At 73.0% G+C, this 43,202-nt stretch carries 37 protein-coding genes and 2 pseudogenes; 19 read left to right on the top strand and 20 right to left on the bottom strand.

The window, feature by feature from the left end; all coding sequences use genetic code 11:
• The 5 genes and pseudogenes from FNX44_RS27855 to FNX44_RS01995 all read left to right on the top strand — a co-directional run.
• Positions 1-616 (top strand): annotated as a pseudogene (locus FNX44_RS27855) (hypothetical protein); the annotation flags it as partial.
• Between the two features lie 197 nt (positions 617-813).
• Entirely contained in the window at positions 814-1,674 is an 861-nt protein-coding gene (locus tag FNX44_RS02010) for a nitrilase-related carbon-nitrogen hydrolase (RefSeq protein ID WP_143646158.1), read from the top strand.
• On the top strand, positions 1,671-3,002 hold the full coding sequence (locus tag FNX44_RS02005; RefSeq protein WP_143646157.1) for an aspartate aminotransferase family protein: 1,332 nt from the start codon (positions 1,671-1,673) through the stop codon (positions 3,000-3,002). Before FNX44_RS02010 ends, FNX44_RS02005 begins: the two co-directional genes overlap by 4 nt.
• A 206-nt stretch (positions 3,003-3,208) precedes the next feature.
• Positions 3,209-4,615: a dihydropyrimidinase gene (gene hydA, locus FNX44_RS02000; RefSeq protein WP_143646156.1), complete on the top strand. Its 1,407-nt coding sequence runs from the start codon at positions 3,209-3,211 to the stop codon at positions 4,613-4,615.
• A gap of 14 nt (positions 4,616-4,629) precedes the next feature.
• A complete protein-coding gene (locus FNX44_RS01995) occupies positions 4,630-5,652 on the top strand; it encodes a TIGR03842 family LLM class F420-dependent oxidoreductase (protein ID WP_143646155.1) in 1,023 nt (340 codons plus the stop codon).
• 16 nt (positions 5,653-5,668) lie between these two features.
• On the opposite strand, the pseudogene FNX44_RS01990 reads toward FNX44_RS01995, so the two are convergent.
• A pseudogene (locus FNX44_RS01990) lies at positions 5,669-5,896 on the bottom strand (NAD-dependent deacetylase); the annotation flags it as partial.
• Positions 5,897-6,184: 288 nt separating this feature from the next.
• Between FNX44_RS01990 and FNX44_RS01985 the strand changes: the two are divergent.
• Complete coding sequence (locus tag FNX44_RS01985; RefSeq protein ID WP_143646154.1) at positions 6,185-7,006, top strand: inositol monophosphatase family protein; 822 nt, start codon at positions 6,185-6,187, stop codon at positions 7,004-7,006.
• Between the two features lie 61 nt (positions 7,007-7,067).
• Entirely contained in the window at positions 7,068-8,489 is a 1,422-nt protein-coding gene (locus FNX44_RS01980; protein ID WP_143646153.1) for a phytoene desaturase family protein, read from the top strand.
• A 308-nt stretch (positions 8,490-8,797) separates the two neighbouring features.
• On the opposite strand, the gene FNX44_RS29435 is transcribed toward FNX44_RS01980, so the two are convergent.
• Entirely contained in the window at positions 8,798-8,920 is a 123-nt protein-coding gene (locus FNX44_RS29435) for a hypothetical protein (RefSeq protein ID WP_267129448.1), read from the bottom strand.
• Positions 8,921-8,933: 13 nt separating this feature from the next.
• Here FNX44_RS29435 and FNX44_RS01975 point away from each other — a divergent pair, with 13 nt between their 5' ends.
• Positions 8,934-10,076 (top strand): glycerate kinase, encoded by a 1,143-nt coding sequence (locus FNX44_RS01975; protein ID WP_143646152.1) that lies wholly within the window; start codon positions 8,934-8,936, stop codon positions 10,074-10,076.
• A gap of 599 nt (positions 10,077-10,675) precedes the next feature.
• On the opposite strand, the gene pssA is transcribed toward FNX44_RS01975, so the two are convergent.
• From pssA to FNX44_RS01930, 9 genes are all read right to left on the bottom strand, one after another.
• The gene (gene pssA / locus FNX44_RS01970; protein ID WP_143646160.1) at positions 10,676-11,458 is read right to left on the bottom strand and encodes a CDP-diacylglycerol--serine O-phosphatidyltransferase; all 783 of its coding nucleotides are present in this window, start codon (positions 11,456-11,458) and stop codon (positions 10,676-10,678) included.
• A 55-nt stretch (positions 11,459-11,513) separates the two neighbouring features.
• Positions 11,514-12,158, bottom strand: a complete 645-nt coding sequence (locus tag FNX44_RS01965; RefSeq protein WP_143646151.1) for a phosphatidylserine decarboxylase — start codon at positions 12,156-12,158, stop codon at positions 11,514-11,516.
• Between the two features lie 171 nt (positions 12,159-12,329).
• Positions 12,330-13,535 carry an acyl-CoA dehydrogenase family protein gene (locus FNX44_RS01960; protein WP_143646150.1) on the bottom strand — a complete coding sequence of 402 codons (1,206 nt, stop codon included), beginning with the start codon at positions 13,533-13,535 and terminating at the stop codon, positions 12,330-12,332.
• A gap of 1 nt (position 13,536) precedes the next feature.
• A complete protein-coding gene (locus FNX44_RS01955; RefSeq protein ID WP_143646149.1) occupies positions 13,537-14,061 on the bottom strand; it encodes a MaoC family dehydratase in 525 nt (174 codons plus the stop codon).
• A 100-nt stretch (positions 14,062-14,161) separates the two neighbouring features.
• Positions 14,162-15,133: an HpcH/HpaI aldolase/citrate lyase family protein gene (locus FNX44_RS01950; protein ID WP_143646148.1), complete on the bottom strand. Its 972-nt coding sequence runs from the start codon at positions 15,131-15,133 to the stop codon at positions 14,162-14,164.
• Positions 15,130-17,142, bottom strand: a complete 2,013-nt coding sequence (locus FNX44_RS01945; RefSeq protein WP_143646147.1) for a protein meaA — start codon at positions 17,140-17,142, stop codon at positions 15,130-15,132. Before FNX44_RS01945 ends, FNX44_RS01950 begins: the two co-directional genes overlap by 4 nt.
• Before the next feature lie 9 nt (positions 17,143-17,151).
• The gene (ccrA, locus tag FNX44_RS01940) at positions 17,152-18,498 is read right to left on the bottom strand and encodes a crotonyl-CoA carboxylase/reductase (protein WP_143646146.1); all 1,347 of its coding nucleotides are present in this window, start codon (positions 18,496-18,498) and stop codon (positions 17,152-17,154) included.
• Positions 18,499-18,786: 288 nt separating this feature from the next.
• Positions 18,787-19,554 (bottom strand): TetR family transcriptional regulator, encoded by a 768-nt coding sequence (locus FNX44_RS01935; RefSeq protein ID WP_143646145.1) that lies wholly within the window; start codon positions 19,552-19,554, stop codon positions 18,787-18,789.
• A gap of 110 nt (positions 19,555-19,664) precedes the next feature.
• Positions 19,665-21,449, bottom strand: coding sequence for a 3-hydroxyacyl-CoA dehydrogenase family protein (locus tag FNX44_RS01930; RefSeq protein WP_143646144.1), 1,785 nt, complete (start codon positions 21,447-21,449; stop codon positions 19,665-19,667).
• Between the two features lie 357 nt (positions 21,450-21,806).
• On the opposite strand from FNX44_RS01930, the gene FNX44_RS01925 reads away from it, so the two are divergent.
• Entirely contained in the window at positions 21,807-22,439 is a 633-nt protein-coding gene (locus tag FNX44_RS01925; protein ID WP_143646143.1) for a HEAT repeat domain-containing protein, read from the top strand.
• 18 nt (positions 22,440-22,457) lie between these two features.
• On the opposite strand, the gene FNX44_RS01920 is transcribed toward FNX44_RS01925, so the two are convergent.
• On the bottom strand, positions 22,458-22,952 hold the full coding sequence (locus tag FNX44_RS01920) for a GNAT family N-acetyltransferase (RefSeq protein WP_143646142.1): 495 nt from the start codon (positions 22,950-22,952) through the stop codon (positions 22,458-22,460).
• A 20-nt stretch (positions 22,953-22,972) separates the two neighbouring features.
• Positions 22,973-24,010: an Rv2578c family radical SAM protein gene (locus FNX44_RS01915; RefSeq protein ID WP_143646141.1), complete on the bottom strand. Its 1,038-nt coding sequence runs from the start codon at positions 24,008-24,010 to the stop codon at positions 22,973-22,975.
• A 185-nt stretch (positions 24,011-24,195) separates the two neighbouring features.
• Here FNX44_RS01915 and FNX44_RS01910 point away from each other — a divergent pair, with 185 nt between their 5' ends.
• The 4 genes from FNX44_RS01910 to FNX44_RS01895 all read left to right on the top strand — a co-directional run bounded on the left by FNX44_RS01910 (position 24,196) and on the right by FNX44_RS01895 (position 29,052).
• Entirely contained in the window at positions 24,196-24,648 is a 453-nt protein-coding gene (locus FNX44_RS01910; RefSeq protein ID WP_143646140.1) for an SRPBCC family protein, read from the top strand.
• Between the two features lie 147 nt (positions 24,649-24,795).
• Positions 24,796-25,626 (top strand): M55 family metallopeptidase, encoded by an 831-nt coding sequence (locus tag FNX44_RS01905; protein WP_143646139.1) that lies wholly within the window; start codon positions 24,796-24,798, stop codon positions 25,624-25,626.
• Entirely contained in the window at positions 25,619-27,013 is a 1,395-nt protein-coding gene (locus FNX44_RS01900) for a M20/M25/M40 family metallo-hydrolase (protein WP_143646138.1), read from the top strand. Before FNX44_RS01905 ends, FNX44_RS01900 begins: the two co-directional genes overlap by 8 nt.
• 56 nt (positions 27,014-27,069) lie before the next feature.
• Complete coding sequence (locus FNX44_RS01895; RefSeq protein WP_153506724.1) at positions 27,070-29,052, top strand: S9 family peptidase; 1,983 nt, start codon at positions 27,070-27,072, stop codon at positions 29,050-29,052.
• Positions 29,053-29,160: 108 nt separating this feature from the next.
• Here FNX44_RS01895 and FNX44_RS01890 read toward each other — a convergent pair whose 3' ends face one another.
• The 4 genes from FNX44_RS01890 to FNX44_RS01875 form a co-directional block, all read right to left on the bottom strand.
• Positions 29,161-29,583 (bottom strand): CBS domain-containing protein, encoded by a 423-nt coding sequence (locus FNX44_RS01890; RefSeq protein WP_143646137.1) that lies wholly within the window; start codon positions 29,581-29,583, stop codon positions 29,161-29,163.
• A gap of 130 nt (positions 29,584-29,713) precedes the next feature.
• Positions 29,714-30,655 carry an aminoglycoside phosphotransferase family protein gene (locus tag FNX44_RS01885; protein WP_143646136.1) on the bottom strand — a complete coding sequence of 314 codons (942 nt, stop codon included), beginning with the start codon at positions 30,653-30,655 and terminating at the stop codon, positions 29,714-29,716.
• Positions 30,652-31,512 carry a class I SAM-dependent methyltransferase gene (locus tag FNX44_RS01880; protein ID WP_143646135.1) on the bottom strand — a complete coding sequence of 287 codons (861 nt, stop codon included), beginning with the start codon at positions 31,510-31,512 and terminating at the stop codon, positions 30,652-30,654. The genes FNX44_RS01885 and FNX44_RS01880 overlap by 4 nt, the downstream gene beginning before the upstream one ends.
• A 75-nt stretch (positions 31,513-31,587) precedes the next feature.
• A complete protein-coding gene (locus tag FNX44_RS01875; protein ID WP_143646134.1) occupies positions 31,588-33,075 on the bottom strand; it encodes a bifunctional phosphatase PAP2/diacylglycerol kinase family protein in 1,488 nt (495 codons plus the stop codon).
• Positions 33,076-33,344: 269 nt separating this feature from the next.
• Between FNX44_RS01875 and FNX44_RS01870 the strand changes: the two genes are divergently transcribed.
• Entirely contained in the window at positions 33,345-34,520 is a 1,176-nt protein-coding gene (locus FNX44_RS01870) for an aminotransferase class I/II-fold pyridoxal phosphate-dependent enzyme (RefSeq protein WP_143646133.1), read from the top strand.
• Complete coding sequence (locus tag FNX44_RS01865; protein WP_143646132.1) at positions 34,517-35,581, top strand: MBL fold metallo-hydrolase; 1,065 nt, start codon at positions 34,517-34,519, stop codon at positions 35,579-35,581. The genes FNX44_RS01870 and FNX44_RS01865 overlap by 4 nt, the downstream gene beginning before the upstream one ends.
• A gap of 142 nt (positions 35,582-35,723) precedes the next feature.
• Here FNX44_RS01865 and FNX44_RS01860 read toward each other — a convergent pair whose 3' ends face one another.
• Both FNX44_RS01860 and FNX44_RS01855 read right to left on the bottom strand, forming a co-directional pair.
• The gene (locus FNX44_RS01860; RefSeq protein ID WP_143646131.1) at positions 35,724-36,887 is read right to left on the bottom strand and encodes a S1 family peptidase; all 1,164 of its coding nucleotides are present in this window, start codon (positions 36,885-36,887) and stop codon (positions 35,724-35,726) included.
• A gap of 112 nt (positions 36,888-36,999) precedes the next feature.
• Entirely contained in the window at positions 37,000-37,959 is a 960-nt protein-coding gene (locus FNX44_RS01855) for a LysR family transcriptional regulator (RefSeq protein ID WP_143646130.1), read from the bottom strand.
• A 223-nt stretch (positions 37,960-38,182) separates the two neighbouring features.
• Between FNX44_RS01855 and FNX44_RS01850 the strand changes: the two genes are divergently transcribed.
• The 4 genes from FNX44_RS01850 to FNX44_RS01835 are packed head-to-tail and all read left to right on the top strand — an operon-like array spanning position 38,183 to position 42,365.
• Positions 38,183-39,463: an NAD(P)/FAD-dependent oxidoreductase gene (locus tag FNX44_RS01850; RefSeq protein ID WP_143646129.1), complete on the top strand. Its 1,281-nt coding sequence runs from the start codon at positions 38,183-38,185 to the stop codon at positions 39,461-39,463.
• Positions 39,460-40,269, top strand: coding sequence for a DUF1365 domain-containing protein (locus tag FNX44_RS01845; RefSeq protein ID WP_143646128.1), 810 nt, complete (start codon positions 39,460-39,462; stop codon positions 40,267-40,269). Before FNX44_RS01850 ends, FNX44_RS01845 begins: the two co-directional genes overlap by 4 nt.
• Positions 40,266-41,534 carry a class I SAM-dependent methyltransferase gene (locus tag FNX44_RS01840; protein ID WP_143646127.1) on the top strand — a complete coding sequence of 423 codons (1,269 nt, stop codon included), beginning with the start codon at positions 40,266-40,268 and terminating at the stop codon, positions 41,532-41,534. Before FNX44_RS01845 ends, FNX44_RS01840 begins: the two co-directional genes overlap by 4 nt.
• Before the next feature lie 6 nt (positions 41,535-41,540).
• The gene (locus FNX44_RS01835) at positions 41,541-42,365 is read left to right on the top strand and encodes a DUF1295 domain-containing protein (protein ID WP_143646126.1); all 825 of its coding nucleotides are present in this window, start codon (positions 41,541-41,543) and stop codon (positions 42,363-42,365) included.
• 65 nt (positions 42,366-42,430) lie between these two features.
• On the opposite strand, the gene FNX44_RS01830 is transcribed toward FNX44_RS01835, so the two are convergent.
• The coding region (locus FNX44_RS01830; protein WP_194362468.1) for an FAD-binding domain-containing protein at positions 42,431-43,202 on the bottom strand (772 nt) is incomplete at its 5' end.

Below are 43,202 nucleotides of genomic sequence, written 5' to 3'. Positions count from 1 at the left end.
CGCCCCCACCGCCCGTGACGGCGAACGGCCGCGCGGTGCCCGCTTCGCGGGTGCCTACGAGGCCGACGAACCTCGCCGACCCGCCGCACCTCCGCCCGAGGCGCTACGGGCAGCCGCCCGGGCGGCCGCCCAGCTCACCGCCCTACGGGCCGCCCAGGACGGCGGCGGCGCCTACGTGCTGCTGTGCGAGGCGACCGGCTGGCCGTCGGCCTGGCTGCCGCCACTGGCCGCCGAGTTGGAGAGATCCGGGCTGGCCGCCGACGTCTCGCTGCTGCTGTGGGAGTTGGCGACGCTACCGCCCCCGGCGCTCGCCGAAGCGGCCGTCGCCCTGGACGCGGCGGGCCGTGCGGGCGACTGCTCGGCGCTGCTGCGCCAGGCGTCGGCGCGCCGACGGCCGGAGGTCGCGGAGGTCGCGCTCGCGCTGTGCCACAACGGGCGGCGTGACCTCGCGACGGTGTTACTGACCGCTCTGTTGCGTGCTCGTACCATCCAGGAGGCGGCGGAGGTCGTCGAGCCGGACCGCCACACCCTGACCGGCCTGCTGCTCGACGCCGCCGAGGCGGTCTCCGTGCAGCAGCGCCACGCGGTGGCCCGAATGCTGGAGGCGGCGGACTGAGCGTCACCCTCGGCGGCCCGGCCCCGACAACGGCCGGGCGTGCGCGGGCTCGAGCCGAACGCGCCCCCGCGACGTGACGTTGTGCCGATTCGCTTGCCACAGAGCGTGACGAGGTTTACGGTCGCAAGTCCCCGTGCCGGCCGCTGTCGCCACGACGGGACCGGAGGCCAGGCCGACGTCCGGCAAAGGAGCAGCTCATGGCAGACACCGACCGCAAGGGCGCGGTGGTGCGGGCCGCGCTCGTCCAGGCGACGTGGACCGGCGACACCGAGTCGATGATCAGCAAGCACGAGGCGCACGCCCGGCGCGCCGCCGAACAGGGCGCGCGGGTGATCGGCTTCCAGGAGGTCTTCAACGCGCCCTACTTCTGCCAGGTGCAGGAGGCCGAGCACTACCGCTGGGCCGAGCCGGTGCCGGACGGCCCCACCGTGCGCCGGATGTGCCGACTCGCCCGGGAGACGGCGATGGTGATCGTCGCGCCGATCTTCGAGAGCGCCGGGCCCGGCCTCTACTACAACACCGCCGTCGTGATCGACGCCGACGGCACCGTCCTCGGCGCCTACCGCAAGCACCACATCCCGCAGCTGAAGGGGTTCTGGGAGAAGTACTACTTCCGCCCGGGCAACCTGGGTTGGCCGGTGTTCGACACCGCCGTCGGCCGGATCGGCGTCTACATCTGCTACGACCGGCACTTCCCCGAGGGTTGGCGGGCGCTCGGCCTCGCCGGAGCCCAGCTCGTCTACAACCCCTCCGCCACCGCGCGCGGCCTCTCCGACCACCTGTGGCGGCTGGAGCAGCCCGCGGCGGCCGTCGCCAACCAGTACTTCGTCGCCGCCATCAACCGCGTGGGCGTCGAGGAGTACGGCGACAACGACTTCTACGGCACAAGCTACTTCGCCGACCCGCGCGGCGCCCTCGTCGGCGAGCCGGCCGACGACAAGGAGGAACAACTCCTCGTCCGCGACCTCGACTTCGACCTGATCGACGAGGTGCGCACCCAGTGGGCCTTCTACCGCGACCGCCGCCCCGACGCCTACGGAAACCTGGTGCAGCCATGACCGACACCGCGCACGCGCACACCGCCCCCACGAACGCCGGCGCACCCGCCGGTGCACACGCCGCCCTGCACGACCGGCACCGCGCCGTCATGCCGGACTGGCTGGCCCTCTACTACGACCGCCCGATGGAGCTGACCCACGGCGAGGGCCGGTACGTCTGGGACGGCGAAGGCCGCCGCTACCTCGACTTCTTCGGCGGCATCCTCACCACCATGACCGCCCACGCGCTGCCGGAGGTCACCAAGGCCGTCAGCGAACAGGCCGGCCGCCTCCTCCACAGCTCCACGCTCTACCTCAACCGGCCCATGATCGAGCTGGCCGAGCGGATCACCGCGCTGTCCGGCATCCCCGACGCACGGGTCTTCTTCACCACCTCCGGCACCGAGGCGAACGACGCCGCTCTCCTCCTGGCCACCGCCTACCGGCGCTCCAACCAGGTACTCGCCATGCGCAACAGCTACCACGGGCGGTCCTTCAGCACGGTCGGCGTCACCGGCAACCGAGCCTGGTCGCCGACCAGCCTCTCCGCCCTCCAGACGCTGTACGTGCACGGCGCGGTGCGGGACGCCGGCCCGCTCGCCGAGCTGGACGACCAGGCGTTCGTCGCCGAGTGCGTGGCCGACCTGCGGGACATGCTCAACCAGGGCGCGCGGGGCGTGGCCGCGCTGATCGCCGAACCCGTCCAGGGCGTCGGCGGGTTCACCGCGCCGCCCGACGGCCTGTACGCGGCGTTCCGCGAGGTGCTGAACGAACAGGGCATCCTGTGGATCAGCGACGAGGTGCAGACCGGCTGGGGCCGCACCGGCGACCACTTCTGGGGCTGGCAGGCGCACGCCGCCGCCGGTGCACCGGACATGCTCACCTTCGCCAAGGGCATCGGCAACGGCATGTCGATCGGCGGTGTGGTGGCCCGCGCGGAGATCATGAACTGTCTGGACGGCAACTCCATCTCCACGTTCGGCGGCAGCCCGATCACCATGGCCGCCGGCAACGCCAACCTCGCCTACCTGCTGGAGCACGACCTCCAGGGCAACGCCCGCCGGGTGGGCGGTCTGCTCATCGAACGGCTGCGGGCGATCGCCGCGGGACTCGACGTGGTGACCGACGTCCGCGGCCGGGGCCTGATGATCGGCGTGGAGCTGACCGACGCCAGGGCGGCGAGCCGGGCGCTGGAGGCGGCGCGCGAGGGCGGACTGCTCGTCGGACGCGGCGGCCTGGACGGCTCCGTGCTGCGGATCGCCCCGCCGATGACGCTCACCGTCGCCGAGGCCGAGGAGGGCGCCGCCGTCCTCGAGGACGCGCTGCTCCGCGCGGGCGGCCGCGTCTGATTCCTGCCACGCCGCGCCCGGGCCCGCGCCCGTTCGGGTGAGACGGCGGCACGTCCCGGTCATCCAGGGTCACGCTGTTGCCACGGTCGGTGACAAACCCTTACGGTCGTTCGCACCGCAGGAGGCCCCACGCGGGCCGCCCCGACGCAGCACGGGCACGCCCGCACCCGGGCGTGGCCGGCGTCGGAGACGAAGGGAGCCGGACGTTGAGCCGCACAGTCGTCCAGAACGGGCTCGTCATCACCGCCACCGACGAGGTCGAGGCCGACCTGCTGATCGAGGGCGAGCGGGTCGCCGCCCTGGTGACCCGGCAGAGCACGCTCGCCCGGGACCTCGCCGCCGGCGCCGACCGGCTGATCGACGCCACCGGCCGGTACGTGATCCCCGGCGGCGTCGACGTCCACACCCACCTCGACTTCCCCTTCGGCGGCACGTTCTCCTCCGACACCTTCGAGTCCGGCACCCGGGCCGCCGCCTGGGGCGGTACGACCACCCTCGTCGACTTCGCCGTGCAGAGCCGGGGCCACGCCCTGCGGGAGGGCCTGGACGCCTGGCACGCCAAGGCCGCCGGCCGCTGCGCGGTGGACTACGCGTTCCACATGATCCTCTCCGAGGTCACCGAGGCGTCCCTGAAGGAGATGGACCAGCTCGTGGGGGAGGGGATCACCTCCTTCAAGCTGTTCATGGCCTACCCCGGGGTCTTCTACAGCGACGACGGGCAGATTCTGCGGGCCATGCAACGCGCCGCCGACAACGGCGCGTTGGTCATGATGCATGCGGAGAACGGCATCGCCATCGACGTGCTCGCCGAGCAGGCCCTCGCCCGAGGCGAGACCGACCCCCGGTACCACGGCGAGGTCCGGCGGGTGCTGCTGGAGGCGGAGGCGACACACCGGGCCGTCCAACTCGCGCGCGTCGCCGGCGCACCCCTGTACGTGGTGCACGTCTCGGCGGAGGAGGCCGTCGCCGAACTGGCCGCCGCCCGCGACAAGGGCCTGCCCGTCTTCGGCGAGACCTGCCCGCAGTACCTGTTCCTGTCCACCGACAACCTCGCCGAGCCGGGTTTCGAGGGCGCCAAGTACGTGTGCAGCACCCCGCTGCGGCCCCGCGAACACCAGGCGGCCCTGTGGCGGGGCCTGCGGACCAACGACCTCCAGGTGGTCTCCACCGACCACTGCCCGTTCTGCTTCCGAGGACAGAAGGAACTCGGTCGGGGCGACTTCACCAGGATCCCCAACGGGCTGCCCGGCGTCGAACACCGCATGGACCTGCTCCACCAGGCCGTCGTCGAAGGCCACATCAGCCGCCGCCGCTGGATCGAGATCGCCTGCGCCACCCCCGCCCGGATGTTCGGCCTCCACCCGAGGAAGGGCACGCTGGCGCCTGGCGCAGACGCCGACGTCGTCGTCTACGACCCGGCGGCCAGCCAGACCCTGTCGGCCGCCACCCACCACATGAACGTGGACTACTCGGTGTACGAGGGGAAGACGGTCACCGGCTGCGTCGAGACCGTGCTCTCACGCGGCGAACCGGTCATCGAGAACGGGACGTACGTCGGACACGCCGGGCACGGCTCCTTCGTCCCGCGCTCCACCTGCCAGTACCTGGGCTGAGGAGGCCATCCGCCATGGACTTCGGACTCGTCCTGCAGACCGACCCGCCGCACTCCCAGGTCGTCGGACTGATGCGCCGCGCGGAACGCAACGGCTTCCGCTACGGCTGGACCTTCGACTCCGCCGTCCTGTGGCAGGAGCCGTTTGTCATCCACAGCCAGATCCTGGAGCACACCGCGAAGCTGCACGTCGGCCCCATGGTGACCAACCCGGGGACCCGCGCCTGGGAGGTGACCGCGTCCACCTTCGCCACCCTCAACGACATGTTCGGCAACCGCACGATCTGCGGCATCGGCCGCGGCGACTCCGCGATGCGCGTCGCCGGCCGCAAGCCCAACACCCTCGCCCGCCTCGGCGAGGCAATCGACGTCATCCGCGACCTGGCCGAAGGCCGCGAGGCCGTCGTGGACGGCACCTCCCTCCGTATCCCGTGGATCAGAAACGGCCGCCTTCCGGTATGGATGGCAGCCTACGGCCCCAGGGCCCTCGCTCTCGCCGGTCAGAAGGCCGATGGCTTCATCCTCCAACTGGCCGACCCCTACCTCACCGAATGGATGGTCAAGTCGGTACGGGACGCCGCCCGGACGGCCGGACGCGACCCCTCCGAGGTGACGGTCTGCGTGGCCGCCCCCGCCTACGTCACCACCGACGACTCACCCGACGCCCTCGCCCACGCCCGCGCGCAGTGCCGCTGGTTCGGCGGCATGGTCGGCAACCACGTCGCGGACCTCGTCGCCCGCTACGGCGAGCACTCCGACCTGGTGCCCGACGTCCTCACCAGCTACGTCAAGCAGCGGCAGGGCTACGACTACAGCCACCACGGCCGCGCCGGCAACCCGTCCGCCGACTTCGTCCCCGACGAGATCGTGGACCGCTTCTGCCTGCTGGGCCCCGCCGGGGCCCACATCGACCGCCTCAAGACGCTCCGCGACCTCGGCGTCGACCAGTTCGCCGTGTACGCCATGCACGACGCGAACGAGCCGACCATCGACGCCTACGGCTCTCAGGTCATCCCCGCCCTGACGGACGGACCCTAGGCCGCCCGCCGTGCGGTCAGCGGCGCAGCTCGGCGAGCAGGGCGGGCAGCGCGCGGCCGATGGGCTCGCGGACCACGTCGTCGGCGAGCGAGTCGTACGGGGCCGGCTCGGCGTTGACGATCACCAGGCGGGCGCCCTCGCTCGCGGCGATCTCCGTGACGGAGGCGGCGGGCTGGACCTGGAGGCTGGTGCCGACCGCGAGGAACACCTCACAGGCTCGGGCGACCGCGACCGCCTGGGCGAGGCGCCTTGCGTTCGGGCAGGCCGGCCCCCGGTAGTCGGGGATGCCCGAGTAGGTCGAGACTCCCGCTCCGGTCAGCACCGCCACCGTCGGCCGCCGCCCGTTCCGCCGTCGCCCGTGTCCACCATGCCTCCGAGCCCGGACCGCGCGGACGTGCCCCGGCTCGACGTCCGACTTCTGTCGCTACCCATGAACAAAGCCGACGCCCCGACTCCCGGCTGTGCCGGTTCCGACAACCGGGTGACCAGCCCTCGACGCCTTGATGTGGGTGGCACGTGCTTGGATGGGGTGATGATCGATGACGAGCTGGTGGCGACGGTGTCCGAGGCGGTACGGAAGGCCGCCGCGGAGGAGATCCTGCCGCGCTGGCGTCGGCTCGACGCCGACGAGGTCACCCAGAAGGTGGGCCCGCACGACCTGGTCACCGTCGCGGACCGGCGGGCGGAGGAGCACCTGACCGCCTCCCTGACCGCGCTGCTGCCCGGTTCCGTCGTGGTCGGCGAGGAGGCCGTGCACGCCGACCCGACCCGGTACGAGGCGCTGCGCGGGGACCGGCCGGTGTGGATCGTCGACCCGGTCGACGGCACCCGGCAGTTCGTGCGCGGCGAGGAGGGCTTCTGCACCCTGGTCGCGCTCGCCCGGCACGGCGAACTGCTCGGCTCGTGGACGTACGCGCCGGTGCTCGACAAGCTCGCCACCGCCCGGCTCGGCCACGGCGCGTGGCTCAACGGGCACCGGATCGGCGCCGGCTCGCCCGCCTCGGGCGAGGAACTGGAAGTGGCCTGCTCGCACCCGGACTTCACCGAGGAGGCGTTCCGACTGCGGCTGGAGCGGCTGCGGGTGCCCGGCGTCGCGCCACGCCCCTGCGGCTCGGCGGGACTGGAGTACCTGGCCGTCGCGACCGGGGACGTCGCCGCCACCGCCTTCTGCTGGGAGTCCGCCTGGGACCACGCGGCGGGCCTGCTCCTGGTCGCCGAGGCCGGCGGCGCCCAGAGCACGGTGACGGGGGAGCCGTTCCGGATCGACCGCGACAACGCGCTGCCGTTCAGCGCCGCCCGCGACGAGTCGACCCTGCGGCGTATCCTCTCCCTGCTGACGGGTGAGGACGGCTGAGCCGCCACTGACGGATGAGTGCTCCTGCCCCTGACAGCCTTGAGGACGAGGGAGGTCCACAGTGCCGTGGACGCGTGACGCGGTGGTCGTCGGCGCCGGACCCAACGGCCTGACGGCGGCGGTAGAGTTGGCCCGCCGCGGGTTGAGCGTGGAACTGTTCGAGGCGTTGGGCACGGTAGGCGGGGGAGCCCGTACCGAGGAACTGACGCTTCCCGGCTACCTGCACGACCCCTGCTCGGCCGTGCACCCGCTGGCCATCGGCTCCCCTGCCTTCACGAAGCTGCCGCTGGCTCGGCACGGACTGCACTGGCTGCAGCCGGAGTTGCCCATGGCGCACCCCTTCCCGGACGGCAGCGCGGTCACGCTCGCCAGAACGGTGGGGGAGACGGCCATGTCGCTCGGCAGCCGGGACGCGGGCGCCTACCGGCGGCTGATGGACCGCTTCACCGGCCGCTGGGACACTCTGGCCGCCGACTTCTTCAAGGTGCCGTGGGACGGGCTGCCCAGGGACCCGCTGATGTTCGCCCGCTTCGGGATGGTCGGCGTCCAGCCCGCCGCGTGGATGAACCTGCGGTTCCGCGACGAGAAGGCCCGCGCGCTGTTCGCCGGGCTCGCCGCGCACGCGATCACTCCGCCCACCACCTTCACCACCAGCGGCATCGCCATGGTGTTCGCGCTCGCCGCGCACGAGCGCGGCTGGCCGGTGCCGCGCGGCGGCTCGCAGGCGATCTCCGACGCGCTCGCCGGCTGCCTGCGGGAGGCCGGTGGGATCATTCACACCGGGGTGGAGGTGCGCCGACTGGACGAGCTGCCACCGGCGCGGGCGTACGTGTTCGACACCTCGCCCACCGCGCTGGCCCGCATCGCGGGCCTCGGCAGCGCCTTCTCCTCGTTCCGGTACGGGCCCTCGGCGTTCAAGATCGACTACGCGCTGTCCGGGCCGGTGCCGTGGACCGCGCCCGATGCGCGCCGGGCCGGCACCGTGCACGTCGGACCGACCAGCGGGGAGATCAACGCGGCGCTGCACGCCGTCGCGCGGGCGCGCCGCGCGCCGGACGTCCCGTTCCTGATCACCTCCCAGCCGAGCTTGGTCGACCCGACGAGGGCGCCGACCGGGCGCCACGTCTTCTGGGCCTACGGACACGCCCCCAACGGCTGGCGCGGCGACATGACCGAGGCCGTCGAGCGGCAGCTGGAACGCTTCGCGCCGGGCTTCCGCGACCTGGTGCTGGCCCGTGCCACGGCCGGGCCGCCCGAGCTGGCCTCCCGCAACGCGAACTACGTCGGCGGCGACATCGCCTGCGGCGCGTACGCGGGCCTCCAGACGCTGCTGCGCCCGCGCCTCGCGCGGGTGCCGTACGCCACCGCGCACCCGGCGGTCTACCTCTGCTCCTCCGCGACCTGGCCGGGGCCCGGCGTCCACGGAATGTCCGGCCACAACGCCGCGAAGGCGGTCTGGCGCCGCCTACGCACGACGCGCTGAGCAGGCGCCGCCCGGCGGCGCCGCCTCTCCGCCGCCCGCACGTGGCGCGCGTCCGGTCAGCCCTCTGGCCGCTCGTTCGCCGGTCCCGCCCGTCGTGGGCCTGCCCTGCTGGGTGCCGTCCGGCCGAGCGCCCGGTCTGTCGACCGCTTGTGCCGCCGGCCGCGTGTTCACGTGGCCGTTCGGCCCGGCCGCCGCGCTGACGCGGGCGCCTGATCCGAGGGGGCTCCCCGCCCGCGGCTTGCGGCGTACGTCGTTGCCGAGAGGGTGTGGGCATTCCGCGTTCGCAGCCGCGCCTCGTCCCGCCGGTGTCAGCCGTCGCCCGGCGCCGTCGCGGCAGCGCGGTCGCCGCCGTCCGGAGCGTGGTCGGCGGTGGTCACCTTGTCGGTGGGCGGATAGGGTCGGGCACGGCGCGACCACCCGTTCTCAAGCAAGGGACGAACCTGTATGACGCACACGGGGCGCGTGCTGATCGCCGCGGACAAGTTCAAAGGATCACTCACGGCGGTGCAGGTTGCCGAGCACGTCACCGCCGGGCTTCGGCGTGTCCGCGCGGACCTGGAGGTCGAGGCGCTGCCGGTGGCCGACGGCGGTGACGGCACCGTGGCGGCGGCCGTCGCCGGCGGTTTCGAACGCCGGGAGGCGGAGGTGACCGGGCCGCTGGGCGCGCCTGTGACCGCCTCCTACGCGTTGCGCGGCGACACCGCCGTGGTGGAGATGGCCGAGGCGTCCGGACTGCAGCTGCTGCCCGCCGACGGGCTCGCCCCGCTGACGGCCACCACGCGCGGCAGCGGCGAGCTGCTGCTGGCGGCGGTGGAGGCCGGCGCCACCACGATCGTCTTCGGCGTCGGCGGCTCCGCGACGACCGACGGCGGCGCCGGCATGCTCCAGGCGCTGGGCGCCAGGCTGCTGGACGCCGACGGCCGTGAGGTCGGCCCGGGCGGCGGCGCGCTGGCCACGCTGGCCGAGGCGGACCTGTCCGGGCTCGACGCCCGGCTGCGGGACGTGCGGATCGTGCTGGCCAGCGACGTGGACAACCCGCTCACCGGCCCGAAGGGCGCCGCCGCCGTCTACGGCCCGCAGAAGGGCGCGAGCGAGGCGGACGTGGCCACGCTGGACGCGGCGCTGGAGCACTACGCGCGCGTTCTGGCCGACACGGTCGGCCCGCGTGCCGCCGAGTGTGCGCAGGCGCCCGGCGCGGGCGCCGCGGGCGGCATCGGATACGGCGCGCTGGTCGGTCTCGACGCGTCCTTCCGCCCCGGCATCGACGTCATGCTGGACGTGCTCGGCTTCGCCCCCGCCCTGGAACGGGCGGACCTGGTGATCACCGGCGAGGGCTCGATGGACTTCCAGACCCTGCACGGCAAGGCGCCGGCCGGGGTGGCCGCGGCCGCGCGGGCTGCCGGCAAGCCGGTGGTCGCGGTGTGCGGCCGGCTGGCGATCGGCGAAGAGGAGACCCGAGCCGCCGGCATCAGGGCCGTCTACCCGCTGAGCCTCATCGAGTCCGACCCGGCCCGATCAATGAGCCAGGCGGGCCCGCTGCTGGAGCAGGTCGCGGAACGCCTCGCCGAGGACTGGCTGGCCGGCTAGGGCCTGTCCGGCGGATCGGAGCGGCGTCGCGGTGCCGGGCGCCCGCTCCTCCCGCCTTTCGGCGGGGACGTGCCTCTTCGCCCTTCGACGCCGGCGAGGGCGCGGACGGGGCCGAGCATGCCGGTGCCGGCGGTCCAGTGGTCCCACACACAGCAGGCACGGCAGGGCTGGTCCGGAGGACTCACACGCCGAAGGCGGCGGTGCTCGTCGGTCGCTGACGCTCCCCGGCCTTCAGCCAGGGGCAGCGCCGGCTCCCTCACCCGTAGCCGCGAGGAAGCGGACGTCGGAAGGCGTCTCTGCCGCGGCACCGGTCCGCCGGACAGGTCCTGTGCGGCCCGGTCTCGGGACGTTGGGGACAGGCGCGCTCGCAGCGGGTCACCGTGGCGGGAGCCGGCATGGTCCGGGGGCCGGCCCTTCCACCAGGCGGGTCGGCCACCAGGCCGGCGGCCGGAGCGCGGACGTCGGTGTCGCGGCGCCGGCGCACAGCGCCGGGGCGGCGCAGGTCGATACGACGACAGACGGTGGGGGTGGGAGGACGATCGTCCTCCCACCCCCACCGTCGTGTGTCGGGAAACCTCCGGCCCGCTCGGGGCCGGGCGTCAGCCGCGGGCGGCCAGGCGCGCTTCGCGGCGGTTGTCGCGGAACGCGTTCACCCGCCGCGCCGTCGCGAAGAGCGGGATGACCGCGCCCAGTACCACCTGCAGCGAGCAGCCGGTCTGGAGCAGCAGCTCACCGCCGGGGGCGTTGAACGCCCACGCCGCGAGCATGCCCATCGCCAGCACGATCCAGCTGAGCATCGCCAGTGCCAGCAGTCCGCGCGGCTTCGGGTACTCCACCCGGGAGACCATCAGCCACGCCGTGCCCACGATCGCCAGCAGCGTCGGGATGAACGGCAGCTCGAGCAGCACGATCGACACGATCGTCAGCGCGCCGAAGGGGCTCGGCATGCCCTGGAAGATGCCCTCCCGCAGTGTCACGCAGGAGAATCTCGCAAGCCGCAGCACCACCGCCAGTAGCACCACGATCGCGGCAAGCGCGGAGACGTGCTGGTGGGCGTCGCTGGCGACCATGCCCCACACCAGCACGAAGTAGGCCGGGGCCAGCCCGAAGCTGATGAGGTCGGAGAGGTTGTCCAGCTCGGCACCCATCGCGCTGCTGCGCAGCTTGCGGGCGACGATGCCGTCGAACAGGTCGAAGATCGACGCGAGCAGCATCAGCATCACGGCGGTCGCGGCGCTGTGCCGGGCCATACCGCTGTCCTCGGCACCGGTGAGGTGCGGGATGAGGACGCCGGTGGTGGTGAAGTAGACGGCCATGAAGCCGCACGTGGCGTTACCGAGGGTCAGGGTGTCGGCGATCGAGAGCCGCGTCGACAGCGGCATCTCGACGTCGTCGTCCTGCTCCTCGTCCACGCTCCAGGTGCGCGGATCGTCGGACTCAATCGCGGTCAATGCGAGTCACCCCAGCGGTGGTGGTCTGGCCCACCTCGACGGCCGGCTCGACCCCCTCGGGAAGGTAGATGTCGACACGCGAGCCGAAGCGGATCAGCCCGATCCGCTCGCCCTGCTCGACCTTGGTCCCGGCCGGCACGTAGGGGATGATCCGGCGCGCGACGGTACCGGCGATCTGGATCATCTCGATGTCGCCGAGCTCGGTGTCGAAGTGCCACACCACTCGCTCGTTGTGCTCGCTCTCCTTGTTGAAGGCCGGAACGAAGCCGCCGGGCACGTGCTCCACGGAGGTCACGGTGCCGGCCAGCGGCGCGCGGTTGACGTGCACGTTGAGCGGGCTCATGAAGATCGCGACGCGGGTCCGGCCGTCCTTCCACGGCATGATGCTCTGCACCACGCCGTCGGCGGGGGAGATGACCCGCCCCTGGGCGATCTCCCGCTCGGGGTCGCGGAAGAACCACAGCATGCCTGCCGCGAGCGCGGTCGCCGGTACGGCGAGTGCCGCCGCCTTCCGGGACCGCCGGGCGCGCAGAAGGCTCACGGCGGCGGTGGCGACGGTCGGCAGCAGCCACGGGGAGCTGCCACGCGCCAGGCGGACGCCGGCGCGGGGGGAGGAAGAGCTGTGGGGCATGAAAGACCTTCGTAGCGGAGGGTGCCGCGCAGATGCAGAAGTACCACGGCTTTACCGAGATGGTATCCGAGCCCGGGGCCGACTGGGTAAGTCGGCGCCGGGCTCGGAGGCGCGGAAGGGCGCGACGGATGTGACCCTCATCTCACCCCGAACCAGGGCGAAACGGGGCGATCAGCCCTGGAGTCGGTACTCCTCCAGGAGCCGCCGACCGATGATCATTTTCTGAATCTCGGCGGTTCCTTCACCGATGAGCAGCATCGGCGCCTCGCGGTAGAGCCGCTCGATCTCGTACTCCTTGGAGAAGCCGTAGCCACCGTGGATGCGGAACGCGTCCTCCACGACCTCCTTGCAGTACTCGGAGGCCAGGTACTTGGCCATGCCGGCCTCGAGGTCGTTGCGCTGCCCGGAGTCCTTCTTGCGGGCGGCGCCGACCATCAGGGCGTGCGCGGCCTCCACCTTGGTGGCCATTTCGGCCAACTTGAACTGGATCGCCTGGTGTTGGGCGATCGGCTTGCCGAAGGTCTGGCGCTGCTGCGCGTACGACACGCCGAGTTCGAAGGCGCGTTGGGCGACGCCGCAGCCGCGGGCCGCCACGTTGACCCGGCCGACCTCGACGCCGTCCATCATGTGGTAGAAGCCGCGCCCGGTCTCGCCGCCGAGGACCCGGTCGGCCGGCACTCGCAGCCCGTCCATGATCAACTCGGTGGTGTCGACGCCCTTGTAGCCCATCTTGTCGATCTTGCCGGGGATGGTCAGGCCCGGCCTGACCTCGCCGAACCCCGGCTCTTTCTCCACCAGGAAGGTGGTCATCGACTTGTGCGGCGCGGTGCCCTCGGGGTGGCCCTCGTCGGTGCGGCAGAGCACCGCGACCAGGTTGGAGGAGCCGCCGTTGGTCAGCCACATCTTCTGACCGGTGAGCACGTAGTTGTCGCCGTCCCGCACGCCCTTGGAGGAGATCGCCGAGACGTCCGAGCCGAGCGCCGGCTCGGACATCGAGAACGCGCCGCGCACCTCGCCGGTGGCCATACGTGGCAGGAAGTGGTCCTTCTGCTCCTGCGTGCCGTGCTGCTTGAGCATGTAGGCGACGATGAAGTGCGTGTTGATGATGCCCGACACGCTCATCCAGCCGCGTGCGATCTCCTCCACGCACAGCGCGTAGGTGAGCAGCGACTCACCGAGGCCGCCGTACTCCTCGGGGATCATCAGACCGAAGATGCCGAGTTCCTTCAGGCCCTCGACGATCTCGGTCGGGTACTCGTCCTTGTGCTCCAGCTCCGTGGCGACCGGGATGATCTCCTTGTCGACGAAGCCGCGCACGGTCGCCAGGATCTCCTCCTGGATGTCCGTCAGGCCCTCGGTCCGCGCGAGACGTCCCATGTCACTTCCCCTTCCTGGGCTCGGGCTCACGCAGCTCGGGCCGGCCCGGCTGCTCCCCGCCGCGCGCCTCGATGTACTCGGCGGTCGGCACCATCACCTTGCGGCGGAAGACACACACCAGCGTGCCGTCCTGCTTGTACCCCTTGGTCTCCACGTAGACGATCCCCCGGTCCGACTTGGACTTCGAGGGCGTCTTGTCCAGCACGGTCGTCTCGCCGTAGATGGTGTCGCCGTGGAAGGTCGGCGCCACGTGCCGCAGCGACTCGATCTCCAGGTTGGCGATCGCCTTGCCCGAGACGTCCGGCACGGACATGCCCAGCAGCAGCGAGTAGACGTAGTTGCCCACGACGACGTTGCGGCCGAAGTCGGTGGTCTTCTCCGCGTAGTTGACGTCCATGTGGAGCGGGTGGTGGTTCATCGTGAGCAGGCAGAACAGGTGGTCGTCGTACTCGGTGACCGTCTTGCCCGGCCAGTGCTTGTAGACGGCACCGACCTCGAACTCCTCGTAGGTGCGGCCAAACTGCATGGTGTGAATCTCCGGTGGTCGGTATCGGCCCCGGGGCCGCGCCCGGCGGCCCCGGGGAAAGGCCGGGTGAGGGCCGGGAAGGCCCCGGGAGGGGGGCCCGTCAGTCGGTCGGCGGCTCGAACTTGGAGGTGCGCTGCATACCGGCGGCGCGGCCCTTGCCGGAGATGACCAGCGCCATCTTGCGGCTCGCCTCGTCGATCATCTCGTCGCCGAGCATCGCCGAGCCCTTCTTGCCGCCGGCCTCGGAGGTGAAGTAGTCGTAGGCGTCCAGGATCAGCTCGGCGTGGTCGTAGTCCTCCTGGGAGGGCGAGAAGATCTCGTTCGACGCCTCGACCTGGCCCGGGTGCAGCACCCACTTGCCGTCGAAGCCCAGCGCCGCCGCCCGCTTGGCGACCTCGCGGTAGCCGTCCACGTTGCGGATCTGCAGGTAGGGGCCGTCGATCGCCTGGAGGTCGTTCGCCCGGGCCGCCATCAGGATGCGCATCAGGATGTAGTGGTACGCGTCGGCCGGGTAGCCCGGCGGCTGCTCGCCGACCACCAGCGACTTCATGTTGATGGACGCCATGAAGTCGGCCGGGCCGAAGATGATCGTCTCCACGCGCGGCGAGGCGGCCGCGATGTCGTCGACGTTGATCAGGCCCTTGGCGTTCTCGATCTGCGCCTCGATGCCGATGCGGCCGACCTCGAAGCCCATCGTCTTCTCGATCTGCGTCAGCAGCAGGTCGAGCGCGACGACCTGCTGGGCGTCCTGCACCTTGGGCAGCATGATGCAGTCCAGGTTCGGGCCGGCGCCCTCGACCACGGTGACCACGTCGCGGTAGGTCCAGTGCGTGGTCCAGTCGTTGACCCGCACCACGCGGGTCTTGCCGGTCCAGTCGCCCTCGTTGAGGGCCCGCACGATGTGGTGCCGGGCGTCCGGCTTGGCCAGCGGCGCGCAGGCGTCCTCGAGGTCGAGGAAGACCTGGTCGGCCGGCAGGCCCTGGGCCTTCTCCAGGAAGCGCGGGTTGCTTCCCGGAACCGCCAGGCAGGAGCGGCGGGGGCGCAGCCGGTTGACCGGAGCGGGGGCAGTCATGCGAGGACCTCCAGGGGGTCGAGCTGGTGAGCGGTTCGGATCTCGTCGACGATACGGCCGATGATCTCCGTGATGCCGAAGTCCTTCGGCGTGAAGACGGCCGCCACCCCGGCGGCCCGCAGCGCCTCGGCGTCCGCGTTCGGAATGATGCCGCCGACGATGACGGGCATGTCGCCCGCCCCGGCGCGGCGCAGCCTCTCCAGCACGTCGGGCACCAGCTCGGCGTGCGAACCGGAGAGGATGGACAGGCCCACGCAGTGCACGTCCTCGGCGACGGCCGCCGTGACGATCTGCTCGGGCGTGAGCCGGATGCCCTGGTAGACCACCTCGAAGCCGGCGTCCCTGGCCCGTACGGCGATCTGCTCGGCGCCGTTGCTGTGGCCGTCCAGGCCCGGCTTGCCGACCAGCAGCCGCAGCTTGCCGCAGCCCAGCTCCTCGGCGGTGGCGGACACTTTGCGGCGGACGGCGGCGAGTGTGGAGCCCTCCTCGGCGCTGACCGCCACCGGCGCGCTGCTCACCCCGGTGGGGGCGCGGAACTCGCCGAAGACGTCCCGCAGCGCCCACGCCCACTCGCCGGTGGTCACGCCCGCGCGGGCGCACTCCAGCGTGGCGGGCATCAGATTGGTGTCGCCGGCCGCCGCCTTCTTCAGCGCGGCCAGCGCCTCCTGGGCGCGCGGCTCGTCACGCCGGTCCCGCCAGTCGCCCAGCGCCTCGACGACTCGCTGCTCGACCGCCGGGTCCACCGTCATGATCGCGGTGTCCAGGTCGGCGGTCAGCGGGTTCGGCTCGGTGCCCTGGTGGACGTTGACCCCGACGATCTTCTCCTCGCCGGACTCGATCCGCGCCCGGCGCTCGGCGTGCGAGGCGACGAGCTGCGACTTCAGGTAGCCGGACTCCACGGCCGCCATCGCACCGCCCATCTCCTGGATGCGGTCGATCTCGGCCAGGCACTCGGCGACCAGCGCGTCGACCTTGGCCTCGATGACGTGCGAGCCGGCGAAGATGTCGTCGTACTCCAGCAGGTCGCTCTCCAAGGCGAGGACCTGCTGGATGCGCAGCGACCACTGCTGGTCCCAGGGGCGGGGCAGGCCCAGCGCCTCGTTCCACGCCGGCAGCTGCACCGCGCGGGCCCGGGCGTCCTTGGAGAGCGTGACGGCCAGCATCTCCAGCACGATCCGCTGGACGTTGTTCTCCGGCTGCGCCTCGGTGAGACCCAGCGAGTTGACCTGCACGCCGTACCGGAAGCGCCGCTGCTTGGCGTTGTCGATGCCGTAGCGCTCCAGGGTGACCTTGTCCCAGATCCGGGTGAACGCCCGCATCTTGCACATCTCCTCGACGAAGCGGACGCCCGCGTTCACGAAGAAGGAGATGCGCGCCACCACGTCGCCCATGCGCTCGGGCGGCACCTGGCCGGAGTCCCGGACCGCGTCGAGCACCGCGATGGCCGTGGACATCGCGTAGGAGATCTCCTGAACCGGCGTGGCACCGGCCTCCTGGAGGTGGTAGCTGCAGATGTTGATCGGGTTCCACTTGGGGATGTGGTTCACCGTGTAGGCGATCATGTCCGTCGTCAGCCGCAGGGAAGGGCCCGGCGGGAAGACGTGCGTCCCCCGCGACAGGTACTCCTTCACGATGTCGTTCTGCGTCGTGCCCTGCAGCTTCGTGACGTCCGCGCCCTGCTCCTCGGCGACCACCTGGTACATCGCCAGCAGCCACATGGCGGTGGCGTTGATGGTCATCGAGGTGTTCATCTGCTCCAGGGGGATGTCCTGGAACAGCCGACGCATGTCGCCCAGGTGCGAGACCGGGACACCGACCCGGCCGACCTCGCCGCGCGCGAGCACGTGGTCGGGGTCGTAGCCGGTCTGCGTCGGCAGGTCGAACGCGACCGACAGGCCGGTCTGGCCCTTGGCGAGGTTGCGCCGGTACAGCTCGTTGGACGCCTCGGCCGTGGAGTGGCCGGCGTACGTCCGCATCAGCCACGGACGGTCCCTCTTGCGTTCAGTCATCGGGAGCACTCACGCCTTCGCGTCGTCGCGGAAGAGGTTGATCGCGTTGATGTGCTTGGCCCGCAGCTCCTCGTTCCGCACGCCCATGCCCTCCTCGGGCGCCAGGCACAGCACGCCGACCTTGCCCTGGTGGACGTTGCGGTGCACGTCGTGCGCGGCCTGCCCGGTGTCCTCCAGCGAGTACACCTTGGAGAGCGTCGGGTGGATCTTGCCCTTGGCGATCAGGCGGTTGGCCTCCCAGGCCTCGCGGTAGTTGGCGAAGTGCGAGCCGACGATCCGCTTCAGGCTCATCCAGAGGTAGCGGTTGTCGTACTGGTGCATGTAGCCGCTGGTGGAGGCGCAGGTGACGATCGTGCCGCCCTTGCGGGTGACGTAGACGGAGGCGCCGAAGGTCTCGCGGCCCGGGTGCTCGAAGACGATGTCGATGTCCTCGCCGCCGGTGAGCTCGCGGATCTTCCTGCCGAACCGCTTCCACTCCTTCGGGTCCTGGTTCTGCTCGTCCTTCCAGAACTTGTAGCCCTCGGCGCTGCGGTCGATGATCGCCTCGGCGCCCATCTTCCGGCAGATCTCCGCCTTCTGCTCGGAGGAGACGACGCAGATCGGGTTGGCGCCGCCGGCCAGCGCGAACTGGGTGGCGTAGGAGCCGAGGCCGCCGGAGGCGCCCCAGATCAGGACGTTGTCGCCCTGCTTCATGCCGGCGCCGTTGCGGGAGACGAGCTGCCGGTAGGCGGTGGAGTTCACCAGGCCGGGGGCGGCGGCCTCCTCCCAGGAGAGGTGGTCGGGCTTGGGCATCAGCTGGTTGGACTTCACCAGGGCGATCTCCGCCAGGCCACCGAAGTTCGTCTCGAAGCCCCAGATGCGCTGCTCGGGGTCGAGCATGGTGTCGCTGTGGCCGTCGGCGGACTCCAGCTCGACGGACAGGCAGTGCGCGACGACCTCGTCGCCGGGACGCCAGGCGTTCACGCCGGGGCCGGTGCGCAGCACGACGCCGGCCAGGTCGGAGCCGATGACGTGGTACGGCAGGTCGTGGCGCTTGGCGAGCGGCGAGAGGCGGCCGTAGCGCTCCAGGAAGCCGAAGGTCGACACCGGCTCGAAGATCGAGGTCCACACGGAGTTGTAGTTGACCGAGCTGGCCATGACGGCGACCAGCGCCTCACCGGGACCGAGCTCGGGCAGCGGCACCTCGTCCAGGTGCAGCGACTTGCGGGGGTCCTTCTCGCGGCTGGCGAGCCCCTGGAACATCTCCGCCTCGTCCTTGTGCACGGTGATCGCGCGGTAGGACTCGGGCAGCGGGATGTTGGCGAAGTCCTCGGAGGTGCTGTCCGAGGAGAGGATCGCGTCGAGAATCTGGTTCACGGTATGCCTCCGGCGAAGCGTGTGCGGGAAGACGCTTTGAGGGACGTCGGGGGAAGGCAGTGCCGTCGGTTCGGCGGGGTGGTGCGGCGGCGCTTGTCGGCGCGTGGTGCCTGTGACGCAGGCTTCCGGACGAACGGCGAGGCCGTGGGACAACGCCCGGAGTGCTACGCACGCTATGACACCCAGTGCCAGTGCGCAAGACACTGCGTGCCAGTTGTCAGTGTGACCCATACAACGACGCCCCGCACGTGCTCGTGCGGGGCGTCGTGAGCTGCTGGGAGCGGGTCGCTAGCGGGTGCGCAGGGCCGCTTCGATGGTGCGCATGATGTCCGGCAGCGGGGTGTCGGTGCGGGTGACGGTCACCAGCACCTCGCCGCGGGTGGTGGCCATCGCCGGCTCTTCGGGGGCGTCGCCCCGGCTCGCGCCGAAGCCCGTGCCGAAGGTCTGCCGCACGATCGCGAACGCCCGGTCGAGCTGGGCCATCACGTCGCCCTCGCCCCCGCCGCGCAGCCAGCGCCGCAGCACGTGGTTGTGCGCGGTGACCACAGCCGAGGCGGCGACCTCGGCCAGCAGCGGGTCGTGGTCGCCGTCCCGGTGCGCGGCCTCGTCGAAGTGGCCGAGCAGATAGCGGGTGAACAGCCGCTCGTAGCGGGCCACGGAGGCGATCTCCCGCTCCCGCAGCGCCGGCACCTCGCGGGTCAGCTTGTAGCGCTCGACGCTGCCCGCCGGCGAGGCGGCGTACATCTTCATGACCTCTTTGATGCCCCGGCACACGGTGTCCAGCGGGTTCTCGTGCGGCGGCGCCGCGTCGAGCACGGCCCGGGCCCGCTCCAGGGTGTCGTCGTGGTCGGGGAAGATCGCCTCTTCCTTGGAGCGGAAGTGGCGGAAGAAGGTCCGCCGGGCCACGCCCGCCGCGGCGGCGATCTCGTCGACGGTGGTGCCCTCGTAGCCCTTGGTGGCGAAGAGTTCCATCGCGGCGGCCGCCAGCTCGCGCCGCATCTTCAACCTCTGGGTCGATGCGGGGGTGCGTGCGGGTGTGGTGAGCTGCTGCGACATGTGCTGAACGTTACACGGCCCCCCGGAGGGCCGGGGCGGGCCGCCCGAGTGTGGATCGAGCAGCCCGCCCCAGCCGTGGCCGTCGGTCGCCGACGGGCCCTGGCCGCCGGTCACCGACGGGCGTACTCGCGGAAGCCGCGTCCCGACTTCCGACCGAGGCACCCGGCGGCCACCAGGTGCTCCAGCAGCGGGGCCGGCGCCAGGCCCGGCTCCCGGAACTCCCGGTGCAGCACCCGCTGGATCGCCAGCGAGACGTCCAGACCCACGACGTCCAGCAGCTCGAACGGGCCCATCGGGTAGCCGCCGCCGAGCTTCATCGCGGCGTCGATGTCGTCCAGGCTCGCGTAGTGCTCCTCGACCATCCGCACGGCGTTGTTGAGGTACGGGAACAGCAGGGCGTTGACGATGAAGCCGGCGCGGTCGCCGCAGTCGACGGCGTGCTTGCGGATCCGCCCGCACACCTCGCGGACGGTGGCGTGCACGTCGTCACCGGTCAGCACGGTCCGGACGACCTCGACGAGCTTCATCGCCGGCGCCGGGTTGAAGAAGTGCATGCCGATGACGTCCTGCGGCCGCGAGGTGGCGCGGGCGCAGGCCACCACCGGCAGCGAGGAGGTCGTGGTGGCCAGCACGGCGCCCGGCTTGCAGACCTTGTCCAGCGTCGCGAACAGCTGCTGCTTGACGGCCAGGTCCTCGGCCACCGCCTCCACCGCGAGATCGACCTGGTCGAAGGCGTCCAGCGAACCCGCCGGGGTGACCCGCGCGAGGGTCGCGTCGCGGTCCTCCTGACTGATGCGGCCCTTGCTCACCGACCGGTCGAGCGAGGCGGCGATCCGGCTCTTCGCCTTCTCCGCCTTCTCCTCGCTGCGGGCCGCGAGCACCACGTCGTAGCCGGCCTTGGCGAAGACCTCGGCGATGCCGCTGGCCATCGTGCCGGACCCGGCGACACCCACCGACCGGACCTCGCGGGCGCCGCTGTCGGCCTGCGAGGCGGCCGGAGTGAGGGCGTCGGGCACCACGACGTCGCTGCCCGGCGCCTCGTAGCTGTAGAAACCGCGGGCCGCCTTGCGGCCGGTGAGCCCGGCCTGGCTGAGGTGGCCCAGGATCGGCGCGGGGGCGTGCAGCCGGTCGGCGGAGGCGGCGTACATCGCCTCCAGGACGGTGCGCGCGGTGTCGATGCCGATCAGGTCGAGCAGTTCCAGCGGTCCCATCGGCAGGCCGCAGCCGAGCTTCATCGCGGCGTCGATGTCCTCGCGGGAGGCGTACCGCGCCTCGTACATGGCCGCGGCCTGGTTGAGGTAGCCGAACAGCAGCCCGTCGGCGACGAAGCCGGGTCGGTCGCCGACCGGGATCGGCTGCTTGCCCAGCTCCTCGGCGAGCGAGGTCACGGCGTCCGCCGCCTCCGGCGAGGTGAGCACGCTGGAGACGATCTCGACGAGCTTCATCGCCGGCGCCGGGTTGAAGAAGTGCATGCCCAGCACGCGTTCGGGGTGCGCGGTGTCCGAGGCCAGGCGGGTCACCGACAGCGCGTTGGTGCCGGTGGCCACGATCGCGGTGGGACGCACGATGCCGTCCAGCGCGCGCAGGATCGTGCGCTTGGTCTCGAAGTCCTCGGGCGCCACCTCGATCACCAGGTCGGCGTCGGCGGCCGCCTGGAGGTCGCCGAAGGTGCGGAAGCGGGCGAGCAGGTCCTGCCGCTCCTCCTCGGTGAGCCGCTCACGGGCGACGGCACGCGCGGTGGAGTTCTCCAGGGTGAGCACGGCCTGGGCGGCGGCGGTCTCGTCGGGGTCGATGCCGATCACTTCGCGCCCGGCGCGGGCCAGCACCTCGGCGATACCGGTGCCCATGGTGCCGAGACCGACGACGGCGACGGTGGAGAGGGGGGGACGGTCCATCACGGGACTCCAGGGGTGACGACTGGATACGAGGGTGTGCGCTCACCGCCGGGACCCGGGGCGACCACGCACGGGTGGGTGCGCGGGGCGCGCCGGTACGGCACGACGGGAGGGATATCTCGGGCCGGCCCTGTCCCGGGGCCGGGCACCGCAACGAGCGAGGCCGCTCGCTTCTGAACCGACTGACACTCTCGGCGGCTGCGTCACCAGGCCGCCTGAGCGGGTATGCCGCTCTGATGAGCAGCGTAACTCGGCAGTAACAAGAACACCAGAGGGCGGAAGCGGTCATCATGTGTGGCGCGGGCCACTCCCGCGCCGAACATGACGACCCACTCGACGGAGGGGAGTTGAGGCTGGATGGACGAGTGGCTGCGGGCCTTGCTGCGGCGCACCGCCGCCGAGTCGCGACGCGCGGCGGCCGGAACGGGCGACGCGGCGGACGGCGGCGAGGGCAGCGCCGAGCACCGCAGACTGGCGGCGGCCGTGGCCCGGGGGCCGGAGGGGCACCCGGAGCTGGCCGCCGTGCTCACCGAGTCCGGTCGGCCGGTGTGGGCCCGGGAGGTCGCCGCCTGTGCGCTGGCCGACGGCGGCGACCGGCGCGCCTTCGAGACCCTGGTCTTCCTGCTGAACTACCGGGAGGCCACGCGGGCCGAGTGCGCTGCCGAGGCGCTGCTGCGACTCGGCGACCCGCGCACCGGACGGGCCGCCGCCGCGCTCGCGACCAACGAGCTGCGGGCCGCGTACGCCCTGCACCCCGTGCTGCTGCTGACCCGGCTGGCCGGTCCCGAGTCGGTGCCGGCGCTGGTCACGGCGCTGCGGGCGCGGCTACGGCCGGGGGCGGTGCCGTACTGGGGGCTGGCACGGGCGTGTGCGCGCGGGCTGGGGGAGCTGGGTGATCCCCGGGCCCGTCCGGTGCTCACCGAGGCGGCGGCCTTCCCCCGACTCCGGGAGGCGGCCACCGACGCCCTGCGCCGCTTGCCACCGCCCTGAGCCTGTCTGATCGAGAGGTCACAGCCGCCGGTACATGATGTGCAGGCCGACGTAGCCGTGCTCGGGGTGGCGGAAGCCCTCGGGCAGCGTGGTCATGATCTCGAAGCCCAGCGACCGCCACAGTCGGACGGCCCTGGTGTTGGTCTCCACCACCGCGTTGAACTGGATCGCCCGATAGCCCTCGGCGCGCGCCCACTCGATCACGTACTCGCCCAGCGCGCGGCCCACGCCCCGCCCCGCCCGGGCGGCGTCCACCATGAAGCTCGCGCTGGCGATGTGCGAGGCGCCGCCCATGTGGTTGGGGTTCGTCTTCGCCGTGCCGACCACCGCGCCGGAGGCGTCGACGGCGACCACCGTGTGCGCGGGCGGCGGGAGGAACCACGTCGAGCGGGCCTGCCCCTCGTCCAGGTCGCGGTCGTAGGTGTAGGTCTCGCCGGCCCTGATGATGTCCCGCATGAACGGCCACACCGCAGGCCAGTCGGAGTCGGTGGCGGTCCGGATGGTGATCGACATCCGGGCAGGATGGCACGTGCTCACAGCAGTGTCAGCTGAGTATGTCCGTCGCCCTCCGGGGCCCGCTCGGCCACCGCCAGGTCGCCCGCCGCGGTGGCCGGCGGTCGGGCCACCCCGGGGGCGGCCGGCGCCAGGCCGTACTCGGCGGCGAGTTCGTGTACCTGGCGGGTGACGCGGCGCTGGTACCACTTCGGCGCGTAGGCGCCGTCCGCGTACAGCGCCTCGTAGTGCCGCACCAGTCCGGGGTGGTGGCGGGCGAGCCAGCTCGTGAACCACTCGCGGGCGCCGGGCCGCAGGTGCAGCGTCAGCGGTGTCACCGACGTCGCCCCGGCGGCGGCCACCGCCCGCACGGTGGCCCGCAGCTGGGCGGGCGAGTCGCCGAGGAAGGGGATGACGGGGGCCATCAACACCCCACAGCCGATGCCGTGTTCGGTCAGTGTGCGGACGACGTCCAGTCGCCGCTCGGGGGCCGGAGTGCCCGGCTCGACGGTGCGCCACAGTTCCTCGTCGAGGAAGCCGACGGAGACCGACACCCCGACGTCGGTGACCGCGGCGGCCGACCGCAGCAGCTCCAGGTCGCGCAGGATCAGCGTGCCCTTGGTGAGGATCGAGTAGGGGTTGGCGTGGTCCCGCAGTGCGGTCAGGATGCCGGGCATCAACCGGTAGCGGCCCTCCGCGCGCTGGTACACGTCGACGTTGGTGCCCATGGCGATGTGTTCGCCGCGCCAGCGGGGACCGGACAGTTCCCGCCTCAGCAGATCGGGTGCGTTGACCTTCACCACGATCTGGGTGTCGAAGCCGATCCCGGTGTCCAGATCGAGGTAGCCGTGGGTGCCCCTGGCGAAGCAGTACACACACGCGTGCGAGCAGCCCCGGTAGGGGTTGACCGTCCAGGTGAACGGCACGCGTGAGGCGGCCGGCACCCGGTTGACCAGCGAGCGGGCCCGCACCTCGTGGAAGGTGACGCCCCGGAACTCGGGGGTGTCGAACGTGCGGGTGACCACTTCGCTGCCGAAGAGGGCGGCCGGCCCGTCGTTCCTCAGGTTGTCCCAGCGCATCTGCCTGCCTCCTCGTGTGCCGCCGCACCCGCCTACTGATTAGAACACTCGTTCGAGCGAATGCTGTCAAGCCGGATTTGGGCGGTCGGCGTCCGGGTGATGGGATGAACCCCGACACCAGTGGGGCCCGCCCGGGCCCGCCCGGCCCGCGACGGCGGGCCGAGGACCAGCACAGGAGGAGCCCAATGGCACAGGTCGAGGCCACGACGCAGCGCGAGATCGCAGCCGACCCCGACGATGTCTTCGACGCCCTCGCGGACTACAGCGGTGTCCGCGGCAAGGTCCTGCCCGCCCACTACAGCGAGTACGAGGTGCGGGAAGGCGGCGACGGCGAGGGCACCCTGGTCCACTGGAAGCTCCAGGCGACCAGCAAGCGCGTGCGCGACTGCCTGATCGAGGTCAGCGAGCCCACCGACGGCCAGCTGGTGGAGAAGGACCGCAACTCCTCCATGGTGACCACCTGGGTCGTCACCCCCGCCGGTACCGGCCGGGCCAAGGTGGTCGTCACCACGGTGTGGAACGGCGCCGGCGGCATCGGCGGCTTCTTCGAGCGGACCTTCGCCCCCAAGGGGCTGGCCCGCATCCACGACGAACTTCTGGCCAATCTCGCCGCGGAGATGGAGAAGCAGGGCCGGTAGGTCCGAACAAGCCCCGCACGCCCGGATGGGCGGGACGACGCGACCTGTCACCACTTCGGGTGGTGTTGCGGCGACCTCGCGAAGGGTACGCGCCGCGCGGTGCCGAACACTTCACCCGGCACCGCGCGGCGCGTAACGTTGCCGCGTATGAAGATCCTCATCAGCGCCGACATGGAGGGTGCCACCGGTGTCACCTGCCCTGCCGACGTGCTGCCCGGCACTCCCCAGTGGGAGCGCTGCCGGACGATGTTCACCGGCGACGTGGACGCGGCCGCGACCGGCTTCCTGGCGGGCGGCGCCGACGAGGTGCTGGTGAACGAGGCGCACTGGACGATGCGCAACCTCCTGCTCGAACAACTCGACAACCGCGTACGCATGCTGACCGGCCGCCACAAGGACCTCTCGATGGTCGAGGGCGTCCAGCGCGGCGACGTCGACGGCGTCGCCTTCGTCGGCTACCACACCGGCGCCGGCACCGAGGGCGTGCTCGCCCACACCTACCTCGCCAACTCCGTCACCGGCGTCTGGGTGGACGGCACCCTGGCGAGCGAGGGGCTGCTGAACGCCCTGGTCGCCGCCGAGTACGGCGTGCCCGTCGTCCTGGTCACCGGCGACGACCGGACCTGCGAGGACGCCAAGGGCTACGCCCCGCACGCGCACACCGTCGCGGTCAAGGAGTACGTCTCGCGCTACGCCGCGATCTGCCGCACCCCGGAGCGCACCGCCGCCGACGTGCACGCCGCCGCGGCCGCGGCGACCGCGCTGGCACGACGCGTCGAACCCGTCAGCGAGAGCCACGAGATCGCCCTGGAGTTCGACGCCGAACACCTCGCCGGAGCCGCGACCCTGGTACCGGGCGTGCGCCGCACGGGCGAGTGCCGGGTCGCCTACACCGCCCCCGACATGTACCGGGGCATCCGCTGCTTCAAAGCGGTCACCACCATCGTCTCGGCCGCCGTGGAGGAAACCTATGGCTGAATCAGTGGTCGATCCGACGGACCCCCTCGCGCGACCGAGGGCGCTGCCCCAGGCCGGTATCGACGACCGGGCGCTGCTGGAGGTCGTCGACTTCACCTCCGACCTGATCCGCCTGGACACCACCAACCGGGGAGCCGGCCGGGGCCACGAACGCCCGGCCGCCGAGTACGTGGCCGAGCGCCTGGCGGACGCCGGACTGGAACCGGTCCTGCTGGAGAAGGCGCGCGGCAGGGCCAACGTCGTCGCCCGGGTGCCGGGCACCGACCCCACCGCTGACGCGCTGCTGCTGCACGGCCACCTCGACGTGGTGCCCGCCGACCCCGCCGAGTGGACCGTCCACCCGTTCTCCGGCGAGGTACGCGACGGCGTCGTCTGGGGCCGCGGCGCGATCGACATGAAGAACATGGACGCGATGCTGCTCGCCGTCGTGCGCGCCTGGAGCCGCACCGGAGTGCGCCCCCGCCGGGACGTCGTCCTCGCCTTCACCGCCGACGAGGAGGACAGCGCCGAGTTCGGCGCCGCCTACCTCGTCGATCAGCACGCCGACCTCTTCGAGGGCTGCACCGAGGGCCTGAGCGAGGCGGGCGGCTTCACCGTGCACGCCGACGGCGGTCTGCGGCTCTACCCGGTGGCCGCCGGCGAACGCGGCACGGCCTGGCTGCGGCTCACCGCGCGCGGCCGCGCCGGCCACGGCTCCAAGATCAACCGGGAGAACGCGGTCAGCCGCCTCGCGGCGGCCGTGCACCGGATCGCCGAGCACCGCTGGCCGCTGCGGCTGACCGACACCGTACGGGCGAGCCTGACCGCGCTCGCCGAACTCCGCGGGCTCACCCCACCCGACCTCGACGACCCCGGCTTCGACGACGCCGCCCTCGACGCCCTGCTCGACCGGCTCGGCCCGGTCGCGGCCGCGCTCGTCGCACCGACCGTGCGCAACAGCGCCAACCCCACCGCGCTGGACGCGGGCGGCAAGGTCAACGTCATCCCCGGGGCCGCCCGCGCGCTCGTCGACGGCCGGGTACTGCCCGGTGGCGAGGCGGAGTTCAACGCCACCCTCGACGCGCTCACCGGCCCGCACGTCGACTGGGACTACTACCACCGTGAGATCCCGCTCGAGGCCCCGGTGGACACGGCCACCTTCGCCGTGCTCCGCGAGGCCATCGAACACTTCGACCCGGGCGCGCACGCCGTCCCGTACTGCATGTCCGGCGGCACCGACGCCAAGCACTTCGCGCGACTGGGCGTACTCGGCTACGGCTTCTCGCCGCTGCGGCTGCCACCCGGCTACGACTACGCCGCGATGTTCCACGGCGTCGACGAACGGGTCCCGGTCGACGCACTGCACTTCGGCGTCCGCGTGCTCAACCGGGCCCTGCTCGCCCTCTAGAAGGAGCGCCGACCGCCCGCGAGCACCGCGGCGAGCCCGAGAAGGGACCACAGCCGATGTCGATCAGCCATGCCCGCTACGGCACCTGGCCGTCGCCGATCGACGCGGCGCTGGTCGCCGCGCGCGACGGCCGGCCGGAGTACCTGACCGCGGTGGGGGAGGAGCTGTGGTGGACCGCGCCGCGCCCCGCCGAGGACGGTCGCCGCGCGCTGCTGCGGCTGACCCCCGACGGCCGGGCACGCTCGGAACTGCCGCCGCCCTGGAACGTCCGCAGCCGCTTCACCGAGTACGGCGGCCAGCCCTTCGCCGGACAGTCCCGCGAGCAGGACGGCCCGCTTGTCGTCTTCTGCCACTTCGCCGACCAGCGCCTGTACGCCTTCGAACCGGACGGCCCCGAGCAGCGCCGCGCGCCCCGCCCGCTCACCCCGCCCGCCGGGCGCGGCGGCGGCCCGCGCTACGTCGATCCGCTGCTGCTGCCCGATCTCGGCGAAGTGTGGTGTGTGCGGGAGGAGTTCACCGGGGACCGGCCCACCGACGTGCGACGCGCGCTGGTCGCCGTCCCGCTCGACGGCTCCGCCGCGCACGACCCGGGCGCGCTGCGGGAGTTGGTCGTCGACGGGCACTTCCTCGCCGGGCCCCGGCGCTCCCCGGACGGCCGGCACCTGCTGTGGCTCACCTGGGACCATCCCCGCATGCCGTGGGAGAGCACCCTGCTGCGGCTCGCCGAACTCGACACCGGCGGCACCCGTACCGTCGTCGGGACCCCGCGTACGCTGCTCGGCGGCCCGTCCGAGGCAGTCGCGCAGGCCGACTGGGCCGCCGACGGCACCCTCCTGGCGGTCAGCGACCGCACCGGCTGGTGGAACCCGCACCGGGTGCCGCTCGACGGCGGGCCGCCGGTCAACCTCTGCGCCCGGCAGGAGGAGTTCGCCGACGCGCTCTGGAAGCCGGGCCAACGCTGGTTCGCCACGCTGCCGGACGGGCTGCTGGCCGTCCTGCACGGACGCGGCGCGGCCCGCCTGGGCGTCCTCGACCCGTCCGACGGCCACCTCGTCGACGCGCCGGGGGACTGGACCGAGTGGGCGTCCACCCTCGCCGTCGTCGGCGATCGCCTCTTCGGCGTCGCCGCGAGCCCGCGCTCCGGCCCCGAGATCGTCGAACTCGACACCGCGACCGGACACGCCCGGGTGGTCGCCGAGGAACACCACGACGTCGTCGATCCCGCCTATTACCCCGATCCGCGGCTTCGCACGTTCACCGGCCCCGGCGGACGCACCGTGCACGCGCACCTCCACCCGCCGCACCACCCGCACTACGCCGCCGCCGACGAGGAGGCGCCGCCGTACGTGGTGTGGGCGCACGGCGGGCCCACCGGGCGTGCCCCGCAGGTGCTCGACCTGGAGATCGCCTACTTCACCTCGCGCGGCATCGGCGTCGTCCAGGTCGACTACGCCGGTTCCACGGGCTACGGCCGCGCCTACCGGGAGCGGCTGCGCGGCGAGTGGGGCGTGGCGGACGTGGAGGACTGCGCGGCGGTGGCCAGGGCGCTGGCCGACGAGGGCGTGGCCGACCGCGACCGGCTGGCGATCCGCGGCGGCAGCGCCGGCGGCTGGACGGCGGCCTGCTCGCTGGTCTCGCCCGCCACCGAGGGGCTTTACGCGGGGGCGGTGATCAGCTATCCGGTACTGGACCCGAGCAGCTTCGCGGAGGTCACCCACGACCTCGAGTCGCACTACCTGACGTCGTTGATCGGGCCGCCCGACACCGCCGCCGCGCGCTACCGGGAGCGTTCGCCGGTGCGCCGGGCCGACCGGGTCCGCGTGCCGTTCCTGCTGCTCCAGGGACTCGACGACGCGGTCTGCCCGCCCGAGCAGTGCGAGCGCTTCCTCGCCGCGCTCGACCGGGTGAGGTCGCCGCACACGTACCTCACCTTCGAGGGCGAGGGCCACGGGTTCCGTCGGCAGGACACCGTAGTTCGCGCGCTGGAGGCCGAACTCGCCTTGTACCGGCAGGTGTTCGGCATCGAACGCGGAGGGTGAGCGCCGGGCGTGAAGAGTGGGGCCCGCCGCCGGCGGGACATCGTTCGCGGGCCGGCGGCGGGCCCAGGGGGTGAGGGCGTTGCGGCGGTCGGGACACCGCCCGGCCGTTCAGCGGGACTGCGAGTAGACACTCTCCACGAAGGCCGCGATCTGGTCGTCCGACAGGTGGTGCGCGAGGTCGGCCTCGCTGATCATGCCTACCAGCCGCTTGTTCTCGATGACCGGCAGCCGCTTGATCTGGTGGCTGCGCATCTCGTCCAGGACCTCGCTGATGTCCGCGCCCGCGTCGATCCAGCGTGGCGTGCCCGCGCACAACTCCTCGCAGGTCGTGTTGGCCGGATCATGGCCCGCGGCGACACACTTGACCACGATGTCGCGGTCCGTGACGATCCCGCACAGGCGCTCGTCGGCGTCACTCACCGGTAGCGCGCCGACGTCGAGGTCCCGCATCAGCTGGGCGGCGCGGTCGAGGGTCTCGGTTGCCGGAATCCACTGCGCACCGGGGTGCATGATGTCCTTGGCAGTGGTCATGTCCTACCTCCAAATGCCGCGAGGGACGTCGCGCGGCGTTTCCATCGTCCGTCCGCACCCGGACCCCGGCAACCGCAGCGGTCGGCGCGGCGGGCGACCACCGCCCGGCCGCCCTCAGCGCCGGCGAACCTCAGCGGTCGGCGAGCCGGGCCAGTACGGGAAGCAGCGCGAGGGCGTCCGCGCACTCCTCGGCGTCGCCGTGGTCGGCCGCCCACCAGGCGTACTCCACGGTGCGTGCCAGCGCCCAGGCGGCAAGCCGGTCCCGAGGCTGCCCACAGGCGTCCGCCACGACCGCGAAGCGCTCACCGAGCGGCCGGTCGGTCGCCATCTGCTCGATCAGCGGCCAGGGGTCGTAGGCGGGGTCGCCCACCATCGGCTTCGGGTCGATCACCAGCCACGGTCGACGCTCGGCCGCGAGCACGTTGCCGGGATTGAAGTCGCCGTGCAGCAGAACGTGTCGACCGGACGAGCCGGGCAGCTCGCGCAACAGCCGCGCGCCCAGCGCGGACAGGCCCGGGTCCACGCGAGGGGCGAACCGCGCCGCCAGCCGGTCCGCGCGCTCCTCGGCCAGCGTTGCCCACGAGGCGCACACCGCCGCCAACTCCGCGACGCCGCCCGGGGCATCGCCGCCGACCCGCCACAGCTCGGCCAGCAGCGCGCCGCCCGTTCGTAGCCGCTCGACCGCGACGCGGCTTCCGTGCGGCGGCGGACCGGCGTCGAGCGCGGTACCCGGCTCGCACCGCTCGAGAAGCAGCGCGTACCGGCGCTCGTCCGCTTCGAGCAGCCGCACCGTGCCGGCCCCGGCCCAGTGCCGCAGCGCCGCCGCCTCACCGGCCGCCTCCGGATGCGGCCAGGTCACCTTGAGCACCGCCGTGCTGCCGTCCTCGCGGTGTACCGGAGCGGCCCAGGAGCAGCTGCCGCCGGTGAAGGGCGCGCCGATCCGCAGCCGCCAACGGGCCTGGTAGTCGGCGACCAGGCCCGGCAGTTGTCGTAGCCACTGGCGTCCCGCCTCGTGCCGGGCGAGGGTCGCGACCAGCGGGGACGCGAGGGGGACACCGGGCGCGGTGCTCACTCCGGCCGCCCGCTGAGCCCGGTGCCCGTGCCCGTGCGCGGCAGCCGGTGGCGCAGCTCGCCGTGGAGTACGGAGAACCAGGCGTCGGGGTGGCGACGCCAGCGCCGCCAGGCGTCGGCGATGCCGGACAGCTCCGCCGAAGTGCCGTGGCCGCCGTCCGTCACCCGGGTGGCGTAGTCGGGTTCGACCGTGCGGTCCGCCCACAGCCCGCCCCACCAGGCGCGGTCGTCCTCGCCGGAGAAGCACCACACGGACGCGGAGGGCAGCAGTTCGCCGCCGTTGTCGTAGCCCGCCGCACGCGCCCAGGCGAGCAGCCGTCGTCCGGCGTCCGGTTCTCCGCCTGCGGCGCGTGCCACCCGGCGGTACAGCCCCAGCCAGTCGTCCAGTTCGGGCAGCTCCGGGTACCAGGCCATCGCGGCGTAGTCCGCGTCGCGCACCGCGACCAGACCGCCGGGCCGGCACACCCGCCGCATCTCCCGCAGCGCCCGCACCGGGTCGCCGACGTGCTGCAGGACCTGGTGGGCGTGCACCACGTCGAACGAGTCGTCGGGGAACGGCAGCGACTCCACCCGGGCGCTGGTGAACTCCACGCCTGTCAGGCCGCGTCGGGCGGCGTGCTCGCGCGCGGCGGCCAGCACCTCCGCCTCGGCGTCGACCGCGACGACCCGCCCCGGCGCGACCAGTTCGGCCAGCTCCACGGTGATGGTGCCCGGCCCGCAGCCGACGTCCAGGAGGTCCAGGCCCGGGCGCAGGTCGGACAGCAGATAGCCGGCGGAGTTGGCCGCCGTTCGCCAACGATGGCTGCGCAGTACGGATTCGGGGTGGCCGTGGACGTACTCGACGGTCTTGTCAGTCATGGCCGCAGCCTAGCGGCGATTCCGAATGGTGGACGAAAACGTCTTGCATAGTGGTCAGTTGGTGGTGGTCGTCGACTACAGCGGCGTGGCGGACAGTCGCGTCGTCGCATGCGGGCAGTAGACCCGCAGCGCCTCCCGCCGCTTCTCCAACACCAGGGCGGACGGCGCCTCCGCCACCTCGCCGTCGTACGCCAGACGGGTGCCCGGCTCGATCCCCTCGACGCGCAGCCGGCCCACCAGCGCCGCGCCGTGCACCGGGGAGCGGTGCAGGGTGCCGGCGAGCGCCCCGGCGAGCAGCCGCGTCCTCGCCCAGCGCCCGGCGTGCGCCACCCGCACGTCCAGCAGCCCGTCCGCCAGATCGGCGCGCCGCTGCGGGGCGAGCCCCAGACCCTCGTAGCGGCAGTTCCCGGCGAACAGCAGCCACACCTGGTGCCGGCGGCCGTTCACCGTCAGCTCCACCGGGCGGCACTCGCGCAGCACCCGCCAGGCGGCGATCACCCCCGCCGGCCACGACCCGACCCGCGGAGACCACCGCTCCCGCTCCCGGACCAGCTCCGGGTAGACGCCGAGCGCGAACGTGTTGACGAAGTGCCCGTCCTCGCCGAACCGCCCCACGTCCACCGCCACCGCCTCGCCCGCCTCCACGGCCCGGGACACGTCCGCCGGTGTTGCTGTCCCCAGGTCGCCCGCGAAGTGGTTCAGCGTGCCGCCCGGCAGCACCGCCAGCGGCAGGTCGTGCGCGAGGGCCGTCCGGGCGGCCGCGCTGACCGTGCCGTCACCGCCGAACACCCCGAGCGCGCCGCCCGCCTCCTTCGCCCGCCGCGCCGCCTCCGCGAGGGCCTCCGGCACCGTCGGACCGCCGGACACCCCGCACTCCAGCACCTCGGCGGCCGGCAGGGCCGCCCGCACCAGCGCGCCCGGCTCCACGTCCTCCCCGGCCCCCGAGGCGCCCGATCCGAGGTTCGCCACGACCACCAGCCCCCGCCCACCCGGCAACCGGGGGACGGGCGCCACCCGCCGTACCTCCGGTGGAGTGAGGCGGCTCGGCACGAGTCGGCGCACGACAAGCGCCGCCGTCACCCCGAGGGCCGCGCCGGCGACCACGTCCGCCGGGTAGTGCACGCCGGTGTAGACCCTGGAGAACGCCACCGACGCCGCCAGCGGCGCCACCGCCGCGCCCCATCCGGCGGACTCCAGCGCCACCCCGGTGGCGAAGGCCGCCGCCGAGGCCGAGTGGCCCGAGGGGAAGGACGTGGTCAGCGGCTGCCGGCCGAGCCGACGCACCAGCGGCACCGCGTCCAGCACCGGCCGCGCCCGCCGTACCGTCCGCTTGCCGACGGTGTTGGTGACCGCCGAGGCGAGCGCCAGGGAGGCCACCCCGCGCAGCGCCGCCCGCCGCGCGCCCGGTGCGACGGCCGCCATACCAGCCGCCGCGCCCAGCCACAGCACGCCGTGGTTCGCCGCGCGGCTGAGCCGCGGCAGCACCCGGTCGGCGCCCGGCCAGTGGTGCCGGGCCACCAGCGCGAACGCCGCACGGTCCAGTCTGCTCAGTGCGTTGCCCATTGCGATCGGTTACCCGTCCGGGGCCGGGCCATCCCGGGCGGACACGGGAAGTACGCCGAAGCGGTGTCCGCCGAACCGGTGCGGACGAGACGTCGAGACGCGCCCCCGCGCGGCGCCGGGCACCCGGCTGCGGGGGCCGGTCGGGTCTGCGAAGGTGGAGAACAGCAGGCGGGACCGCCTGCCGACGCGGTTCACCCGTGCCACGGCCGCGCCCCGGCACCGCCGACCCGTCGGCGCACCGGTGGGCCCGGCGGGCGGGAGGAGGCCGGATGCGGACCAACGGGCGCCAGGAGGCCGAGTGCCTGGCCGCGGCCTGCGACTACTGGCGGCGCCGCGGCCTGGAGACGACCGGCGACCAGGTGGCCCTAGCGCCCGGCGCCCCGGTCCTGCTGCTCGCCGTGCTGGCCGCCGCGGGACCGCGCGGCGTACTGGTCACCCGCCCGTGCGCCCAGTGGTACGTTCCGCAGGCCCGGCTGTTGGACCGGCCGGTGCACCCCGTGCCGATCAGCGCGGAGAGCGGCGGCGTGCCCGACCCCATCGCGCTGCTGGAGACGGTACGCAGGGCACGGGCCGCCGGAGGCGATCCCCGCGTGCTGCTGCTGTCCGTGGCCGACGATCCGACCGGCACGGCGGCGCCGCCCGAACTGCTGCACGAAGTGTGCGAGGTGGCCGCCGACCACGGCCTGCTGGTCGTCAGCGACGAGAGCTGGCGTGACACCCGGCTGGCAGCCCACGAGACCGTGCTCGTCAGCCCGGCGGAGATCCTGCACCCCGCCGACGACGGCCGACCGCCCGCGGCCGCCGGCGACCTGCGGGGCGACGCCGTTGTCCTGCTCGACCTGCGCGCCGCTCTACTGGTGTCAGGGCCGGCGCTGGCGTGCGCCCGCTTCCCGGCCGGTGAGAGCGGCCGCGCGCTCCGCGAACGCGTGGTCGCGGCCCTGGCGGCGCTGGCGGTGGCGCCCTCGGAGCGCGCCCTGCGGGAGGCCGCCCGGGCACTGGAGGAACCGGTCGCCCTGCAGCGGGAGTTGACCGCCGACAACGACGACCACGCGGTCCGCGCCGCCACCCTGCACGGCCTGCTCACCGAACTCGGCGCGCTGTGCCGACCGGCGACCGTGGGCCGCTTCCTCTACGCCGACCTCGAACCGCTGCGGGGCCGCCTGGCGGTGTCCGGCGTGACCGACGCCCTGAGCCTGGAGACCGCGCTGCGCTCGGGCGGCGGCGGCCTGGCACACGGCGGCCACCGGTTCGGCGACGACCCGCGGCTGCTGCGGGTGCGCCTGCCCACCGCGCCGCCGCCCGCCCACGGCCCCGACCTGGTCACGACTCTTCGCGAGCTGGCTGGTGGGACCGCAGGCGGGAGCCCCGCGGAGGCGCCGGGCGCGCGAGTCGGTGTGGCCCCGGGGCAGACTGGGGAGGACAACAGAGCCGAGGGGAACCGATGACCGAACAGACCGATCAGGCGGACACCACTGGCCCGAAGAACGTCCCGTCGAAGGGCGCGCCCCCACGTGCGGACGGCTCGCCGCGCCCGGTCGCGCCCCGTCCCCCGGGCGAACGACGGACCTGGCCCCGGAGCTTCGCCGACCGGCTCACCAGCCCGCTGCCCGGTCCCGGCACGCTGCTGCGGGCCATGCGGACCCGCGCGTTGCGCCCGCCCTCGGCTGCCCTCGCGCAGGCGCGGGAGCTGCCCTACCGGCCGGCTCCGCTGCCCGTTCCGGACGTCGGCCAAACCTCGGTGACCTGGGCCGGACACGCCAGTTGGGTGCTGCGCACGGGCGGGCTCACCGTGCTCACCGACCCGGTGTGGTCCCGCCGCATCCTGGGCACGCCCTCCCGGCTCACCCCGCCCGGTGTGCCCTGGGCGGAGCTGCCTCCCGTCGACGCCGTGGTCATCTCCCACAACCACTACGACCACCTCGACGCCCCCACGTTGAGCCGGCTGCCGCGGGACACCCCGATGTTCGTCCCGGCCGGGCTCGGCGCCTGGTGCCGCCGGCGGCGCTTCACCCGGGTCGTGGAGCTCGACTGGTGGGAGGCCGCGGAGCTGCCCGCACCGGACGGCGGGCGGGTGCGTTTCGACTTCGTGCCCGCGCACCACTGGTCCAAGCGCGGACTGTGGGACACCTGCCGGTCGCTGTGGGGAGGCTGGATCGTCAGCTCCGAGCGGCACCGGGTCTACTTCGCCGGGGACACCGGCTACGGGCACTGGTTCTCCGAGATCGGCGACCGCCACCCGGACATCGATCTGGCGCTGATGCCGATCGGGGCGTACGCGCCGCGCTGGATGCTGCGGCCGGTGCACACCGACCCGGAGGAGGCGGTCCGAGCCACCCTCGACGTCGGGGCCCGGCGGATGGCGCCGATGCACTGGGCGACGTTCATCCTCTCGGCGGAACCCCCGCTGGAACCGCTCAGCAGGACCCGGGCCGCGTGGGCGGAGGCCGGACGGCCCGTCGAGGACCTGTGGGACCTGCCCGTGGGCGCCTCCGCCGTGCTGGACTGACCGGCTCCCCGGGAGGGAATGTCCCGGCGGAAGCGCCTCGGGACGAATGGCCGCCCGCCCGCCCGACCTGGTCCGGTCGGGCGGGCGGCGTACCGGGGCCCGGCCTGCGGGCCCCGGTCGTGACTGGGGACGAGTCCGGCCGTCAGCTGGTGACCAGCGTCAGGTTCCAGGTGTTGAGGATCGGGTTGATCGGCTGGTAGTAGGTGGTGCCGCCGGTCCGGCAGTTGCCCGAGCCGCCGGAGGTCACACCCTGCGCCTGGGTGCCGGAGATGAAGGAACCGCCGGAGTCACCGGGCTCGGCGCAGACCGAGGTGCGGGTGACGTTGTTGACCCGGCCCTGCGGATAGGTCACCGAGGTGCCGTGCTGCTGGATGGTGCCGCAGTGCCAGCCGGTGGTCGAGCCGGAGCGGCAGACGGTGGAGCCCACCGGGGCCTGCTGCGAGCCGGAGACCCGGGAGCTGGTGCCCCGCACGAACGGGCGCGGCGTCCAGTTGCTGTTCACCGCGACCCACGCGCCGTCCCCGCCGGGGAAGACCGAGGCGCGGAAGGTGCCCTGGGCGACCTGGTTGTAGCCGCGGGTGCTGGTGCCGGTGGTGCCGCAGTGGCCGGCGGTCGCGAAGCCGGGCGTGCCGCCCTGGCGGACGGAGAAGCCGACCGAGCAACGGCCGCCGCTGCCCATGTAGTAGGCGTCGCCGCCGACGACGTCGTAGAACGTCCGGGGCTGCTCGTCGGACTTCACCACGCGCACGGCGGAGGCGTCCACACCAGCGGCGTCCACGAGCTTGCGGGCCTCGGCCGGCTTGCCCGACAGGACGACGACGCTGTTGCTCCTGACGTCCACGTACCAGACGGGCGCCACCTTGGCGTCCTTGACGTTGATCGCCTTGTCCAGCTGCTTCGCGGTCTTCTCCAGCGACTTCACGCTGTGCTGGACGACCTCGGCCTTCGCGCCGGCCCGCTCGATGGCGGCGGCCTCGGCTCGGTCGGTGGTCGCGACGGTCAGCGTGGAGGTCTTGCCGCTGAGCCAGGAACCGGCGAAGTCGGCTCCCAGTTCCTTGCGGAGGGTGCGTTCGGCCTTGAACGCGTCGGCCTCGTTGGCGATGCGGGTCCTGGCCTGGTCGGCGGTGAGGCCGAGGTCGCGCTCGAGGGCCTTGAGCATGCCCGGGGCGATGCCCTCGACGGCGCTTTCGGCGGCCTTGTCCGTGGGGGTGGACTCGGCCGCTCCCGCGATGCTCGGGAGGGTGGTGACACCGAGGGCGGTCACCGCCGCGGCGGCGACGGCGATGCCTGTGCGTCTGCGGAGCATGTGGGGTTCTCCTTTTGGTTGGGGGGTCAGCCACAACCTAGCCAGCGGGTGACAAGGCGTGTACCTGCCAAGCCTTCCCTCCCGCGATGTGATGTATCCGGATACCGGACGTTCAACCCGCCGTGCCGAAGAGTTTGTTGTCGGCGAGCCAGCGCTCGTAGCGGGGATTGCGGCGGGCCGCCTCGGCGTGCACGTGCCGCGCGTGCGCCAGCACCGCGGGCGCCGTGTGGGCGGCCGCCGACTCCGGGTGGTGGGCCAGCAGGTGACGCCAGCTCACCGGCGTGCCGACCAGTGGGACGGTCACCACCCCGGGCGCCGGCGGGAAGGTGGCCCGGCACAACCCGACCGCCCGGCCGAGCTGCACCAACTGCACACAGGCCGACGCGTCCGCCTCGAAGAAGGAGACGGGAGTGAAGCCGGCCCGGGCGCAGGCGGCGGCGAAGCAGTCCCGGAAGCAGCCGTCCCCCGGGGCCTTCGCCCACCGTTCGTTCGCCAACTTCCCCAGCTCCAACCGCTCCTCGTCGGCGTACGGATGGTCCTCCGCGAGCATGACGAAGATCGGGTCGCGCCCCACCGTCCGCCACACCAGCTGGTCGCCGCGCGGCGGGGTGGCCTGCCCGCACACACCGGTGAGCACGAAGTCCAGCCGGCCCTCGGCCAGCCACTCCGCGAGCTCCACCGTCGACCAGCTTGTGGTCGTACTGATCATCGCCTCCGGATGCGCACTGGCGAGGCGGTCCACCAGCGCGCCCAGCAGCGGGCCGTGGGAGCTGCCGATGCGAAACCGGGAGGTGTCCTGCCAACCCTGGGCGAACCGGGTGGCGTCCTCCTGGAGTTGCCGCATCGCCGGCACCAGCACCCGTGCCCGGCTGAGCACCAGCTCGCCCAGCGGGGTGGGTCTGGCCCCGGCGCGATCACGCTCGAAGAGGGGTCCCCCCAACGCGCGCTCGATGCGCTTCAACTGCCCGCTCAGTGCCGACTGGGCGAGCCCGAGTGAGGTGGCAGCCCTGGTCAGGCTGCCTTCCTGGTCTATCGCGCGGATTACCTTCAGATGCCGCACCTCTAGTTCCATGGAGTGACGTTACGGGCAGGGTGAGGGGGCGGCAAGGTCCGTCCGCCGACCCGGCCTCCACCGCAACCGCACAAATGGAACGATCAACACCGCCCGGCTGGCACCACCGCGAAAGCACGCGGATTTTTCCGCCCCGAACGCAATCCGCCGACCCCCCTCGCGCCGAACCACCAGTGACGGCGCCCCTCCGGGCGCTCGCTGACGGTGGACGGAAGGCAGGACAATGGCGGCACAACGCCGGCGGGTGGCCGTGATCGGCGCGGGAGTGGCGGGCCTGACCGCCGCCCACGTGCTGCGGCGCGAGTGCGAGGTGTGGCTGTACGAGGCCGACACGCGTCTCGGAGGCCACGCGCACACCCACGACGTCACCGGCTCCGACGGCCGCACGCACCGGGTCGACTCCGGCTTCATCGTGCACAACCGGCGCACCTACCCCACCCTGCTGCGCCTGTTCGACGAGTTGGGAGTCGACACGCAGGAGTCCGAGATGAGCATGTCCGTGCGCTGCGAGGGCTGCGACCTGGAGTACGCCGGCGCCCGCGGGCCGGCGGGCCTGTTCGCCCGGCCGACGACGTCGCTGCGTCCCCGGGCCCTGCGGATGTTCGCCGAGGTGCCGCTCTTCCACCGACGCGCGCGGGCCCTGCTCCAGCGGCCGGCGCCCGCACCGGAGGAAGCACCTCGGACCCTTGGTGCCTTCCTCGACGCCGGCGGCTTCTCCCCCTACTTCCGCCGGCACTTCGTCGCCCCGCTGGTCGCCGCCGTGTGGTCCTGCCCCGCCCGGACCGCCCTGGACTACCCGGCCGAGTACCTGTTCCGCTTCCTGGACAACCACGGCATGCTGAGCGTCACCGGATCGCCGCGCTGGCGCACGGTCACCGGCGGGTCCCGCGAGTACGTGCGACGGGCAGCCGAACGGCTGCACACCGTGCGCGCCGCCGCCCCCGTCCGAACCGTGCGCCGCTTCCCGGGCGGGGCCGAGGTCGTCACGGAGTCGGACGAGTCGCGGACCTTCGACGGTGTGGTGATCGCCGTCCACCCCGACCAGGCACTGAGGCTGCTCGCGGACGCCACGGCGACCGAGAAGCAGGTGCTCGGCGCCTTCCGCTACTCCCGCAACCCGACCGTTCTGCACACCGACACCTCGGTGCTCCCACGCAGCCGGCGTGCCCACGCCTCGTGGAACTACCTGATGGCCGACTGCGACGACGGCGACCACGGCGTGCGGATCAGCTACGACATGAACCGCCTCCAACGCCTGGACGCGGCCGACCGCTACCTCGTCACGCTGGGCGCCGCCGACCGCGTCGACCGCGGCCGCGTGCTCGCCGAGATGGTCTACGAGCACCCCGTCTACACCGTGGCGTCCGTCGCGGCGCAGCGGCGGCTGCCCGAACTCGACTCGGCCGAGGCGGCCTTCGCCGGCGCCTACCACGGCTGGGGATTCCACGAGGACGGCTGCGCTTCCGGGGTGCGGGCCGCCGGAGCGATGGGGGTGCGCTGGTGATCCCCGCCCTGTACCCCTGCCTGGTCGTCCACCGGCGGCGCGGTGCGGTGGAGCACACCGTGCGGCACCGCACCTACCTCTGGCTGATCGACCCCGACGAACCGCCGCGCCCGCAGTGGTGGCTGCGGCCGCTCGCCGGCTTCCGCGCCCGCGACCACTTCGACGGAACCGCCCCCACCATCAGGGCCGGCCTCGACCGGTTCCTCGCCGACCGGGGCGTCTTCCTCGAAGGCGGCCGGGTCACGATGCTCTGCCACGCGCGGGTACTCGGGTACGTCTTCAACCCGCTCACCCTCTACTGGTGCCGCGACCGCGCCGGCCGGCTCCGCTGCGTGGTCGCCGAAGTGCACAACACCTACCACGGCCGCCACTGCTACCTGCTGGAACCCGACGAGCGGGACCGGGCGCGGACAGCCAAGGAGTTCTACGTCTCGCCGTTCCTCCCGGCCGAGGGCCACTACACCATGCGGCTGCCGGAGCCGGACGAGCGGCTGTCCCTGAGCGTGCGCCTCGAACTGCCGGACCACCCGCCCTTCACCGCCGGCGTCGCCGGCCACCGCAGACAGCCGACCAGCCGCAACCTCCTGTCGGCCGCCGTCCGCCATCCGTGGTCCACGCTCGCGGTGTCCGCCGCGATCCGACTGCACGGCCTCCGGCTGCTGCTGCGCGGGCTGTCCATCCAACCCCGCAGCGCCGACACCGCCGGTTCGCAGCGGGCTTCGTCCCCCGCGCGCCGGCCACGCCGCCGGCGCTCCCCGCACCACCGCCTCGCCGACCGGCGCCGCACGAAGGAGAGCACGAAGTGAGCAGCGTCCAACTGACCCACCCCGGAATTGACGCCGACCGGTGGCCGGACGTCGCCCGCGTGCCGGCCACCTCCGGGGCCGCCCGCCGCGCCGCCGCGCTGCTGGTGCGCCACGCGGTCGCCCGCCTTCCGCTGTGTGTCGAGATGCCCGACGGCCGACGGCTCGGAGCCGGAGGCCCGACCCTGGAGGTGCGGGACGCCGACGCCTTCCACGCCCGGCTCGCGGCCGACGGCCTTGTCGGTTTCGGCGAGTCCCATCTGGCCGGGGAGTGGGAGGCCCCCGACCTCGTCGCCGTCCTGACCGTGCTCGCCGAGCACGTCGCCACGCTCGTACCCGGTCCGCTGCAACGGCTGCGCGGCCTGTGGGCACCTCGGCAACCGGACCGCAACCGCAACACTCCCGACGGCTCCCGGCGGAACATCGCCCACCACTACGACCTCTCCAACGACCTGTTCGCGCTGTTCCTCGACGAGACGATGACCTACTCGTCCGGGATCTTCCACGACCTGCCCGCGGACCACGGCGATCTGGTCGAGGCGCAACACCGCAAGATCGACCGGCTGCTCGACCTGGCCGAGGTCGGTCCGGGCACCGACCTGCTGGAGATCGGCACCGGCTGGGGCGAACTGGCCCTCCGCGCGGCGGCCAGAGGAGCCCTGGTCACCACGGTCACGCTCTCCGCCGAGCAGCGCGACCTGGCCCGCCGCCGCGTCGCCGCAGCCGGTCTCGCCGACCTGGTCAGCGTCGAACTGCGCGACTACCGTGAACTGACCGGGCGTTACGACGCGGTGGTCAGCGTGGAGATGATCGAGGCCGTGGGGGCGGAGTTCTGGCCCGGTTACTTCGAGCGCGTCCACGCCCTGCTCCGTCCGGGCGGGCTTGCCGCGATCCAGGCCATCACCATGCCGCACGACAGGATGCTGGCCAGCCGCGACACCCACACCTGGATCCGGAAGTACATCTTCCCCGGTGGCCAGCTGCCGTCCGTCGAGGCCGTCGAGACGAGCCTGCCGCACGGGCTGCACACCGTCCGCAGGGACGCCTTCGGACCGCACTACGCGCAGACGCTGCGGCTGTGGGAAGAGGCGTTCACCGCCCGTGCCGACGAGGTGGCCCGGCTGGGCTTCGACGACGTCTTCCGCCGCATGTGGCGGTTCTACCTCGCCTACTCCGAGGCCGGCTTCCGCGCGGGCTACCTGGACCTCCAGCAGTTCCTGCTCAGGCGCGACCCGGCCGCCGCACCCGTCGTGCCCGAAGGGCGGTGACCGAGCATGTCCGACGTGGACCTGGGCGCGCTGGGCGTCAACCTGCTCGCCTCGGCGGCCGCTGCGATCGCCGTGATGCTGGTGACCTTCGTGATCGCCCTGCGAAGGGGAACGCACCGCATCGTGGATGTCGCCTGGGGCCTGGCCTTCGCCGCCGTCGCCCTCGTCTCCTGGCGGCTCTCGGCGGGATTCGGCGACGACGGCCGACGCCTGCTCGTCCTCGCGCTCACCGGAGTATGGGGACTGCGACTTTCCGCTCACATCGCCCACCGGGGGAGCGGCCACGGCGAGGACCCGCGCTACGCGCGCATGCTGGACAAGGCCCCGGGCAGCCGAACCGCGTACGCGTTCCGCAAGGTGTACCTGCTGCAGGGCGCGCTGGTGTGGCTGGTGTCGCTGCCCGTCCAGGCGGCCGCCTACCTGCCGGCGGCGCTTGACCTCTGGGCCGTCGGCGCGGTGACGCTGTGGACCGCCGGCATCCTCTTCGAGGCCGTCGGCGACCGCCAGTTGGCCCGCTTCAAGGCGGACCCGGCCAACCGGGGCCGGATCATGGACCGCGGCCTGTGGCGCTACACCCGCCATCCCAGCTACTTCGGCGACTTCCTGCTCTGGTGGGGCCTGTTCCTCCTCACCGCCCCCGACCCGGCGCTCGCCGCCGCCGTGGCGGTCTCCCCGCTGGTCATGAGCTACCTGCTGATCTTCGGCAGCGGCAAGCGCCTGCTGGAACGGCACATGCGGGAGAGGCCCGGCTACGCCGAGTACGCCGCCCGCACCAGCGGCTTCCTCCCGCTCCCGCCCCGCCGGGAGCCCGCCGGGCGAGCACGGCGGTAGCCGGACCGCGCCCACACCGCCGGCGGACGGCGACCGGCGGCGTGGGCGCTCACGGACCCGGGACCTCAGTCCAGGTGGCGCGCGTCGCGGAAGCGGGCCGACCCCTCGTCGAGGGACACGATCGGGCCGGGATAGTCCGGCCGTTCCCCGTCGGCCGCCTTCCACGGCTGGTGCACCCGGCCACCGGGCAGCGCGGCGGCGTCGGCCAGCTCCGGGACCCAGCGCCGTACGTAGTCGCCGTTCGGGTCGAAACGCCTGGCCTGGGCCAGCGGGTTGAGCACCCGGTTGGGGCGGGTGTCGGTGCCGGTGCCCGCGACCCACTGCCAGTTCAGCTGGTTGTTCGCGACGTCGCCGTCGACCAGCAGCCCGAGGAAGTGCGCCGCTCCGATCCGCCAGTCCACGTACAGCGTCTTGGTGAGGAAGCTCGCCGCCAGCAGCCGACCGCGATTGTGCATCCACCCCTCGTGCAGCAACTGCCGCATCGCCGCGTCCACGATCGGATAACCCGTGCGCCCCGCACGCCACGCCTCGACCTCCGGGCCCTCGCCGCGCCAGCGGTCCCCCCGCTCGCGGTAGTCCTCGAACGCGGTACGCGGGCGCGCTGCCAGCACCTGGTGGTGGAAGTCCCGCCAGGCGAGCTGCCGGACGAACGCCTCCGCGCCCGCCCCGCCGCGCCGCCGCGCCCGCTCCGCCGACTCGACCGCCGACAGACAGCCGAAGTGCAGGTACGGCGAGAGCCGCGAGGTCGCGTCACCGGCCAGATCGTCGTGCCGGTCCTCGTAGTCGTCGACGCCGTCGGCCAGCCAGCGGCGCCACCGCTCCCGCCCGGCGGACTCC

Source organism: Streptomyces alkaliterrae, assembly GCF_007097205.2.
Classification (GTDB): domain Bacteria; phylum Actinomycetota; class Actinomycetes; order Streptomycetales; family Streptomycetaceae; genus Streptomyces; species Streptomyces alkaliterrae.
Note: the sequence above shows the minus strand (reverse complement) of the source record. Positions and strands in the feature narration are given on the sequence as shown.

Coding starts and splice junctions, on each gene's coding strand:
- FNX44_RS02010 (WP_143646158.1), top strand. CDS start 814: ATGGCAGACACCGACCGCAAGGGCGCGGTGGTGCGGGCCGCGCTCGTC.
- FNX44_RS01930 (WP_143646144.1), bottom strand. CDS start 21,449: ATGGACCGTCCCCCCCTCTCCACCGTCGCCGTCGTCGGTCTCGGCACC.
- FNX44_RS01965 (WP_143646151.1), bottom strand. CDS start 12,158: ATGCCCCACAGCTCTTCCTCCCCCCGCGCCGGCGTCCGCCTGGCGCGT.
- pssA (WP_143646160.1), bottom strand. CDS start 11,458: ATGCCGCTGTCGACGCGGCTCTCGATCGCCGACACCCTGACCCTCGGT.
- FNX44_RS01920 (WP_143646142.1), bottom strand. CDS start 22,952: ATGTCGATCACCATCCGGACCGCCACCGACTCCGACTGGCCTGCGGTG.
- FNX44_RS01905 (WP_143646139.1), top strand. CDS start 24,796: ATGAAGATCCTCATCAGCGCCGACATGGAGGGTGCCACCGGTGTCACC.
- FNX44_RS01945 (WP_143646147.1), bottom strand. CDS start 17,142: ATGACTGAACGCAAGAGGGACCGTCCGTGGCTGATGCGGACGTACGCC.
- FNX44_RS01900 (WP_143646138.1), top strand. CDS start 25,619: ATGGCTGAATCAGTGGTCGATCCGACGGACCCCCTCGCGCGACCGAGG.
- FNX44_RS01850 (WP_143646129.1), top strand. CDS start 38,183: ATGGCGGCACAACGCCGGCGGGTGGCCGTGATCGGCGCGGGAGTGGCG.
- FNX44_RS02005 (WP_143646157.1), top strand. CDS start 1,671: ATGACCGACACCGCGCACGCGCACACCGCCCCCACGAACGCCGGCGCA.
- FNX44_RS01860 (WP_143646131.1), bottom strand. CDS start 36,887: ATGCTCCGCAGACGCACAGGCATCGCCGTCGCCGCCGCGGCGGTGACC.
- FNX44_RS01960 (WP_143646150.1), bottom strand. CDS start 13,535: ATGGGACGTCTCGCGCGGACCGAGGGCCTGACGGACATCCAGGAGGAG.
- FNX44_RS01870 (WP_143646133.1), top strand. CDS start 33,345: ATGCGGACCAACGGGCGCCAGGAGGCCGAGTGCCTGGCCGCGGCCTGC.
- FNX44_RS01935 (WP_143646145.1), bottom strand. CDS start 19,554: ATGTCGCAGCAGCTCACCACACCCGCACGCACCCCCGCATCGACCCAG.
- FNX44_RS01950 (WP_143646148.1), bottom strand. CDS start 15,133: ATGACTGCCCCCGCTCCGGTCAACCGGCTGCGCCCCCGCCGCTCCTGC.
- FNX44_RS01875 (WP_143646134.1), bottom strand. CDS start 33,075: ATGGGCAACGCACTGAGCAGACTGGACCGTGCGGCGTTCGCGCTGGTG.
- FNX44_RS01895 (WP_153506724.1), top strand. CDS start 27,070: ATGTCGATCAGCCATGCCCGCTACGGCACCTGGCCGTCGCCGATCGAC.
- FNX44_RS01985 (WP_143646154.1), top strand. CDS start 6,185: ATGATCGATGACGAGCTGGTGGCGACGGTGTCCGAGGCGGTACGGAAG.
- FNX44_RS01835 (WP_143646126.1), top strand. CDS start 41,541: ATGTCCGACGTGGACCTGGGCGCGCTGGGCGTCAACCTGCTCGCCTCG.
- FNX44_RS01915 (WP_143646141.1), bottom strand. CDS start 24,010: ATGCGCTGGGACAACCTGAGGAACGACGGGCCGGCCGCCCTCTTCGGC.
- FNX44_RS01890 (WP_143646137.1), bottom strand. CDS start 29,583: ATGACCACTGCCAAGGACATCATGCACCCCGGTGCGCAGTGGATTCCG.
- FNX44_RS01910 (WP_143646140.1), top strand. CDS start 24,196: ATGGCACAGGTCGAGGCCACGACGCAGCGCGAGATCGCAGCCGACCCC.
- FNX44_RS01925 (WP_143646143.1), top strand. CDS start 21,807: ATGGACGAGTGGCTGCGGGCCTTGCTGCGGCGCACCGCCGCCGAGTCG.
- FNX44_RS01855 (WP_143646130.1), bottom strand. CDS start 37,959: ATGGAACTAGAGGTGCGGCATCTGAAGGTAATCCGCGCGATAGACCAG.
- FNX44_RS01995 (WP_143646155.1), top strand. CDS start 4,630: ATGGACTTCGGACTCGTCCTGCAGACCGACCCGCCGCACTCCCAGGTC.
- FNX44_RS01880 (WP_143646135.1), bottom strand. CDS start 31,512: ATGACTGACAAGACCGTCGAGTACGTCCACGGCCACCCCGAATCCGTA.
- FNX44_RS01865 (WP_143646132.1), top strand. CDS start 34,517: ATGACCGAACAGACCGATCAGGCGGACACCACTGGCCCGAAGAACGTC.
- FNX44_RS01955 (WP_143646149.1), bottom strand. CDS start 14,061: ATGCAGTTTGGCCGCACCTACGAGGAGTTCGAGGTCGGTGCCGTCTAC.
- FNX44_RS01975 (WP_143646152.1), top strand. CDS start 8,934: ATGACGCACACGGGGCGCGTGCTGATCGCCGCGGACAAGTTCAAAGGA.